The following is a 57,671-nucleotide window of genomic DNA, read 5'->3' on the forward strand; positions in this document are numbered from 1 at the left end:
GGAATTGGATGATTTTACTGCTGATTACGAATCCTAACATAACCCCTAGCCCAATTACAATGATGATTGGAATGTTGAAATCCGATATTGCTGCGATTGCAGTCGAATACATACCAAGCAGTAAAAGTACAAAGGAGCCGCTAATTCCCGGCAATAACATCGCTGTGCTCGCAGCCCACCCAGAAAGGAATAAAATCAATATAGTAGTGGGTGACAAAGTTGTAATGATTGTGGATTCAGACGGTTTTATAAATGCAGTCATCGCCAGCAAAACACCAACAATCAAAAGAACAAGATAATGCCATACCTTAAATGTTGTTTTGATTTTTGCTTGTTTCGCCATAAAAGGAAGGACTCCGATTATTAATCCGATGAAAAAGTATTGTGTAGGTGCAAAGTAATTTGCTAACAAGAATTTGATGACCCGGCTGAATAATACGATCGTCGTTCCCATACCAATCGCAAGCGGCAGTAGAAAGCCGATGTGCTTACGCCACTGTTTACTGAAAACACCATTGATAGAAGTGAGTAAGCGATCGTAAATTCCAAGCAAAAATGCAATGGTTCCTCCGCTGACTCCAGGTATTAAATCACTGATACCCATTAAAAAGCCTCTATAAATATTTCTCCATTCCATTTTGTGTATCCTCCAATTTAGTGCTTGAATCTATGACGTGTGTTAGTTAGAAAATGTTCCAACTAACTTCTAATAATAGGGAGATTCAGGCATAGAAAAACGCATAGTCGGATGGTGCCGTCTATGCGCCATTTTCATTCGTTATGAAACGTGTGTTTCAGCACGGTGAGCCTCAATCGCTGCTAACCGTTCGTTAAATTCTTCTTTTGTTAAGTCATGCTCCACAAAATAGCGGTTACGTGGATGTGTCCGGCATTCGTCTGAACAGCTGCGCATATACATATGCTCGTTTTCTTCAGAACAAAGGATTTTTGCGTTACATTCAGGATTTGCGCAGTTTACATAACGCTCGCATGGTGTTCCATCAAAGTGATCCCGACCAACAATCACGTGTTCAACTTGGTTGACAGGTACTGCGATCCGCTCATCGAATACATAACATTGTCCGTCCCATAGTTGGCCTTTTGCTACTGGATCTTTACCGTAGGTGACGATACCGCCATGTAACTGTCCTACGTCCTCGAAACCTTCGCGCTTCAGCCAGCCTGTGAATTTTTCACATCGGATGCCGCCTGTGCAATAAGCAAGAACTTTCTTACCTTCAAGCTGTTCCTTGTTTTCCCGAACCCAATCAGGTAAATCACGGAAGTTTTCAATATCCGGCCGAATTGCTCCGCGGAAATGACCTATATCATACTCATAGTCATTCCGGGCATCAATGACGACTGTGTTCTCATCTTGCATTTGTTCCAGGAATTCTTCAGGAGCAAGATAGGTTCCTGTTGTTTCTAAAGGATTCACATCCTCTTCCAAACTTAGGTTGACGATTTCTTTACGAGGGCGCACGTGCATTTTTTTAAATGCATGGCCTTCCGATTCATCTATTTTAAACCATAGGTCCTCAAATCGAGGATCATTTTTCATATGGGCCATATAAGCATCCGTCTGTGCGATGGTACCTGAGCATGTTCCGTTAATGCCTTCTTCACCGACTAAGATCCGGCCTTTCAAGCCCGTTTCTTTACAAAATTGCAGATGCTCAGCTGCAAATGTTTCGGGATCTTCAATATGAACGTACTTGTAAAACAACAATACTCGATAATTTTCTTTTTCCATGGTTCTAACCACCTTCTGTTTTTTCACTTTGCAATAGGGTAAAACAGTCGGCCCGGTAATATTACAGTTTTTTACACATAAAAGAAACCCGCATGTGCAAGATCCGGGACAATGACAGTATATCACAAAACATCAATCTAAAAAAGTGAACAAAATTCGACTAGAAACAATTGTATTCTATCAACTTTTGTACTAGAATTTAGAATAGATATAGAAACTAGAATTTACCATGGAAACGAAATACCGTTGAAATTGAGGACTTGAATTACTTGAAAGTATGCGATGAAGGGGTTTTACAGTTATGAAGAAAATGTTCGGAAACAGAAGATTTAAATTAATCGATGTGTTACTGACAACAATTATTGTATTTTTAGCGATGACAGCCATTTTGCTGATTTTTACAAAAGGAAGCTCTGATCATCAATTGAAATCGGCCCAAAGTCCATCATCCGACAAAGATGCTGTAGTTGTGGATAAATCAGACTCCAAATATGAAGGCATTAAAATCATTACTGAAACCTCAAATGATCCATTAGGAAAATATGCAGTCCAATATCCTCAAAGTAAAAATGAAGATTTCAATAATCATGTCATCACATATATCAAACAAGCAAAGAAAAACTATTTACAAGAAATCAGCAATGTGAAAATTGAAAACAATAAGAGAAAAAGTGAATTGAACATATCTTATGAAACGCACGTCGATAAGAAAGGGAACTATTCCTTCGTGTTGATGAATAATAAGTCTCTGCAAGGCAGTAAACGTCTATCAGAGATTGAGTCTTTCCATTTGAATTCGAAATCGGGCGAGCAGCTTGATATTCAAGCGGTGTTTAAGGAAGATCCAACTACGTTAAAAAAGATAACGGATCGAGTGAGAGAGAAAATACAACAGACAGACAAATTGAATGATGGATTGATAGCTGACAAAATGCAGATCCGTACGGAACCGGAATGGAAGAATTTTGAGAACTTTGCAATCTCTGAGAAATCCATGATATTCTACTTTGAAAGCGGATCTTTGAAAGGTGAGAAGGCAGGTCCGCAAATTGCAACGATTCCAATCGGAGACATGAATGATTTGTTGAAACCGGAATTCCAGGTGGCAGCAGCACCTCCAGCTGGAGGGGATAAAGTCGACAAACCTGATGCTCCGAAGAAAGAGGAGTCGGCAGGTTCAAAGGATACTGAACACGGAGCCGAAAACGAAAGCAGCAAAGAGGAGCCAGAAGCTGGAGGAGAGACTGCTCCACATGAAGCTGAGGAAACTCATGAGAAAAAAATCGCACTTACATTCGACGACGGACCCGACCCTAAATCTACAATTCAAATTCTGGACACGTTGAAAAAGTACGATGCGAAAGCAACATTTTTCATGTTAGGAAGTCGGGTGGAATATTATCCGGATGCGGCTAAAGCTGTGAAAGCAGCAGGGCATGAAATCGGGAATCATTCTTGGAATCACCCCGATTTAAGTAAAATGCCGTTAGCGAAGGCGTTGGAAGAAATTAATCGAACCACTGGAATCATTCAAAAAGTGACTGGCGAAAAGCCGACTGTTTTCCGACCGCCATATGGCGCATATACGGACCAGTTGAGTAAGCAGACGATTCCCCCAATCATTTTATGGAATGTGGATACGTTGGACTGGAAATACCGGGATTCCACTAAACTTCTTGAAGAAGTGAAAAAGTCGACCAAAGAAGGAAGCACCATTTTAATGCACGATATTCATCAGTCGACAGCAGATGGATTGGATAATGTCATGGCTTATTTACAAAGTCAGGGATACAAGTTCGTCACTGTTTCAGAATTACACAGATGAAAAAAGAACGTACAGAGGATTCAAATCCCTGTACGTTCTTTCTGACTGTAGACAAATTCCAGAAGTCATGGGGCTTGCCTACAGTCTTTTTTCAATGGAATTAACAATGAAAAGTTGATTTTCGCTGCGAGCGGACGCTTTCCGAGGGGCTTGCTCTCAGCCGCTTCCCTCGCGTTGCTCAGTCCAGGGTCTTCGAAAACACGTGCTCCTAACGCTTCGCTTTTACTCGCAAAAGCTGTTCTTCGTCACAGCTTTCGCTGATCCCTCCGGAGTCGCCGCTCTTCGCTACAATCAACAGGATCTCCCAACTATCAAATGAGATGATGAAAATGATGACGAAGAATCAAGTTAATGAACGGGAACAGATGGAAATGCTTGCAATCGAAAAGGTAGTTTTGCAAGACCATAAAGTTCGTAAAATAGATGCAGCAATTGGTTTTTACTTCATTTATCCGTTGGTTGAAAGACTATATTCGATATACGGGAAACCTAGCATAGATGCTATTGTACTCAATAAATTCAATACACTAAGTGCATTTGGGGTTGTCCATCGCGTACTATGCTTCTCCTTAGCATCGGCGAAGACGCGTTCAACCGTCTCTTTCCATTTTCATAGACTTCTTTGATTTCATATCGGTTTCTCAAGTCTTCAGTTACATCTAGTTAGTCTTGCTAGATGGGCAAAGAGCCCGACAACTTCATTCTTTGCTTGAGAGATCTGAATGTCACCTGGGAAATTCAGTTGATAGAAGTGCAGGACGGCGACTCCTGGGGATCAGCGAAAGCCGTAACGAAGAACGGCTTTTGCGAGTAAAAGCAAAGCGTTAGGAGCATGTGTTTTCAAAAAAACTGGACTGAGCAAAGCGAGGAGGATTAATGATGCCTTAATTTTAGCGAAGTTCACTAAAATACGGCAAATCGAACTCTTCGTCGTTCGATTGGCTGAGGGCAAGCCCCCGGAAAGCGCCCGTCCAGAACGGAGATCAACGGCCTGTTAGCTTTCGTTTTCAGAGTCAACGATTCAAAAAAGACAAAAGGGAGGAATCAAATTGATTCCCAACCCTTTTGTCTACAATTTGAAAGAACGTACAGAGGATTCAAATCCCTGTACGTTCTTTTTTTGATCAATCGACTTCACGTAATCACTTAGTCGACGAGCACATCGTCCATTAAGATGTCGAGTGCTTTTGCCACACCTTCCCCATAAGCAGGGTCCGCGTAATAACAGTGTTTAATGTGTCTGAGTTTAATTTCTTTCGGGGCATCGCCCATATTATCCGCTGTATTCCGGAATAAGAGTTGTTTCTGTTCATCATCCATAAGATTGAACAGCTTTCCTGGCTGTGTGAAGTAATCATCATCATCTTCGCGGAAGTTCCAGTGATCCGCAGCACCATGCAATTTCAATGGTGGTTCTCTGAAATCAGGTTGTTCTTGCCATTCACCGACACTATTCGGCTCGTATGAAGTTCTGCTGCCATGATTGCCGTCTACACGCATTTGTCCGTCACGATGGAAACTGTGGAACGGGCATTTTGGTGCATTGACTGGGATCTGGTGGTGATTGACACCTAAACGATACCGTTGTGCATCTCCGTAAGAGAATAGACGTGCTTGCAGCATCTTGTCTGGCGAAAAACTGATTCCGGGAACAACCGCTGCAGGAGTGAAAGCCGCTTGTTCTACTTCTGCAAAGTAGTTTTCTGGATTTCGATTCAGTTCGAATTCACCGACTTCAATAAGAGGGAAGTCGCCTTTATACCAAACTTTTGTTAAGTCAAATGGGTTGTAAGGCATATTTGCTGCTTCTTCTTCCGTCATCACTTGAACGTACATTTTCCATTTCGGGAAATCTCCATTGTCGATGCTGAGTAGCAAATCGCGCTGATGGCTTTCGCGATCTGTAGCGATTGTTTTGCTTGCCTCTTCATCGGTAAGGTTTTCAATACCTTGCTGTGAACGGAAATGGAACTTCACATAATAACGCTCGTTGTCAGGGCTGATGAAGCTATACGTATGACTACCGAAGCCGTGCATATGACGATAAGTACGTGGGATGCCACGTTCACTCATCAAAATCGTGATTTGGTGAAGTGCTTCCGGAAGCGAAGTCCAGAAATCCCAGTTGTTTGTTGCACTTCTTAAGTTCGTGCGCGGATCACGCTTGACCGCATGATTCAAATCCGGAAATTGTAGTGGATCTCTGAAGAAGAAGACCGGTGTGTTATTACCGACCATATCCCAGTTCCCTTCTTCAGTATAGAATTTCAACGAGAATCCTCGGATGTCACGTTCCGCATCAGCTGCGCCACGTTCACCAGCAACCGTTGAAAATCTAGCAAACATCTCAGTCTTCTTCCCGACTTCCGAGAAAATTTTCGCTTTCGTATACTTCGTGATGTCATTTGTCACAGTGAACGTACCATATGCACCTGATCCTTTTGCGTGCATGCGCCGTTCAGGAATAACTTCCCGGTCAAAATGAGCAAGCTTTTCAATGAGCCAGACGTCTTGAAGAAGTAATGGACCTCTTGGACCTGCTGACATTGAATTTTGATTATCAACTACAGGGGCACCGGCAGCTGTGGTTAACTTTTTACGGGATTCATTCTCATTGTTATTCATGTGTATTCCTCCTATGTAAGGGTTTGTGAAGCTGTCAATTAACTATAGCAGAGGGATTATTAGATAGCTAGCATTTTGTTTAGAATCATTATTGTTAAGGATAAGTTATTATTAACAGATAGTAGTAGTTACAACAATTCTATTTCCGAGAGACAAAATCTATGAAAAGCGGACCTTGTGACAACATTTCAACATTAGACCCCGAAAACCCCCTGAAGTTTTGAGGTTTGTAACAGATCATACGCTAATTGCTCACAAAGTATTTTAGTGTTTAATTTATAATGGAGACAGATTGAGATTGAGGGGAGAGGTAGAGATGGAAGAGGTTTTACTTTCACGAATCCAGTTCGCATCGACAACATTGTTTCACTTTATATTTGTCCCGTTGTCTATCGGATTGGCGTTGATCATAGCAATCATGCAAACGCTCTACGTTGTGAAAAAACAAGAGATATATATGAAAATGACAAAGTTTTGGAGTGTGTTCTTCCTTATTAACTTCGCAATTGGAGTCGTAACAGGGATTTTCCAAGAGTTCCAATTCGGGATGAACTGGTCAACCTATTCCAGATTCGTTGGGGACATCTTTGGTGCTCCATTAGCTGTAGAAGCATTGCTCGCATTTTTCCTGGAGTCTACGTTTATCGGAATCTGGATTTTCGGCGCGCAAAAACTATCTAAAAAAATGCACTTAGCTTCCATATGGCTCGTTTCTATTGGAACAATCCTATCAGCTTTTTGGATTTTGGCAGCGAACTCGTTCATGCAAAATCCTGTTGGATATGTTCTTCAAAATGGCCGCGCAGAGATGAACGACATTGTTGCACTTTTAACAAACGAAAAATTGTGGGTAGCATTCCCGCATACCATTTTCGGCAGTATTGCCACAGGAGCATTTTTCGTTGTTGGAGTAAGTGCATTCTATCTTATTAAGAAGCGTCAAGTTGATTTCTTTAAGAAGTCAATCGGAATCGGTTTACTCGTTGGACTTGTTGGCGGGTTAGGTCTTGCGTTCACGGGTCACTCCCAAGCCCAGTATCTGATGCATGCTCAACCAATGAAAATGGCCGCTGCAGAAGGACTTTGGGAAGATAGTGGAGATCCGGCAGCTTGGACACTTATCGGGAATATCGATACAGAAAACCGCATTACAACGGGGCGTATCGAAATTCCTTACTTACTAAGCTATCTCACATATAATGAGTTTTCAGGTAAAGTATTAGGGATGGAAAGTCTAGAAAAGCAAATGATTGAGAAGTATGGAGAGGGAGATTACATTCCTCCAGTGAAAACAACTTTCTGGAGTTTCCGGATCATGGCAGGAACAGGCGGAGCGCTCGTAGTGGCGAGTATGCTGGGGTTGTTGCTATTGTTCCGCAAAAAGATCGCGGCGACTACTTGGTATTTAAAAGTGATGATTCCGGTCATATTCCTACCGTTCATCGGGAACTCATTCGGTTGGATCATGTCCGAAATCGGTCGTCAACCATGGGTCGTTAACGGTCTCATGAAAACTGCGGATGGAGTTTCGCCTAACGTTTCAGCAGGTCAGATTCTGTTCTCGCTGATTTCGTTCTCGACTATTTACGCAATCCTTGGAATTATCATGGTGGTATTATTTGTGAAGGTCATTCAACGCGGACCTGAAGAGCGTAAGCAAAAAGACGTATCCGTTACAGATCCGTTTAATGTAGGAGGCGTGTCTAATGGCTCTAAGTGAATTATGGTTTGTGCTGATCGCTGTTTTGTTCATAGGGTTTATATTTCTTGAAGGATTTGACTTCGGCGTCGGAATGAGTTTGAAATTCCTAGCCAAAAATGAAACGGATAAGAAAATGCTTATCCATACGATCGGACCTGTTTGGGATGCGAACGAAGTATGGCTGATCACTGCAGGTGGAGCCATGTTTGCAGCATTTCCTCATTGGTATGCCACAGTATTCAGTGGATATTACTTGCCGTTTGTCGTATTGCTGATGGCGCTAATAGCCCGCGGAGTAGCGTTCGAATTCAGAGAGAAAATCGAATCGGACAAATGGGTGAAAACTTGGGATTGGGCAATTTTTGCGGGAAGTATTCTGCCGCCTTTCCTATTAGGTGTCCTATTCTCCAGTATGCTGAAAGGTATGCCGGTGGATGCGGATATGAACATCTACGCAGGATTCACTGATTTCGTTAATGTGTACACAGTTGTAGGTGGAGTTGCATTTGTGCTTCTCTCTTATTTACACGGATTACTATTCGTTACATTGAAAACAGAAGGTTCCCTTCGTACACGTGCAAAAGAAGCTGCACTTACGATCTATTGGGCAACTGGAGTCGTGATGATTGCGTTTGTGGCGTTAACAGCTGTATACACAGCAGCGTTTGAGGACAGAGGGCCAATCCTGATTCCACTGTTCGCAGTCGTCTTCGTATTATATGCGTTCCTTCATCGTTTAATTGCGAAAGGACGCGAGGCATTCAGTTTCACAATTACAGGGATTACTCTCATTGCGGTGATGGCTTCTTTCTTCATCGGACTGTTCCCGAACGTAATGATCAGCTCATTGGATTCTGCATACAACATGACCATCCGGGCAGCAGCATCTGGTGATTATTCGTTGAAACTAATGACATTCGTTGCGCTAACAATGGTGCCCATTGTGATTGCGTATACAATTTGGAGTTACTATGTGTTCCGTAAACGGATTACGGAAGATGTGGAGCATCTGGAACATTGATGGACCGACATCTTCTTCGGTATAACGGCAGCAGGAAAACCTTTGCGCTTGTAGGGATTTTGACAGTCGTTCAATCGGCTTTCATCATCCTGCAAGCCCTCTCCTTGTCTTCAGCCATTACCCGGATGTTTCACGGGCTAGAATGGAAGGGAACCGTTATATCGCTTGTTGTGTTTTTTGTTGCTCATGCGATCCGTCATTCCCTCCAATGGGGGAAAGAACGGATTGCGCTCAAGTTTGCAGATGAAATTGCGCGTTCTTACCAAGACCGATTGGCTGCGGCACTCCTAAGAGATGGGACTGGAATGATTGCAATACAAGGCTCTGGTTCGCTGTTGACCCTTACCTTGGAAGGTGTTCCCAAATTCCGTAAATACGTGGAACTGTTCATCCCTAGATCGTTGTCGATGGGAATTATCCCAGTCGTTATTCTTCTTTATATTGTCACGTCCGATTTAATGTCTGGCGTGACTCTTTTCCTTGTCATGCCGATTTTGATTGTATTCCTTATATTAATCGGAATTGTATCGAAGAAAAAGATCGACGACCAAATGGGGACATACCGCCAGCTTTCCAGACATTTTGCGGACTCCATTCAAGGGATTGAAACACTGAAGTTTTTAGGGCGGAGTAAATCTCATGAAAAGGCAATTGAAGAAGTGAGTGACAAATATCGGATAGCGACGAATCGCTCGTTAAGTTATGCCTTTTTGTCATCGTTCTCGCTGGATTTCTTTTCAAGCCTTTCTGTGGCGTTAGTTGCCGTTGAACTTGGTTTACGGTTAATCAATGGAGGGATTGGACTTGAAGCAGCTCTAGTCATCCTCATATTAGCTCCGGAATACTTTTTACCAGTCCGTGATTTAGGTGCTGATTTCCATGCGACGATGGATGGAAAAGACGCTGCGGATGAAATCCGTTCATTACTTGCTGAATTTGAAGCATCCAATCAACAAGATGCTGTCATCGTTCCAACTGTTACAAAAGCAAGCAACTTTTCAGCAATCGCCATTGGAAAACTTGGAGATCATGATATCGAGATTATAAAAGATGTACAATTTTCCGTAACTGGTGCACAAAAAATCGGGATTATCGGTGCTTCAGGATCTGGTAAGTCTACTCTCATTGACCTGTTGGCAGGATTCACTTCCCCGACAAGTGGTGAATTTAAGATTGAAGAACAGTCTGTAGAATCGCTTGCGACGGATTCTTGGCGCAAGCAAGTGACGTACATTCCACAGCATCCAACGATTTTCTCTGACACACTCGCAAACAACATTCGTTTTTATCATCCGGAAGCGAGCGACGACACGGTTTTGAAAGCTGCACAAGCTGCGGGACTCGAGCAACTGGTCAGTGAACTGGCGAATGGCTATGATGAGATGATCGGCCAAGGCGGTCGACCACTTTCCGGCGGGGAAGAACAACGTGTTGCGATTGCCCGTGCGTTGCTGGAAGATACGTCAGTCTTGTTGTTGGATGAACCGACAGCCCATTTGGATATCGAGACCGAACATGAAATCAAACAATTGCTTCTGCCGATTTTGGAAGACCGTCTCGTATTCTTTGCGACACATCGACTGCATTGGATGAAAGAAATGGATTGGATTCTAGTCATGGAAGATGGCCAAATCGTTGAACAAGGAACTCACAAAGAATTATCTGAACGAGACGGTGTCTACAGCAAATTAGCTCGTGCACAGCGGGAAGGGATGGTGCTATGAACTACGTCAAAAGCTTCGTTACTCCATATATGAGTAAATATTGGAAGTTAATGTCGGTTACGGTTCTATTAGGCGTGTGTGCTTCCTTGTCTGCTGCACTTCTGATTTTTGCATCGGGGTACCTGATCTCCGCTGCTTCTGAACGTCCTGAAACGATTTTGCTTGTCTACGTTCCGATTGTATTGGTACGTGCATTTGGCCTGTCACGTGCAGCTTTCAGTTATGCAGAAAGGATGACAGGTCACAATGCCGTGTTGAAAGTGTTGTCTGAAATGCGTGTGCGCTTATACCGAGCGTTGGAGCCGCAAGCGTTGTTCATCCGTTCACGATTTAAACGGGGAGACTTGCTTGGGACATTGGCTGATGATATTGAGCATTTACAGGATGTGTACATTCGTACGCTATTCCCTACGATAAGTGGATTGTTCATATTTGTATTTGCCACCGTATCCGTCTCAGTGTTCGATTGGAAGTTCGGTCTGTTCATAGGACTCTGTTTGAGTGTGATCGCTTTCGCCTATCCGATGTTGTCATTAGTGATGATGAAAAAACATCAGCAGAGATCGAAACAGCAACATACGAAGCTGTATCATACACTTGGTGACGCCGTCTATGGAATTCGAGATTGGCTCATTAGCAGCAGGACTTTGGATTTCCTTAGTAAATTCAGGGAAGAGCGCAATGCTAGTTATGAAACAGACAAAGAGCTTGCAAAACGGGACCAGAATAGGACATTCCAACTGCATTTGATTTCAGGGGTCATTACCGTCATTGTAGGAGTTTGGGCGGGAATGCAAGCGATTGATGGCACTATATTGCCAACCTATATTGCCGCTTTTACGCTCGTGACGCTTCCAATCATTGAGTCTCTGATTCCCATTTCACATGCTGTAGAACGTATTCCTGCATATCAAGAAGCGTTTACGCGTATTCAACACACGGAAGATACAGCCCGGTCGGTTTTCAAATCATCTGAAACAGTGGACGATGTGCCGGCTGCTGCAGATATCCAAGTACAGGGTGTGTCTTATGGATATGAGTCAGAAAAAAGGCAAGCCCTGAAACAAGCGACCCTTGAGATTAGACAAGGGGAAAAGGTGGCGATTCTCGGTAAAAGCGGTGCAGGCAAATCGACGTTTGTTCAGCTTTTATTAGGTGCCTTGCAACCTGACGAAGGGACGATCCGGATTGCAGGTAGATCCCCTGAGCAATACGGCGAAAATATTCATCAAATCGTTAGTGTATTAAACCAAAAACCTTATTTATTTGGTACAACAATTGAAAACAATATCCGTCTTGGGAATCCTTCTGCAACAATGGAGGAAGTTGAGCAAGCAATCCGTCAGGTCGGACTAGAAGACTATCTCGGTAAACTTCCTGATGGTCTTCAAACCCAAACGGAGGAAGCCGGTCGCCGATTCTCGGGAGGCGAGCGTCAACGTATTGCGTTAGCTCGTATTTTGTTGAATCATACGCCTATTGTCATCGTCGATGAACCTGCAGTCGGACTGGATCCTGAAACAGAGCGCGATCTCATTCAGACGATGATGGAGAGTCTGGAAGGGAAAACAGTCATTTGGATCACGCATCACTTAATGGGGATGGAACTGATGGATCATATCGTGTTTTTGGAAGCTGGAGAAATATCGGATGCGGGAACGCACGAAGAACTTCTTGAAAATTCCACACGCTACCGGCGTCTCGTGGAATTGGACCGCGGGATCTGAATAGGGTTCCTATATACCAGCAGGAATTAATAGAAAAGACTACGGCAAATGTCTGATGTAACTACATTTGCCGTAGTCTTTTTCTCGTTTCTTATAAATTACTTAGTTTTACTTGAATAATGACGATATAAAGAGGAGGTTAAAAACGGCCATAATGGATATGGGTAATTTCCACAATGGCAGGAAGGAGACCATGATGTCGACATCAAAAAAACCGCTAGCGCTGTTCATATTATCAATGGTATTTGTTGTGACTGTGCTTTTTCTTGCAACTGAATATAAGAGTGGGAGAAGTGAAACCGCTCAATTCGTATACAAAGAGACAGGTGAATTGTTGGAGAGTGTTGCTGACGAAGCGAATCGATTCGGGAACGAACGGGTAGGGGAACTTGAGCTCATTGCGAAATACATAGCTGTCATTGCGGATGATAAAGAGGAACTGCAATCATTTTTAAAGGAACAGAATAGGAAAATGCCATTTTTAGCAGGTCTGGGGTTCATCTCTCCGGATGGAGTAGTCATGGCTGCAGATGGATCGCGATTTTCCGTGAAGGAGCGTGAATCATTTGAACGGGCAATGACTGGACACATTACGACGAGCGAATTATTTAATTTTGAACAGGATCCGGATCTTCAAGTAACCGCTATTTCAGTCCCGGTAAGTAAAAACGGGAAAGTTATCGGCGTGCTTTCGGGTGTTACGAGTTTGTCGGACATTATCCATCGTCTCGTAAGCGAGACCTCCTTACTAGGAACGGTTTACCTGATCAAAAACGACCAAGTTATCTATACATCTGGTGAGATGATTTCTGGTATTGACACGATTCATGAGAGTGAGCGAATTTTGAAAGGGATTGCAGATTCGCCATCGGGTGTGATTTTGGAAGATGAGAAAACAGCACATTACCTATTTTACAAGACAGCTTGGAATGATTGGGTAACCGCGGTCGATTCTGCGGGACATCCCGATATGGAAAAGATGTTAGCGAAGCGATGGCATTATACATTTGTAGCGAGTTCGGTTTTACTGATGGTAATCGTGGGTTATCTGTATATTTTAAAATTGGAAAGAAAACAACATCATGCGTCACGTCAAGATGACCTCACCCAACTGGGCAACTTGGTGGGATTGGAAGAAGACATCGATAACTTATATCAGACAAAACAGAAACCATGCACCATCATTCTTATGAATCTGCGGGGATTCAAAACTATTAACAATTGGGCAGGGTATGAGAGTGGAGACCACATCTTAGTCGAGGTGGGGAAAAGGCTTTCAAGCAAACTTCCTGAAAGGTATCCGCCTTACCGAATCGGAGGTGGAGAGTTTGCTGTTTTGCTCCCTGGCGACAGAACGAGGAAACAAGCCGAAGAAATAACGGCTGAATTGTGTGATCTTATTCAAAGACCATTTGAAAGTGTGAACCATGAGACCGTCCGTATGAAAGTTTACGCAGGTATTCGACAAGTAGATGCCAACTCGATAGAAAACGCTTCACAAATCATTCATGATGTAGTATTCGCTTGTCAAGAAGCACGTCGGTTAACCGAAGCGCCCTATGCTTTTTTTACGGAAGAGTTGAAACGCCTTGATAGTGAGAGGAAATTATTCGTAAAAGAACTTTCTGCCGCATTGGATCGACAAGAATTCAAACTCGTCTATCAGCCGATTTATAGTTTCCGCGAAGATAGAATCGTATGTTTTGAGTCGCTGCTTCGCTGGGATTCGTCTGAATTCGGAATGGTGAGTCCATTAGAGTTCATTTCCCTGCTGGAAGAGTCGGGGATGATTTTAGAAGTAGGGGATTGGATCATCCAGGAGGCGGCAATGCAGATTAGCAAATGGCGCCGTGAAGGGTATCCTGAACTTTATATTACTGTGAATGTTTCCGTAAAGCAGCTTCTGGATGAAACCTTCATTTCCCGGGTGCAACATATAGTATCAGAAACGAATGCTTCACCGGATAGTCTAGTATTTGAAATCACCGAATCGGTAGTTGTGGAAGACCGCGAGACAGCACTTCTAACCGTTACAAAACTGAACGATCTTGGCATCAGTACCGCCCTGGACGATTTCGGCACAGGCTATTCCTCATTAGCTATATTAAGCCTGCTTCCGTTTCAGTACTTAAAAGTGGATCGATCGTTTCTGGATGACTTGTACAGTCGGGAGTCACAAGCAGCATCAGTCTTGAAAGGAATCGTTTCAATCGCTTCGGGGCTTGGCCAAGTAACGATCATGGAAGGTGTGGAAACTAAAGCGCAGATGGAATTGTTAAAAGAACTTGGAGCTGATCGCATCCAAGGCTACTATATCAGCAAACCAGTTCCGCCGAACCAAGCATTCGAACTTCTCTGACCAAATTAAAAAAACACTCCACCATCAACGGAGTGTTTAAAATGGCCATCCGAACAAATAGCCGAGTGTAATGCATATAATACCTGAAATGGTTGTTCCGAGTGAAGAAAACAGCATATAGCGCTTTACGGCCATGCCGCTCATGCCAGAGAAGCAGCAGACGAAATGCCGCATTCCAGGAACGAAAAAGCCTAATGTCACAGTCCAGGAACCGTAGCGGCCAAACCAGCGTTCCACTTTCAATACCCGTTTTTCGGACAGCCCGACCCATTTACCAAAACGCTCAACGATAGGACGTCCGACTTTTTTTCCGATAGTATACGTTACCAGCGTACCGATGAACACACCCAGAATAGCAATGCTCATAGCTCCAACAAAGTTGAGAAGCCCCGCAGAAGACAAGTACCCGATAAAGACAATGACGAATTCATCAGGCATGGGCAGACCGAATATCCCGAGAGCCAGAAATAGAAACACAGCTAAATAGCCATAATGGGTAACGAAGTCTTGAAAAATGCTCACTTACATCCCTCTTTTGTCAATTCTTTGATGAACAATTTTGAGGCACCCATTTACCGATAGGTTCTCCGACTTGTACTGCACCTTTTTCTTGGATCGTAGGTGAGAATGGGGAATTGCCTGCGACGAACAATAGAATCGTTGAACCGAATGAGAAATACCCAAAGTCTTCTCCTTTTTTTGCTTTTTTGGAAGAAGAGTATAACTGTACGGAGTTTACATTGAGCGCGCCCACTTTGACAAGTGCTAATTTGTCATACGCTGTTGACAGTTCCGTAATGAGTCGATAATTCGTTTCAAATGGTCTGTCTCCATATGTTAGTCCCATATTATTAACAGGATATGATTTTTTTCCGAGAGCGTACCGGTTGATGACTGTGCCATCTGCCGGGTAGTGGAAGTGATGATAATCTGCGGGAGATAAATAGAATACAAAGTACCAGCCGTTTTTATAAGCAGATGCCCTCTTTTCATCCATGAATATTTCATTTATACTGTATGTATGACCTTTAATTGTAAATTGGTGCCCATCTTTCATCCGTCCATAGGAACTTAGGTGCCCGTCAGAAGGAGAGATGAGAACTTCTGGTGAATCATCAAAAGGTCGCACTCCAGGTTTTAGTTTGCGTGTGAAAAACGATTGCAGGCTGTCATAGTGTGTTCTTGGGTATTCCATGCTGGATTCGTCTATTTTATAAGCCGAAGAGTACATGTTGATGAGCGGTTTACTTAATCGTGAAGCGGACACATACCGGAGTATACTGGAAGCAACCGGATTTCCTGTCAATTCTACAAATGACTTTAAAAATTTCTTTTTCAATACAATCACCATCTTTAGCTAGTATATATTATTGGGAGGTTTGTTATGTTTTCGTTTCGATACATTGATTATACTAAAGTGAAGGCCCAGTTGGCGAATGCAATTACTTTAGTGAACTTAAGTTTTGGGGTTATCGCCGTTATACTGATTTCCAAAGATTTGGCTCACATGAGTTTGGTATTCATTTTCCTGGCAGCATTATTCGATCGTTTTGACGGCATGACGGCTCGTCATTTTCATACGGAATCCGCTTTCGGTAAAGAATTGGATTCGTTAAGTGATATTATTTCGTTTGGGATCGCACCTGCAGTTCTCATCTACCATTCTGCCCTATCTGACATGCTTTGGGTAGGAATTGCTGCTACAATCATTTATATTGCTTGTGGGGCAGTTCGCTTGGCACGGTATAATGTGGAAGAGTTCGACGGTGTTTTCCGCGGTGTTCCGATTACTGCAGCTGGTGTCGTTTTAACAGCGTTGTATTTCGCCGTTCCATATGTCGCTGCACCGTATCTTGTCATCGCCATGCTCGTCCTGTCTTGGGCGATGGTCAGCAACTTTAAGATTTCTAAAGTATAACAGTCAACCCCTTTACTTAGTTACTGTCTTATAGTTGAGTAAAGGGGTTTCCAGATTGATGAATGACAGTGTACGTGTTATAATTTTACTCGTTAAAAATGGAGGCGTACCCAAGAGGCTGAAGGGGGCTGACTCGAAATCAGCTAGGGCGTGCAAGCGCCGCGGGAGTTCAAATCTTCTCGCCTCCGCCATACATACAACAAACCGTCTTTGCGAATTTGCAAGACGGTTTGTTTTTGTTTTCGATTCCCGTGTTGTATCGTCGCCATGTTCGTTCCATTCTCCTTACCAATCTGCTATTCTTAGAGTAGATAATTTACCAAAAGGAGTGATTGAGATGGCAGGACCTGCATTAAAGCAATTACAATCTCACCGAGCTATTCATGAAGGCGGATTATCCGGTGCAATCGGAAAAACGGAGATGCTGATTGACTTCCTTCAAGAAGGAGATCAAGAAAATGCTGAACGCGCTGCGAATGACTTAGTCGATTATTGGAAGACTCGTGTGATCAGTCATGCGGATGCGGAAGAAGATGGGTTTTACCAAGAAATCCTCAATGAAAATCCTTCCATGGAAAAGTCAGTGGTCCAGCTGACACGGGATCATGATCTGATACGGATCATCGTCTCTGATATTGAATCGCTTAGAGAAACGGACGGGCTCAGTCCAAGTGTCCTTCAAAAGTTTTATGCGTTACTCGTTGTGAACGAAATCCATAGTCGTGAAGAAGAACGTCTATTATTTACAGAACCGTCTTCGGAAAACGCTTGAATCGGTTGGAATTATATGGCTCGCCATTTCGAGTGATGAGACGGATTTCCAAAGAAAGGAGGACACTCAATGATGCAACAAGCACTTGCCGTACTCGCTGAAAAATTCGGATATACTTCATTCCGTACAGGCCAAGAACAAGTTATCCAGCATGTGATGGATGGACAGGACGCGCTCTGTGTCATGCCGACAGGTGGAGGGAAATCTCTGTGCTATCAAGTCCCAGCAATGTTATTGGAAGGAACGGTCCTCGTCATATCCCCACTCATTTCCCTTATGAAAGATCAGGTAGATGCACTTTGGCAGCTCGGGATTCCTGCTGCCTACATAAACAGCACGTTATCGTCCGAAGAGTATTTCGGAATACTTGAGAATGCGATTGCTGGGCACTATCGTTTGCTTTACATTGCCCCGGAACGATTGGAGTCGGAATCCTTTTTAAGAGAATTGAGCCGCATGAGCGTACCGATGATCGCCATCGATGAAGCGCACTGTATTTCCCAGTGGGGGCATGATTTCAGGCCAAGCTATCGTAATATTAGCCGCGTCTTGAATTGCTTTCACGAAAAACCGGTGCTGCTTGCCTTGACGGCAACGGCAACGCCTCATGTCCGGGAAGACATCCGCCTGCAGCTCGGTATACCGCAAGAGCAAACTGTGATGACAGGTTTTGAGCGATCGAATTTGGTGTTTACAGTAGTGAAAGGGCAAAACCGTGAAAAGTTCATCAAAGATTATGCGAGTAAAAACAAGGGTGAGGCAGGGATCATTTACGCTGCAACCCGTAAAGCGGTGGAAAGTATTTATGAATTACTGAATCGTGCTGGATTTGAAGCAGCAAAGTATCACGGCGGAATGTCGGATTCGGAACGTCATCAAGAGCAGGAACGCTTTTTGAACGATGAAGCGACAGTTATGGTGGCGACAAATGCATTTGGCATGGGAATTGATAAATCGAATATTCGTTATGTCATCCATTATCAAATGCCGAAAAATATGGAGAGTTACTATCAGGAAGCAGGACGGGCGGGGCGTGATGGACTTGATAGTGAATGTGTACTTCTGTTCGCCTCGCAAGATATTCAGACACAACGATTTCTGATTGACCAGTCTCCTGATTCTTCTAGAGTTCCGGCAGAACTCGAAAAGTTACAAGGAATGATCGATTATTGCCATACAGAAAAATGTTTGCAGCAATACATCGTGACGTATTTCGGTGAAGAAGACGCTCCGGTATGCGGTAGATGCGCGAATTGCACGGATACGCGTGAACAAATGGACGTTACACTCGAAGCTCAAAAGGTATTGTCATGCGTCATTCGGATGGGTCAGCGTTTCGGTAAGACGATGATTGCACAAGTACTTACCGGTTCGAGGAACAAAAAATTGCTGGACTTCAAATTCGATCAGTTGACGACGTATGGGCTGCTGAAAGAAAAAAATGCGAAAGACGTCTCCGATTTTATCGAGTTTCTGATTTCAGCCAACTGTTTACAAGTGGAGAATGGCCAGTTTCCAACGATTCGTGTGGCAGAACGCGGAAAAGAAGTCTTACTTGGCAATGATAAAATCATGCGAAAAGGTTCATTTGTCTCGAAAACACTAACAGAGAACGATCCGTTGTTCGAACAACTGCGTCAACTGAGACGTCAACTTGCCCAGGAAGCAGGAGTTCCGCCATTCGTCATTTTCTCGGACAAGACCTTGAAAGATATGGCCATGAAAAAACCAGCAACGTCTGCTGAGTTTTTAGACGTTGTAGGTGTGGGGCAAACAAAGCTCGAAATTTATGGAGAAGCGTTCATCGAGGAGATAAAATCTTTTCAACTCCAGGAGATATGATAGTTATATCTATTTATACATTTGAAAAGGGCTATCCCAAGATCGTGAAGATGATCTTCGGGAGTGCCCTTTTTAAATATGTGTTAAAGGTGAACAGCAGAACGTTTCATGAACAAACCGTAGACTGTGTAGGCTGCTACTACGAGCAGAAGCACACCTGTAAAGGTGAATGCACCTCGGAAATTCAAATTTAATGCTCCGATCGTATATGAACCCGCCACAACGCCCATGGAGAAAAATGCATAGAAATAACCGTAGGCTTTTCCGCGGTAGGAGGCTTTCGAAGAATCGATGAGCAATGAGTTGATGGATGGGAATAGAAATGCGAATCCGACCCCATATAACGCCATTGTTCCATATAGACGAATCAGTTCGTCTGCCTGGCTTAGCAGCAACATGCTAACGCCCATTAAGGAAATTCCGAAAGCGAGTGTAATCATGGGCCTCACCCGATCGAAAATCCGGTTGATCGGCAGTAAAAACACCAGGATCGCCACGATGCCGAATGTACTAAGCAGCGCGCCCGTCGTTTTTGTATCAAATCCAAGTGCTTCGACCTTTAACGGAAGAATAAGTGCCAGGACACCTTGTGAGAACATGAGGAAGAAAGCGCCGGCAAAGGCACGTTGTATTCCAGGATGGCGGAACATAGCTCCCACATGCTTTTCTGTAGACTTTACTTGGTTTTTTTTGACCCGTTTCACGGAACGCAATAGCAGAAATGCTAAAACTGCCAGGATTGCCATGATAACGCCGTTTACGAGCATGATGAGAGGAGTTCCTTTTGCCGGATTCCCGATGTTCGAAGCGACGATACCGCTATATGCTGGACCTGCAATCGCAGCCATACCGACAAAAGCCCCGGAAATAGCGACACTTTTCCCGCGCTTTTCAGGTTGAGCACGGTTGGCTAGGAAAGTAAACGCAGCAGGAATTATCAAACCATTCGTAAACCCGTGAATGAAACGGACTCCCACGAGTAGCCAAGCCGCGTGGACTGTGGAATAGAGCGTCAACGCCAGCGCGTTCGTTAAAAGTCCGATAAGTAAAATAATGAAAGGACCTCTTTTATCCGTCACAAATCCCGAAATGACATTTCCAAAAACGTTTGCAAGGGAGTAGGTTCCGACAACTAATCCAGCTACAAAAGTGGATGCGCCAAGAGAAAGCGCGAATGGGCTCATAATAGGTAACTGGGAAAACAAATCAAAAAATGAAAAGAAAACGATTAAATAGACAAAAAATCGCATACATACGCCTCGTTTCAGGAATTCAATAACCATTTATATTTTATCACGACAAGGTTTTAAATCAACGAACAAGAATAGTTGTTGTCCAAAATGGAGGAATCGTGTGACGAAATTGTAGACTAATAGAAATCAGAAGAAAAAATAGCAATCTGATTAGAAAAACTGTAAAATAACGAATAGTCAAACGTTATGGGGGAATGAGACATGGAACCGAAGATCAAAATTGGAATAGCAGGATATGGAAACCTTGGGAAAGGCGTTGAATATGCGATATCCCAGCAACCTGACATGGAGCTGGTTGGCATTTTTTCGAGAAGAGATCCAAGCAGCGTCCACCCAGTCGGTGACAGTGTAGCTGTCTATCCGTTGGCAGACGTTGAAAAGTATGTGGAGGACGTGGATGTCATGATCCTATGCGGAGGGTCTCGATCAGATTTGCCTGAACAAGGTCCTGCACTTGCAAAGTTGTTTACGACTGTCGATAGTTTCGATACACACGCTAAAATCCCTGAATACTTCGATGCGCTTGATGAAGCGGCGAAACCAGCGGGCACCACAGCGGTTTTGTCTGTAGGGTGGGACCCTGGCCTATTTTCGCTGAACCGTTTATACGGGGAGTCTGTACTTGCTGAAGGGGCTACGTACACATTCTGGGGCAAAGGGCTAAGCCAAGGTCATTCCGATGCAGTGCGACGCATTGACGGAGTCAAAAATGCGGTCCAATATACCATTCCCTCTGAAGAAGCGGTTGAAAAAGTTCGAGCCGGGGAACAGCCTGAATTATCCACACGCGAGAAGCATGTTCGTGAATGCTACGTCGTGTTAGAAGAAGGCGCGGATGCAGCAACCGTCGAAGAGACCATTGTCACTATGCCGGATTACTTCTCCGACTACGATACGACTGTTTCGTTCATCAATGAAGAAGAAATGCAAAAGAACCACAGCGCGATGCCTCACGGCGGATTTGTTATCCGCAGCGGCAAAACAGGCAATGGTACTAAGCAGGTGATGGAGTATTCACTGACGCTTGACAGCAATCCTGAGTTTACTTCAAGTGTCCTTACTGCATATGCAAGAGCTGCATTCAGATTGAACAAATCCGGTCAGCACGGAGCGAAAACTGTGTTCGACATTCCGACAGGTCTCTTATCACCTAAAAGTGCTGCACAACTTCGAAAAGAATTGTTATAAGAATGTACAGGTAACTTTGAAAACACGCCAACTTGTACTATACTAGGAACATATTTACTTAGGGGGTCGAAGGATTTGGTTAAAATGGATGATACGCTGCACATGCTGAAAGAGTTAACGGATGCAAAAGGTACAGGTGGAAACGAGCGGGAACCGCGTGATGTCATGAAGCGTTACCTTGAACCATTTGCAGACGAAATTGACCAGGACGGACTCGGTTCACTCATTGCAAAACATACAGGCGATGAAGCAGGACCGAAAGTAATGGTCGCGGGTCACCTCGACGAAGTCGGATTCATGATTACACGAATTGACGATAAAGGGTTCCTGAGCTTCCAAACTATCGGCGGCTGGTGGTCACAAGTCATGCTTGCTCAACGCGTGACGATTGTAACTCGCAAAGGGGAATCCATCACAGGAATCATTGGCTCTAAACCGCCGCACATCCTTCCTGCTGAAGTACGCAAAAAGCCAGTAGACATAAAAGATATGTTCATCGATATCGGTGCTTCTTCTCGTGAAGAGGCAATGGAGTGGGGCGTATCACCTGGAGACATGGTCGTTCCTTACTTCGAATTCACGGTCATGAACAATGAGAAATATTTGCTTGCAAAAGCATGGGATAACCGAATTGGCTGTGCCATTGCAATCGATGTCATGAAAGAATTGAACAAACAGGGTCACCCGAACACGCTCTATAGTGTTGGAGCTGTGCAAGAAGAAGTCGGTCTTCGCGGCGCTGGAACTGCAGCCAACAAAATCAAGCCGGATATCGGTATTGCAGTTGACGTCGGAATCGCTGGCGATACACCAGGAGTAAGCGCTAAAGAAGCGGCAGCAAAAATGGGGGATGGTCCCCAAATCATTCTCTATGACGCATCAATGATCGCGCATAAAGGCTTACGTGACTTTGTTGTCGACACTGCGGAAGAAAACGGCATACCCTACCAATTCGATTCCATGTCAGGTGGCGGAACGGATGCCGGTTCGATCCACTTGAGCGGCAACGGCGTACCTTCTATCGCAATCACTGTTGCGACTCGCTACATCCATAGTCACGCCGCAATGCTGCACCGCGATGACTATGAAAATGCTGTTAAACTAATCGTGGAAGTCATTAAAAAGCTGGACCAAGAAACAGTCGATAAGATTATTTCTGAATAAATGAGGGAAGAGGCAGATCAGAACCTGGTCTGTCTCTTTTAATTTTCAATAAAGTATAAAAATACAATTGACTTTATAATTATTCATATTTATACTGTGAATAACCAATTTTATTCATGGAGGATGATAGTATGACAAGCGCATTCGAATTGAAATACATGGAGAAGCAATTGAAAGGGAAAGACTTTTTGGCAATCGAGGATTTTTCATCTGAAGAAATCGACTATCTGCTCGATCAGGCAGCGAAAATGAAAAAGGATTTTTTAGCAGGAGGAGCGAGTAAACCACTTGAAGGAAAAACTCTTGGAATGGTATTTGAAAAGAATTCCACACGTACCCGTATTTCGTTCGATGTGGGCATGTTCCAGCTAGGCGGGCATGCATTGATGATGAACCCGACAGAACTGCAAATCGGACGCGGTGAGTCGATAGCGGATACTGCAAAAGTGTTTTCTGAATACCTGGATGGGGTCATGATTCGCGCGAACTCACATGAAATGGTGAAAGAGTTCGCAGACAATGCCTCCATCCCTGTCATTAACGGTCTCACGGATAAAGTACACCCGTGTCAGGCACTGGCGGACCTTCTGACCATCCAGGAAGTGAAAGGGAAGCTGGCAGGCTTGAAACTGGTCTACATCGGAGACGGCAACAATGTTGCGCATTCTCTTCTGATGGCTGCTGCTAAAATGGGCATCCACACAGCAATCGCTACACCGATCGGATACGAAATGGATGCGGACATCGCAAAATCTATCGAGAAAGCAGCGGAACAATCAGGTGTTACGATGACACAATTGACAGACCCGATCTTGGCTGCAAAAGAAGCAGACATTTTATATACAGACGTGTGGGTCAGTATGGGGGACGATGAACAAACAGAGCAGCGACTCTCCGACTTCGAAGGATTTGAAATCAACGACGAACTCACGAGCTACGCAAAATCAGATTATACGTTCATGCACTGTCTACCCGCTCATCGCGGTCAAGAAGTTTCAGCATCAGTCATCGACGGAGACCAATCCGTCGTCTTCCAGCAAGCAGGAAACCGTATGCATGCTCAGAAAGCCTTGCTAGCTGCTTTGTTATAACCGCAAAAAAAGACTGGGAAGCGATTCAATTCGCGTATCCCGGTCTTTTTTTGTGGAATTCACTGTGCAGCAAATGCGTGCTCGAGCTCTCCTGTGATTTTCATCTTTTCCTGATCATCGGCGCGCTGCCATAGCTTCTCGAAGAACACGCCTAAGCCAGGAAGCAGATGCTCTTCTCCACGCGCGATTGCGTCGTCGACAACTCCGCGTATGTCTTGCGCTTTGTTATCGGTCATATTTGCCGTAATGGCATCTCTGATTTGAAAATTCATTCATCTGACCTCCTTTCAACGTACTTAAGTTAAGTATCGCCAAGAGAGCTTGTCTTTGATACACTGAAAAGAAAAAAAGGAAGTTATCCTACACTATGAAACGTATTGAATCCACACAGAATGGACTTGTGAAACATTGGAAAAAACTTGTGACAACAAAGAAAGAGCGCGAACGGTCCGAAGAATTCATCATCGAAGGGCATCATTTAGTCGAAGAAGCGTTGAAGGTTGAAGGTTCGGTGCTTCACATTATGTTCCGGGAAGACGTTGAAATTCCGTTTGAATTGGAAGAGTCTTCAATCCAAATCATTGAAATGACAAAAGCGGTAGCTGCTGAAATCTCAGAAACAGAGCATCCACAAGGGATTTTTGCTCATTGCAAACAGCCGATACCTTCAGAGGATGCATATCCGGGTTGGAAACGCCTTCTGTTCATCGACGCTGTCCAAGACCCAGGCAACATTGGTACGATGATCCGTACTGCTGATGCGGCTGGAATGGACGCGGTGATTCTCGGGAAAGGGTGTGCTGACCCGTTCAGTCCGAAAACAGTCCGTTCCGGGCAAGGTTCCCATTTCCATATTCCTATCGTCAAAGGCGACTTGAGTGAATGGATCGAACGCGCGAAACAAGGCGGCTTACAAGTGATCGGTACCGGTTTGCAACAAGCGAAAGATCATTTCACTGTAGACCCGATGCCTTTGTTCGCACTTATAGTAGGGAATGAAGGAGCAGGAGTTTCGGATGAATATTTGGAGCAAGCGGATACGATCGTGAAGATTCCATTATACGGCGATGCGGAATCATTGAACGTGGCAGTAGCGGCTGGTGTCCTGTTATACACATACGCACGCCGATAATTCAGTCAAGTATTGAAGTATGGAGCGGATTCCGCTATACTGATGAGGTATACAGGAGCACCAAAAAACAAAAGTGTTGACCGGGAAGAGGAAACAGAACATTTGACGCTAGGGAGTCCATACCTTGACTGGAAGTATGGATCGTCGGAACTGTTGACGTTCACCCCGCGAGCTGCCTTCAGGACCAGCATAGTGCTGTAAAGATGAGCCGGCTACGGACCGTTATTCCGAAGTTGAGAGATCGTGTGCACGACTGGCATGATAATCAGGGTGGTACCGCGAATTCGTCCTCGTCCCTTTTTTAGGGGACGAGTTTTTTATTTTGTTGAGCTTTTGTTTAGCAATGGGCTTGACTGACATTCATCAGCGAAAACAAAGCTATTTTGAAAGGAGAATGACAATGGAGCAGCAGTTGGAACAGTTGAAACAAGAAGCACTGCAGAAAATTGAAGCCGCAACGTCAGTGAAAGAGCTGAATGACGTGCGTGTAGCTTATCTAGGGAAGAAGGGGCCGATCACGGACCTTCTGAAAGGGATGGGGAAACTTCCGGCAGAGGAACGTCCTAAAATGGGGGCACTCGTCAACGTCGTTCGTGAAACCGTTACAACTTCACTAGAAGAGAAAATGGAATTATTGGAACAACAAGCGGTTAATGAAAAACTTGAACAAGAAACAATTGATATTTCGCTACCAGGAAGACCTGTCAAACTCGGCAACCATCATCCATTGACTCGCGTTGTTGAAGAAATCGAAGACTTCTTCATCAGTATGGGATATGAAGTCGCGGAAGGTCCCGAAGTGGAACAGGATTACTACAACTTTGAAGCATTGAACCTGCCAAAAGGTCACCCTGCACGCGATATGCAAGACTCGTTTTACATTACGGAAGATGTATTGCTTCGTACGCACACGTCTCCAGTACAAGCACGCACGATGGCTGCTAAAAAGGGCGAGCCGATTAAAATCATCTGTCCGGGCAAAGTGTATCGCCGCGATAGTGATGACGCAACACACTCCCACCAATTCACTCAAATCGAGGGTCTCGTAGTCGGAGAAGACATCCGGATGAGCGACTTGAAAGGGACTCTCGCATTATTTGCGAAAAAGATGTTCGGTGAAGAACGGGAAATCCGGCTTCGCCCAAGTTTCTTCCCATTCACAGAGCCTTCTGTAGAAATGGATATTTCATGTTTCAAATGTGGCGGATCAGGCTGTAACGTATGTAAGAAAACTGGCTGGATTGAAATTCTAGGTGCTGGCATGGTACATCCGAATGTCCTCGAAATGGCTGGATATGATCCTGCTGTTTTCACTGGATTCGCGTTCGGTATGGGACCGGAACGAATTGCCATGTTGAAGTATGGCGTAGAAGACATCCGCCATTTCTTTACGAACGATATGCGTTTCATTTCACAATTTAACCGCACAGAAGTGTAAGGAGGAGACCCCATGTACGTATCAACGAAATGGCTAGAAAACTATGTAGATACAAAAGGCATCGCACCTGCGGATCTTGCTGAAAAGATTACACGTGCGGGAATTGAAGTCGATACGATTATCGACCGTTCTGAAGGACTGACAAACATCGTTGTCGGACATGTTGAATCATGTGAAAAACATCCGGAAGCAGACAAATTGAATATTTGCCAAGTGAACATCGGCGAAGAAACCGTTCAAATCATTTGTGGTGCTCCGAACGTAGCGGCTGGTCAAAATATCATTGCTGCTCTCCCTGGCGCGAAATTGCCAGGAGGCATAAAGATAAAAAAAGCGAAACTCCGTGGCGAAGTATCTAACGGCATGATCTGTTCTCTTCAAGAACTCGGGATTGAAGGGAAAACTGTCGCTAAAGCTTATGCGGAAGGTATATATGTACTTCCAGCTGACGCTATACCAGGTACAGATGCACGTTCATTAGTCGGTTTGGATGATATCATTTTAGAACTCGATTTGACGCCAAATCGCGCGGACGCACTCAGTATGCTAGGAGTTGCATATGAAGTCGGTGCGATTTTATCAGAAGATGTCAAGCTTCCAAAGATCGAATACACAGCTTCGAACGAAAAAGCAGAAGATGTATTGTCATTGAAAGTCGAAGCTAAGGAAGACAACCCGATGTACATTGCTAAAGTTGTGAAGAACGTCAAAGTTGCAGAGTCTCCTCTCTGGCTTCAAAACTATTTGATGGCTGCTGGCGTTCGTCCTCATAACAACGTCGTCGACATTACAAATTTCGTATTGCTTGAGTATGGCCAGCCGTTGCACGCTTTCGATTATGATCGACTTGCAACGAAAGAAATCGTCGTTCGTCACGCTGTTGAAGGGGAAAAGATGACAACATTGGATGACGTCGAACGTACATTGCATGCAGATCAGCTTGTGATTACGAATGGTAAAGAACCAGTAGCACTTGCAGGTGTCATGGGTGGAGCGAATTCAGAAGTTCACGATGGCACAACGACTGTAGTCATTGAGTCGGCTTATTTTGCCCCTGCTTCCGTGCGTAAAACTTCAAAAGACGTCGGTTTGCGCAGCGACGCAAGTACTCGTTTTGAAAAAGGAGTAGACCCGAATCGCGTAGCTGAAGCTGCAGAACGTGCTGCTCAGCTGATGGCAGATTTGGCTGGCGGTGAAGTCTTGGCCGGCTCTGTTCAATTCGATGAGTTGAACAAAGAATCCGTCCGAATTTTGTTATCACCGGATTATGTGAACAAGCGTCTAGGAATGAAGATTCCGATGGACGAAATGGTTTCGATATTAGGTCGTCTTCAAATACCTGTAGAAGCGGCGAATGGTCAATTGATCGTTGACGCTCCTACACGCAGACAGGATTTGCGCATTAAAGAGGATTTGATCGAAGAAATAGCACGTCTTCATGGGTACGATGAAATCCCGATGACGTTGCCGATTGGCGAGAGTGTTCCAGGCGGGCTGAATAGCTTCCAGGAAAAACGTCGTCTCGTACGCCGCTATCTCGAGAGTGCTGGTCTTTATCAGGCAATCACATATTCACTAACTTCACGTGCGGAATCCCAAAGCTTTGCACTTGAGACAGCGCCGGTTACAGAACTGCTCATGCCAATGAGTGAAGATCGAAGCGTATTGCGCCAGAGCTTGCTTCCTCATTTGCTGGATGCAACGACGTATAACGTAGCGCGTCGCATAGACACGGTTGCGTTGTATGAGACGGGTTCGGTATTCCTTGGAACGCAAGAAGATGGGCTTCCAAAAGAAGTCGGTCACGTTGCAGCAGTGATCACCGGCAAATGGGTGGACCACGCATGGCAGCAGGAAACAAAGAAAGTCGACTTCTTTGTGATGAAAGGAATCGTTGAAGGGCTTATGGATACACTCGGCCTTACCGAGAAAGTGACCTATGCGAAAGCGGCACATGACGGCTTGCATCCTGGCAGAACGGCAGATGTTTTGTTGGATGGTAAGGTAGTCGGTATGCTCGGTCAATTGCATCCGACTGAACAGAAAAAACGTGATTTGAAAGAGACATATGTGATGGAGATGAACTTAGCGCGATTGCTGACGGAATCTGCTGAAGCACTTGTGTATGAGCAAGTACCGCGCTATCCATCAATGTCCCGTGATATCGCGCTCGTCGTATCGAGAGATGTGGCAGCTGGAAGTTTGGTGGGAATCATTGAAGAAGCAGGCGGCAAGTTGCTGAAAGATGTGTCGGTATTCGACTTGTACGAAGGTGACAAAGTCGAAGAAGGCACCAAGTCTCTTGCATTCTCATTAACGTATTTCGATGCGGAACGAACGTTGACGGATGAGGAAGTGGTCACGCGTCACGACAAAGTACTTTCAGCATTAAAAGAGAAATCAGGCGCTGTATTACGCGGGTGATTGAAGATGAAAACCAGAGGGAGAACCGGCAGATGCCAGTTCTCCCTCTGGTTTTTCGTGCGTGGAGAAGTGAGTTGCGCGATGGAAGTGGAACCCGCTCGTTTCGAGTGTGAACCCGCCCGTTTCGTAAGGGAACCCGCTCGTTTAGCGAGGAAACCCGCCCGTTTCGTAAGGGAACCCGCTCGTTTAGCGAGGAAACCCGCTCGTTTCGTAAGGGAACCCGCTCGTTTAGCGAGGAAACCCGCTCGTTTCGTAAGGGAACCCGCTCGTTTAGCCGCGGCACGCGTCCGTTTCGCGAGAGAACCCACTCGATTAGCTGAGGAACCCGCCCGTTCCCGCGGCAGGCGAACATTATCAACGAGTATCCATGATCGCGACCAATCCATCTTTCCTGAATCCCAACAGCAAAACTAGTCTGGGTGCTTAACTAACCCGAAGGATATTGAGGTATATCACATGCATCCACCGCTCACTAAAAATCAAAAGTGAATTGTATCAAAAACGTGATAATGCTATTTTCGACCAAAGTCTTCCTTTGCAATGGAAGAAAGGCTAGACTAAAGAAAAAAGGGGTGCCGCCATTGATCTATAAACATCGAACCAAGCCACGACTATTAAGAGGGCTGATAGCTTTAGAGAAACGTCTTTCGCCAACGCATGAAAAATACGATTACATCCAAAATGAAGTCTATAAGACACGTGCCGGGTACGGAGGCGAGCAAGAGTACGATCGCTACATGAAAGAAGTCCGCACTGACTATCCACACGCCATACTCCACGATCTTTCCCTACAACACGAAGGCGTCCATTTTCAAATCGATTCACTTTTCATCACACCAGACTCTATCATCATATCGGAAATAAAAAATATTGCTGACAAAATTCATATCAAAGCCAACCCCACGCAATTTATGAAACAGCTATCTGACGGAACGAGGTTGTTGTTTCGAAGTCCCATTGCAGAAGTGGAACGCAAAATCCAGTTTCTTGAAAAATGGCTAGCTAGCCGCAATGTGGATGTAAAAGTGAAAGGGCTAATTGTATTTGCATATAATAATGAAATATTTATCGAAGAAAAGCCTTCGATGGAAGTGATTACAGCCTATGAGTCACCTACTTATTTCCGTTCTTTGGTCCCTCAGAAAGAGGTTTTAAAGGGTCTGGACATCGAAAGAATTGCGAAGGCGCTAGCACGCGGGCATAAGGAGTACAACCCATTTCCCATAACTGCCCGATATAAGATAGCCGAACGGGATGTACGGGCGGGAGTCTTTTGTACAGCATGTGAAATTCCCGTAATTATGAGATGGTCGGAGTTAAGATGGCATTGCCCAGCATGTGGTGTACGAGAAATCGGAAGTCACCAAAATGCGGTAATAGATTGGTTCATGCTGATGCCCGGGCCGCTGACCAATCGAAAGTTTTGTGAGTTCACAGGGATCACCAATCGACACACTGCAAAAAGGATGCTGGCTCGATCAGAAATTCAAAAGCTAGGGAAAGGCCGAGGAAGTCGTTACACATTATTAATATAGATTATTTATGTAGGATAAAAAACAAGTGATGATTTGTGCGCTTCGCCGTGCGAAGCGTTTTTGTCTTTCTGCTGAATCACTTTGATTGATAAAAGCCTTCATATTTTCTGCACCAAAACCTCAATAATTACTTCCATCAATTCTTCTCTATGTTCGAGAACTATTCCTTTTCCTAATTCAAAACCAAGACCAAGACTAATTGGTGTGCTCCGCTCCGCTTCGCATTTAGGGAGGAAAAGGGGGGAGTGAGGATGCTCCCAAGCAACCCGCCCGTTCTGCACCAAAACCCGCTCGTTTCCGCGAGCAACCCGCTCGTTCCGCACCAGAACCCGCTCATTTCCGTGAGCAACCCGCCCGTTTCCGTGAGCAACCCGCTCGTTTCCGCGAGCAACCCGCCCGTTCCGCGCCAGAACCCGCTCGTTTCCACGAGCAACCCGCCCGTTCTGCACCAGAACCCGCTCGTTTCCACGAGCAACCCGCCCGTTCCGCGCCAGAACCCGCCCGTTCCGCGCCAGAACCCGCCCGTTCCGCGCCAGAACCCGCTCGTTTCCGCGAGCAACCCGCCCGTTCTGCACCAGAACCCGCTCGTTTTCGCAAGCAACCCAATCCATTCCATTCCATTCCTAAAATCCCTCATCCGCGCGTCTTCGCAGCTAATACCGTAGCCTTCTTGGCATTTGCAAAATGCCACTTCGTCATCGAACGCAAAAACGGTTCGCCTTTTGCGAGTAAAATGGCTGCAGCGGTTTCGTCCACCTTCTTACTAGCACCCTTTGGGAGAGTCCGTCCCGCCAATTCACTCAATCGGTCCATTTCATCCAAAAATGCTACACGCGCGATAATCGATGCTGCTGCAACGGCAACATGTAATCCTTCCGCTTTCGTTGAAAATAACACGTTTTCCCGGACAATCTCTCGTTCATTCTTCAAATGGTTGTAGTACACTCCACGCTCAGCAAATTGGTCTATTAAAATATAATCTGGACGTTCCTCTTCCAATTTACGTAATACATGGCGGATCGCCTGATTGTGAAGCAATGCTTTAATTTTCCCTTGAGACCAGCCTTTTGCTTGCACGGTATTGTACTTCTCATTTTGTAATGTAAGGACACTATACGTCAGCACCGATTTCAAATCAGGGGCAATCGATCTCATATAGGGGTCCGTCAGCAACTTCGAGTCTTTCACACCAAGTTCAGCAACAAGAGGAATCTGATCTGCCCGTACATAACAGGCGCAAACTGTCACGGGGCCAAAGAAATCGCCGGTCCCGGTTTCATCCGATCCAATCACGGAAAGCGTTTCAAGTCGATCGGGCAGAACAGTCCCTTTCGTCAGAGGTTTTTTAATCGAAGCACTCGAACCGGCATCCATTCCTGATTCCCATTTGGCGGCCTCCTGTTCAGCACCGCCACCTTGAAAAAGGACTTTTCCTGAACGATACGCAGTAATTGATGCATTCGCCGTTTTTGCAGCAAACACAACCCCGGGTGCATCCCGCTTCACGACATCACTCGCATAATAGGCTTTTAACGCAGTCAATTTTTCATCCGATAAGATTATTACAGAATTCGCCAATCAAATCATCCTTTCAAACCGTACATTCTAAAACGTTTTGTATAGTATACCGTGTCACAAAGAAAGCACAAAAATAGATAGCTGGCAATGCCTATGTTCACAAATAAACCTTATTCATGGTATGATTAACTTCATAGTTTTCAGCGGGAGGTTATGGCGGTGGAAGAAGAACAAAAAACACGGATCACCATCGATATATACGGTCAGACGTATACCATCATCGGGACCGACTCGTCTGCTCACGTCCGACAAGTGGCCACACTCGTGGACGACCGGATGCGTGAACTCAGTGCGCGTAATCCCTATTTGGATACGACGAAGGTTGCTGTGCTGACAGCTGTCAATAGTGTACACGACTATTTGAAGTTGCAAACTGAAAAAGAATTACTTGAAGAAGAATTGAAAAAGTTGAAGGGCTGACGGCTGATCATGTTAGATATACTTATATTGTTTCTATTGGTTGGGGGACTGATTACAGGCTTTAGAAGAGGACTGCTTGTACAAGTCTTACATATGACAGGCTTTATCGTTTCGTTTATCGTTGCATACGCGTATTACAAACAACTTGCGGATAAATTCGTACTTTGGATCCCATATCCGGGAGTCACCGCAGAGTCTAAGTTGAGCTGGTCATTCGGACAATTGGACTTGGATCAGACGTTTTATCGGTTATTAGCATTTATCCTGATTTTCTTTGTTGTAAAATTCCTACTGCAACTTGTAGTATCGATGTTCGACTTCTTGAAACACTTGCCTGTACTTGGTTTCATCTCGCGTTTCTTTGGTGCGGCACTAGGATTTGTTGAGTTCTACATTATCGTTTTACTACTCATCAGTTTCCTTGCTTTGCTGCCAATCGACTTTGTTCAAAAATTATTAGATTCCTCATTACTGTCAAAAACGATGTTCGAGCATACGCCGGTCATTTCAGACAAAGTGAAGGAATGGTGGTACGTTTACACACAATAAGTCTGAGCAGCTTCCCCCCCGAGCGGCGGGAAGCTTTTGTTCAGTCAGGGAACGAATAGAACGAGGAGGTTTTGTTGATGAACAAAAAAGTGATGATACAAACGTTGGAAAAAATTGCACTCTATATGGAATTACTAGGGGAGAATCATTTCAAAGTTGGCGCTTTCCGTAAAGCAGCGAACGTCCTTGAAGTCGATCCGAGAAGTCTAACTGAAATGGATGATATTTTGACCTTGAAGGGAATCGGGAAGGGAACAGGTGCAGTCATTCAAGATCTAATGGACAAAGGAGAGTCCGACCTGCTGAATGAGCTTCAAGAAACGGTTCCGGCAGGGATGATACCGCTCCTCGAAATTCCTGGTCTTGGAGGCAAGCGAATCGCAAAACTTCATGAAGCGCTCGGCATCGATTCAATCGAAGCGTTAAAAGAAGCGTGTGAAAAAAATGAGGTGAGTGCACTTCCTGGTTTCGGTAAGAAAACGGAAGAGAAGCTGCTTCATGAAATTGGACAACTGGCTGAACGGAAAACATCGTTCCCACTCTGGCAGATGGTGAAATTCGTTGCAGAAGTGGAGCCCATTCTGGATGAAATTGAAGAAATCAGCAAATATTCAGTTGCGGGTAGTTTTCGAAGAACAAAAGAGCAAAGCAGTGACATGGATTTCATCATCGTGACAGATACACCATCGGTTGTCCGTGAGAAAATGTTGAAATTACTTCCGGCTATAGAAACGATCGCAGCCGGGGATGCAAAGCTCTCCGTTACATTGGAGTTGGAAGAGATCATCGACGCCGATTTCCGATTTGTAACGGATGCACAATTTGCGAGTGCACTGCATCATTTTACAGGCTCTAAGGAACACAACGTAAAAATGCGTCAGCTCGCTAAATCACGTGGTGAAAAAATCAGTGAATATGGTGTCGAGCAAGAAGATGGAACGATGTTGACATTCGAATCGGAAGAAGACTTTTTTGCTCACTTCAATCTGCCGTTCATCCAACCGAACTTACGTCAAGATGGCAGGGAGTTGGATCGCATTGACGAATTGGATGGTTTGGTCGCGCTGAGTGACATCAGGGGTGACTTTCATATGCATACAACCGCGTCTGACGGTGGCTATTCGATTCGTGAAATGGCTGATGCATGCAGAACGCGTGGGTATAGCCATATGGTGATTACAGACCACTCTCATTATTTGAAAGTGGCGAACGGTCTTACGCCCGAGCGGCTCCTCGACCAATTGAAAGAAATCCGGGAAATCAACGAAGAATATCCGGACATCGAAATTTTCAGTGGGACAGAGATGGATATCTTACCGGACGGGACACTCGATTTTGATGATGAAGTACTCGATCAGCTCGATTTTGTGATCGCTTCCATCCATTCAAGTTTCAACCAACCTCAAGAACAGATCATGGAACGATTACATTCAGCTATGAAAAATCCCCATGTCGATTTAATTGCTCATCCGACGGGTCGTCTTATTGGAAAGCGGGATGGCTACAACCCGGATGTGCCCCAACTTATCGAGTGGGCAGCGAAATATGGTAAAATTCTTGAATTGAACGCAAGTCCGCATCGCCTCGATCTCGACAAAGAATACTTGGAGATGGCGCAGCAGGCAGGCGTTAAGATTTCGATTAATACAGATGCCCATGCGACGGAGCAATTGGAGCTCATGTCAATCGGCGTGGAATATGCACAAAAAGCATGGTTGAAAAAAGAAAACGTCGTCAATACCTGGTCGCTGGACCGGTTCAAACAGGAAATTGTCGATAAGTGAAAGGAAGAGATCCGCGGTGGATTCACGCGTATTAAGAACGTTAGAGTTTGACAAAGTCCTTACACAAGCAGCACAGCAGTGTACGTTCCCTGCTGGACGCGCTGAAATGGAGAAATTGAGACCGAATACCGACTTCGAAACGGTGAAACGTCTTTTAGAAGAAACAGACGAAGGACTTGCAATTTTACGTGTACGAGGCAATGTTCCAATGGGGGGCATCACAGACATCCGACCTCATGCGAGGCGCGCGCAAATCGGGGGTGTCCTAAGTGCCCAAGAATTGATGGAAACCGCATCGACGATTCGCGCCAGCCGTATTTTCCGTCAATTCATCGAAGCTGTCGTTGCAGACGAGGAAGTGGAGATCCCCAATTTCTTGACCATCAAAGATGCAATGCCGATCGTCACTGGGCTTGAACATGATATCAATAGTGCAGTCGATGAGAATGGACGAGTACTGGATAGTGCCTCCAGCGCATTACGTTCGGTCCGTCAGGGTTTACGCATTCAAGAAAGTCGAGTCCGGGAGAAATTGGAAAGCATCATTCGTGGGAAAAACGCGGCTAAAATGTTGTCCGACAGCATCGTGACGATTCGGAATGACCGATTTGTCATCCCTGTAAAATCCGAGTACCGCAGTCATTATGGCGGTGTTATTCACGATTCGTCTTCGTCAGGACAAACGGTATACATCGAACCTGATGCGGTCGTGCAAGCAAACAACGAAATCCGGACATTGAAATCCCGTGAGAAAGAAGAAATCGAAAAGATTCTTCGCGAGCTTTCAGCAATTGTACAAGAACACGCACATGAATTGTTCATCTTAGTCGACCAACTAGTGAAAGTCGACGTCATCTTAGCAAAAGCGAAATACGGTATGGTAAATAAATGTACTAAACCGACAGTGAACCAAGATGGCTATATGCGGCTGTCAAAAGCGCGTCATCCCCTCTTACCCATCGACGAAGCTGTGGCCAATACGATTGAATTCGGAAAAGAGATTACGACGATTGTCATTACAGGACCGAATACCGGGGGGAAAACCGTAACGTTGAAAACTGTAGGACTGTGCACCCTGATGGCTCAAGCTGGCTTGCCGATTCCAGTGTTGGATGGTTCCGAAATTGCAGTCTTCGGTTCCGTATTCGCTGATATTGGTGATGAGCAATCCATCGAACAGAGTCTCAGTACGTTTTCATCCCACATGGTCAACATCGTGGATATTCTGAAAAACTTCGATCACGACTCACTCATTATTTTCGATGAGCTCGGTTCAGGGACCGATCCGCAAGAAGGGGCAGCGCTTGCCATCTCTATTTTGGATGAAGTTCACGGAACAGGTGCGCGCGTCATGGCGACCACACACTATCCGGAACTGAAAGCTTATAGTTATAACCGAAGCGGGGTCGCAAATGCGAGCGTAGAGTTCAATGTCGACACATTAAGTCCGACGTACCGCTTGTTAATTGGCGTTCCGGGTCGAAGTAATGCATTTGAAATTTCGAAACGTCTTGGTCTTGGAGACCATTTGATCGAGCGTGCCAAAACGTTCACTGGAACCGATCGAGGGGAAGTCGACTCCATGATAGCTTCCTTGGAATCCAGCCGTGTCCAATCTGAAAAAGATGCGGAGCGCACGCATGATTTACTCCTGGAAACGGAAGCTTTGAAAAAAGAGCTTGCTGAAAAACTGGCTGAAAACGAAGAGATGCAAACCCGACTAACTGAAAAAGCGAAAGAAAAAGCTAAGAAGATTGTTGAAGAGGCAAGGCTCGAATCTGAAGCGATCATTTCAGATTTACGTGCGCTTCGCATGACGGCCGGTGCATCCGTGAAAGAACACGAACTTATTGAAGCACGAAAGCGACTTGAAAATGCTTCTCCCAAAGAAGCGAAAAAGAAAGCGCTGAAAGCAAAAGCAGCGCCACGTCCGTTGCAAGTGGGTGATGAAGTCAAAGTGTTGAGCTATGGTCAAAAAGGAACACTCATTGACAAAGTCTCCGATACTGAATGGGTTGTTCAAATCGGTATTTTGAAAATGAAATTGGAAGAATCGGGTCTTGAATTTGTGAAGCCCGAAAAAGAAAAGAAACTCGTTGCCTCAACTGCTATTCGTGGCCGGGATCAGCACGTGAAACTTGAACTGGATCTCCGCGGAGAACGTTACGAGGATGCAATCCGCAGAACGGAGAAGTACTTGGACGATGCTCTCTTGTCAAACTATCATCAAGTTTCCATCATTCACGGAAAAGGGACAGGTGCACTTCGTCAAGGAATCCAGACGTATCTTAAAAAGCATTCCCGTGTAAAAAACTTCCGTTTCGGAGATGCAGGTGAAGGTGGACTTGGCGTCACAGTCGTTGAGTTGAAATAATTTTTTTCGTGAAAAGTGAAACCTATTCGAGGCTCACCCGTACATGTTAGGATATCACCGTAAAGGGGCCTGCGAACTATGTCAAACACTGAATTTTGGAGTCATCCGTTAGTAGAAACAGCCGGTTATTTCAGCACCGTAGTTCTCTGTCTCATCGTTTCAATGGTCGTTTTTGAAATTGTGACAAAATACCGGTGTTGGCATGAAATAAAAAAAGGGAATTTATCTGTCGCTTTTGCAACGGGTGGTAAAATATTCGGTGTAGCGAATATTTTTAGATATTCAATCGAACAGCACAACACGCTTCCACAAATGATCGGTTGGGGATTGTTCGGGTTTACTTTGCTCATTTTTGCTTATGTGCTGTTTGAATTTTTGACGCCGATGTTCAATGTAGACGAAGAAATTGAAAAAGATAATCGTTCTGTAGGATTTATCTCCATGATCATTTCAGTCGGTCTGTCCTTTGTTATTGGTGCAAGCATTTCATAAGAGTACATTCGGTAGGAGACGATTATGCAAATGGAAAAGCTGTCAAAAATACTACTCGCCTTGTGCGTGCTATTTATCGCCATCGGTATTTGGTGGATGGTCAAACAAACCCCGTAACTATTATAGTTATGGGGTTTGTTTCCTTTCTTTACATTGTAAACGCATTCATTATTCGCTATACTTAGTAAAGAATGAATATTCTATGAATATACTAGTGAAAAGGAGGCTGTTCCATGACAAACAAACCATGGCTTTCTCAGTACCCGCCTGAAATTCCTGCGGTTATTGACTATGTTCCCATTCCGCTTCAAGACTTTTTAACACGTTCTGCAGCAAAGTTCCCTAAAAAGAATGCAATCCACTTTTTGGGGAAGGATACGACGTTTGAAGAGTTTTACAAATCAGCACTTAAGTTTGCCAACTACTTGCGGAAACTTGGAATCGAAAAAGGGGACCGAGTAGCGATCATGCTGCCGAATTGTCCACAGAACGCCATTGCCTATTATGGAATTTTATATGCAGGCGGTATAGTGGTTCAAACGAATCCACTTTACAAAGAGCGGGAAATCTCGTATCTCATGTCAGACTCAGGCGCAAAAGCAATTATTACGCTGGATCTACTATTTCCTAGAGTATCCTCGATTTTAAAAGAGACTCAGCTCGAAAATATTATCGTGACGAGCATTAAAGACTACTTACCTTTCCCGAAAAACGTCTTATATCCTTTTGTCCAAAAGAAGGAGAATGGAATTGTAGTGAAAGTAGAACACCGTGGTATCCATCATCTCTATACGGAAATTATGAAGTCTGCCCGGCCGGAACCGATTCCACTTGAATTCGACTTTGAAAAAGATATTGCATTACTCCAATACACAGGCGGAACAACGGGTCCTCCGAAAGGTGTTATGCTCACGCATAAGAATCTGATTGCAAATGCGGAAATGTGTAAAGCATGGTTGTATAAATCCAAAGAGGGCGATGAAGTCGCAATGGGAATCCTGCCGTTCTTCCACGTCTATGGTATGACGACGGTTCTGATCTTCTCGGTCATGTGCGGAAACAAGATGGTCCTGATTCCTAAATTCGATTTTAAAACGGCGTTAAAAGAAATCGATAAACAAAAGCCGACGTTGTTCCCTGGAGCTCCTACAATCTATATCGGATTACTCAACCATCCGGACATTGAGAAGTATGATCTGTCATCCATTAAAGCCTGCTTGAGCGGTTCAGCTGCACTCCCAGTAGATGTTCAAGAGAAATTTGAAAAAGTGACAGGCGGTAAACTTGTCGAAGGGTATGGGTTAACGGAAACGTCTCCAGTCGCGATGGCGAACTTCGTGTGGGAAGGGCAGCGCAAGCGCGGATCGATTGGTGTTCCATGGCCGAACACAGATGCAGCTATTCTTCCACCCGACTCAGCAGAACCTATGAAGCCGGGAGAAATTGGTGAGATTGCGATTAAGGGCCCTCAAGTGATGACGGGGTATTGGAATAGGCCTGAAGAAACACAGGAAACCTTCCGCGAAGGCTGGTTTTTAACAGGCGATCTCGGATATATGGACGAAGAAGGGTTCTTCTATGTCGTCGATCGTAAGAAAGATATGATCATCGCGAGTGGTTTTAATATTTCTCCACGGGAAATCGAAGAGGTGCTGTACGAAAACGAAGCGATCCAAGAATGTGTCGTCGCCGGCGTTCCAGACCAATATCGCGGAGAAACTGTGAAAGCGTATATTGTCTTAAAAGAAGGATATTCATTAACCGAAGAAGAATTAGATACGTATTGCAGAAAGAATATCGCTTCATTCAAAATACCTCGTATTTATGAGTTTAGAGATGAGCTCCCTAAGACGGCTGTCGGAAAGATTTTACGAAGAGCATTAGTGGATGAAGAGAGAAAGAAAGTGGAGCAACAACAACTTACATCCTAACTAAAATGCTTGACTAATAACTGAAAAGATATTAATATGAAAATATGAATGAACCATCATTCATATTTTCTTTTTTATGGTGGTGAGAGAAGCTGAAGCGTGAAAAACCGAAATATAAAAAAATAGTGGACGCTGCTGTGTCAATTATCGCACAGAATGGCTACCACCAAGCACAAGTGTCAAAGATTGCAAAAGAAGCAGGGGTTGCAGATGGTACGATTTACTTGTACTTCAAAAACAAAGAAGATATCCTCATCTCGGTATTCCAAGAGAAGATGGCGGTTTTTGCTGATTACGTAAAAGAAATTCTTGAAATGGATTTACCTGCTTCCGATAAGCTTTTTAAAATGATTGAAAACCATTTTAAAGTGCTGCACGACGATCGCAACCTAGCTATCGTCACACAATTGGAACTGCGGCAATCCAGCAAAGAACTCCGTTTCCGTATCAACGAAGTGTTAAAGGAATACTTGACATTGTTGGATGCTTTGCTGCGCGAAGGAATCGAAAGCGGTGAATTCTCACCTGATCTCGACATCAGGCTTGCCAGACAAATGGTATTCGGTACAATCGACGAAACCACCACATCCTGGGTCATGAACGACCAGAAATACGACCTGCTTGAACTAGCGCCAAGAGTACACAAACTACTACTCTCTGGTATGAAAGGGTAACTTGTTGTCATCTTTTATTCTAAATGTTATCACTATCGAAGAAAAGACTCGTTGATTGAAGCGGAAGGCGTCGACTCCGAACGGATGTAGATGGAAACAACCTAAGTTCGCGGCATCGTGCCGCAACGGTTGCATGACCTACATCCTGCAGGCTCGCGTACGCCTGAAGCGCAAATCAACACTGTGGAGTCCTAATTTTTTAAACCGAATTGTCGCAACAAAGTGGAAAATCTTTATTTTTAAGAAACTAGTATGCTATCATTGAAGGCGCTTCCATTTTACAAATCATCATAGCAAACCGTACTGAAAAAGGATGGGATGACATGGATTTTTTGAAAGTATCTATTGACCAGGGGGTCGCCGTCGCAACAATCAACCGCCCCCCTGCGAACGCGCTCTCAAGAGCGCTCATTCTAGAAGTTGGCGACTTACTGGAAGAACTGAAGGACCTCGATGAAGTACGAGTCATCGTCCTTCACGGAGAAGGGAAGTTCTTCTCGGCTGGAGCTGACATTAAAGAATTCACAACCGTCACTTCAGGAGAGGAGTTCTCGAAACTATCAGCAGACGGTCAACGTATTTTCGAACAGGTGGAAACCTACCACAAACCGGTGATTGCAGCCATCCATGGCGCAGCATTAGGTGGAGGTCTGGAGCTTGCAATGGCTTGTCACATGCGTTTTGTAACGGAAAACGCGAAACTCGGTCTACCAGAGTTACAGCTTGGCCTGATTCCTGGCTTCGCTGGAACGCAAAGACTTCCGGGTTACGTAGGGAAAGCAAAAGCAGCGGAAATGCTGCTAACCAGTGAACCGATAACAGGTCTCGAAGCTGTGAAATGGGGACTCGCGAATCGAATCTTTGCTGAAGATGTGTTGCTCTCGGAAACTCTGGCGATCGCGCACAAAATTGCAAAGAAAAGCCCTGTAGCTATGAAAGCTGCGTTGGCGATGCTTCAATTCACTAAGGACGATTCCTATCATAAGGGCGTCGAGGCAGAAGCAAATTCGTTTGGTGAAGTATTTGTTTCGGACGACGCCAAAGAAGGTATTCAAGCATTTATTGAAAAACGTGAACCTAAATTTAATGGACGATAATACGTCAAGGAGGTCTGCAGTATGAACATTTATGCTTTAGTAAAACGTACATTTGACACAGAGGAAAAGATTGTTGTAAAAAATGGTGCCATTCAAGAAGATGGTGCGGAATTCATCATCAACCCATACGACGAGTATGCTGTTGAAGAAGCGATTCAAGTCCGTGACGAACATGGCGGTGAAGTCACTGTCCTTTCAATCGGAGGAGAAGATGCAGAAAAGCAACTCCGTACAGCACTTGCAATGGGCGCTGACAAAGCGGTATTGATCAACACGGAAGATGATCTGGATGAGATGGACGAATTCTCAGCAGCTAAAATCATCTCTGAATACTTGAAAGATAAAGATGCAGACTTGATCATCGCTGGAAACGTGGCGATAGATGGTGGTTCTGGCCAAGTCGGACCGCGTGTCGCAGAACTTCTCGGCATTAACTACGTTACGACAATTACCGACTTGAAGATTGACGGAACGTCTGCAACACTTGTCCGCGACGTAGAAGGGGATTCCGAAACGATCGAAACGGCATTACCGCTTCTCGTAACAGCTCAACAAGGACTGAACGAGCCACGTTACCCATCACTTCCAGGAATCATGAAGGCAAAAAAGAAGCCTCTTGAAGAATTGGAATTGGATGATCTGGACCTTGAAGAAGACGACGTCGAAGCAAAGACGAAGACAGTCGATATCTTCATGCCGCCTGAAAAGGCAGCGGGACGTATTCTTGAAGGGGATATCTCCGATCAGGTAAGTGAATTGGTGAATCTATTGAACAAAGAAGCGAAAGTCATTTAATAACTGCAATCTAAACCGTTCTAGGAGGGACTCTATATGTCTAAAAATGTATTAGTACTTGGCGAAGCTCGTGAAGGCGAACTGCGTAACGTCTCATTTGAAACGATTGCCGCAGCAAAAACCATTTCTGGAGGCGGAACTGTGACAGCAGTTCTCCTCGGAGACTCTGTTGGAAACCTGGCTCAAGAGATGGTTCAATACGGTGCAGATCGCGTCGTTACCGTGGAACATCCACACTTGAAGCAATACACTTCAGATGGGTACAGCCAAGCATTCATGGCGGTCTATGAGCAAGAGAAGCCGGATGCAATTGTATTAGGTCATACTGCAATGGGGAAAGACCTTTCTCCGAAACTTGCTAGCAAACTGAGCTCAGGGCTTATTTCAGATGTAACCAAGATTGAAGGAGAAGGCGATGTAGCTGAATTCATCCGCCCGATCTATTCAGGGAAGGCATTTGAAAAAGTACAAAGTAAGGGTGGACTTCTATTCATCACCATCCGTCCGAATAACATCGAACCGCTCGCTAAAGAAGAAGGACGTTCAGGCGACGTTACATCGTTGACAGTGGATATTACAAATCTCCGTTCTGTTATCGCAAACGTTGTGCGTAAATCTACTGAAGGCGTAGACTTGTCTGAAGCGAAAGTGATCATCGCAGGCGGTCGCGGTGTGAAGAGTGAAGACGGGTTCAAACCGCTTGAAGAGCTTGCGCAATTACTTGGCGGTGCTGTAGGTGCTTCACGCGGTGCGTGTGATGCAGACTACTGCGATTACTCCTTGCAAATCGGTCAAACAGGTAAAGTTGTAACACCTGATTTGTACATTGCAGTCGGAATCTCGGGTGCCATCCAGCACATGGCTGGAATGTCTAACTCAAAAGTGATCGTTGCCATCAACAAAGATCCTGAAGCGAACATCTTCAAAGTGGCGGACTACGGCATCGTAGGCGATCTATTTGAAGTCGTTCCAATGATGATTGAAGAAGTTAAGAAACTAAAAGGTTCACCTGCTGTTTAATCAGTAGTCGACTATCAGGATGCCTTAAGAGAGCGGAAGTGGTTCCTTCACTTCCGCTCTTTAGTATTTGCAAGTGACGTGTCGTTTGGAAAGCACCAGGCAGATATTTCGCCTGTTCATCAGCTGCATGATATAATGACTTCATAGTTGTTACCTATAAAGGAGGACTTACCCAATGGCTATTTTAAATGCAACAGATGCAGATTTCACAGAGAAAACTAATGATGGTGTAGTACTTGTTGATTTTTGGGCACCATGGTGCGGACCTTGTAAGATGATTGCTCCAGTTCTTGAAGAATTGGATGGCGAAATCGAAGGAAAAGCAAAAATCGTTAAAGTAAACGTGGACGATAACCAAGAGACAGCAAGCAAGTTCGGCATCATGTCAATCCCGACATTGCTCGTTATGAAAAACGGCGAGACAGTTGATAAAGTGGTTGGCTTCCGTCCGAAAGAAGAGCTCGCTAAATTGGTCGAGCAACACGCATAAGTTTACTATTTCAAACCGGGTCCCTTTTCTAGAGGAACCCGGTTTTTTTGGCAGGTGATTCCAGATGAATGAATTGATCCAAAATAAGCTCGCAATCCTACCTGATATGCCAGGATGTTATATGATGAAAGACCGGCAAGGGACCGTAATCTATGTAGGCAAAGCGAAGGTTTTGAAAAATCGTGTCCGCAGTTATTTCACAGGTTCCCATGATGCGAAAACCCAAAGGCTTGTTACTGAAATCGAGGACTTTGAAACGATTATCACGTCTTCGGATATTGAAGCGCTGATCCTTGAATTGAATCTGATCAAACAGTACGATCCGAAGTACAACATCATGCTGAAAGATGACAAAACCTATCCTTATTTGAAGCTTACAGCAGAACGGCATCCGAAACTGATCGTCACGCGCATCGTGAAGAAAGATAAGGGACGGTATTTCGGCCCGTATCCGAACGTCACAGCAGCGACAGAAACAAAAAAGCTGTTGGATCGTTTGTATCCATACCGGAAATGCCATACGCTGCCGGACCGAGTTTGCCTGTATTACCATCTCGGTCAATGTCTGGCGCCATGTGTCCGTGATGTGCCAAAAGAGACATATAAAGAAATGACAGACGATATCGCACGTTTCTTGAATGGCGGATATAAGAACATGAAAAAAGAGCTCACCCAAAAGATGAATGATGCCGCTGAAAACCTCGAGTTTGAGCGAGCAACTGAATATCGGGACCAAATCTCCAGTATTGAAACCGTTATGGAAAAACAGACGATGACGATGCACGATTTCAAGGATCGCGATATTTTTGGCTATGCTGTTGAAAAAGGTTGGATGTGTGTACAGGTGTTCTTCGTGCGCCAAGGTAAACTCATCGAACGTGACGTGTCTCTGTTCCCTGTGTACCGAGACCCGGAAGAGGAACTGTTGACATTCATCGGACAGTTTTATAGTAAGCTCTCGCACATCAAACCAAGTGAAATCTTGCTTCCGCCGGGAATTGATCAGGAACTCGTCAAGCAACTGTTGGAAGTGAATGTCTATATCCCTCAACGCGGGAAGAAAAAAGACTTGGTTCAGCTTGCAAATAAAAATGCGTCCATTTCGTTGAAGCAAAAATTCCAATTGATCGACCGGCAAGAAGAGCGGACAATCGGAGCGTGTGAAGAATTAAGCGATGCTATGAACATCTCAATTCCGTTACGGATTGAAGCGTTCGATAACTCACATACACACGGGGTAGAGCCGGTTTCTGCGATGGTCTCCTTTGTCGATGGAAAACCGAATCGAAAAGACTATCGTAAATATAAGACGAAAACAGCGGCAGCGCATGACGACTATGGCGCAATGCGTGAAGTCATACGCCGACGCTATACGCGAGTCTTGAAAGACAATCTGCCATTACCGGATTTGATTGTGATCGATGGCGGAAAAGGGCAGATGGGGATTGCGCGGGAAGTTGTGGAGGATGAACTTGGGCTATCCATTCCGATTGCGGGACTTGCGAAGGATGACAAACACCAAACTGCTCAATTGCTATATGGATCACCGCCTGAGCTCATCCCATTGAAGCGTTCGAGTGAAGCCTTCTATCTGCTTCAGCGGATCCAAGATGAAGTCCACCGATTCGCAATCACATTCCACAGACAGCGTCGTGACACCGGCTCGCTCGTATCTACGCTCGACGGTCTTCCCGGCGTCGGACCGAAGCGCAAGCAGAAATTGCTGAAGCATTTCGGATCTGTTAAGAAAATTAAAGCGGCGACAGAAGATCAGCTTATCGAAGCAGGACTTCCTAAATCAGTCGCTGAGTCGGTCGTTGAATATTTTGCAGAGAAAAACAAGCCTGAAGAGCAAGCGAAAGAGTAAAGGAACGGGCTTAGCCCGTTCTTTTTCATGAAATGGCCGGGGTTGTTTCTATTATATTGGAGTCGCGTAGGGCAGGTGATCATAAAGCGTGGAAAGTGCTCATAAAAACGTTGAAGTGCTCATAAATCATAAAAAGTGCTCTTAAACTTTGAAAAGTGCTCATAAATCCTGAAATCCGCTCATAAATCATAAAACATGCTCATAAACCGCGAAAAGTGATCATAACGACTTCGATAGTCCTCCCTTTACGCGCGGCATACTCTGTTGGAACTCGGATTCCACGCTCGTGAAAAGTGCACTTGACCAATTAAAACGAAGTACTATAATGTGCGCTTCGCCAGGCGAAGCGATTGTATGAAAAAGAGAAAAATATTCCATCGGTCAGGCGATGACAACTATCTCTACAAAAAACTGGAGTATGAGGAATCACTCATACTCCAGCTTAAAAACTCATTTACCAATCGTATAGGTTTCATCCCAACGGACTTGCAAGACGATCTGACCGGATTTCTCATCCCGCGCGCCATAACATTCCGTCAAGCAGCCGTTAGCGATTTGGTATTGCTCAGCGAGGAATCCGGACTCCAAGTGATACGAATCCTTCGTAGCTGGAGAAGTAATTCGCTCTGACAATTCGTAATCGGCTTCTTCTTTGCCCGAACTCGCTAAACGTAAATCGCCCCAACCAGCTTCTTTGAAAAATTCAGGGATTTCATTGACGGAAAAGACAGGGAACTTACGGGCAATCTCTTTTCCTGCCCAATACAAAATATCATCTTCATGTTTACCGAGAATGCCGGGGATCACATGGTCTCTCAGTAGTTCGTAGCCGAATCGTGTCGGCTCTGCAGTTGATTCGTGTGCCAAAACGCGAGCATCCCTTTCGTGTCTATCAAATTACCTCTCATGGTATGTCAGTAGATTTGCAACTAAAAGGCCAAATGAACAAGCGCGTCACCTTGACCTTCCCAATATGGAGGAGTACAATGTACATGTTATTATATTGTAACATGAAGAGACGGACCGTCAAACATTCGCTTGTCGTTTTATCAGGTAGAAAAAGACATCCGGCTCATAAATAAGGGAGGGTAAATCACTTGGTGAGAGAATCAGAGTTTTACTGGCGCCGCCTACATTCATTGCTTGGAATTATTCCAATTGGGTTGTTCGTGACGCAACACTTGATCATCAACCATTTTGCAACAAGAGGTGCAGAATCATTTAACACAGCGGCGCACTTTATTGAAAATCTGCCGTTCATCTATTTCCTGGAATGGTTCGTCATCTACATACCGCTCATGTTCCACGCGTTTTACGGAGTGTATCTGGCATTTACTTCGAAAAACAATGTGCAACGTTATGGAACATTCCGTAACTGGATGTTCATGTTGCAGCGTGTTACTGGAGTATTCCTTGTCATCTTCATTGCATGGCACATTTACGAAACACGTATCCAGAAGCTATTCGGTGCGGAAGTGAATTTCGACATGATGGCAGAGATTTTCTCTAATCCATTAATGATCGTCTTCTACGCACTCGGTATTCTTGCGGCTACTTTCCACTTGGCGAACGGAGTTTGGTCATTCCTAGTTACTTGGGGATTGGCTCAATCACCACGCTCACAAACAATTGTTACGTATGTAACATTAGCGATTTTCGTTATCCTATCAGTAATCGGAATGCGCGCACTATTTGCATTTGCTTAAGAAACAAACCGTTATTATGTAAACTTTGAGGAGTGAAACAATAATGTCAAAAGGTAGAGTGATTGTCGTCGGTGGCGGTCTTGCCGGCCTAATGGCGACCATCAAGGCATCAGAAGAAGGCGTCGGAGTAGACTTGTTTTCCCTCGTTCCTGTAAAACGCTCTCACTCCGTTTGTGCTCAAGGCGGCATTAATGGCGCCGTGAACACAAAGGGTGAAGGGGATTCCCCTATGATTCACTTTGATGATACGATTTACGGAGGAGACTTCCTTGCGAACCAGCCTCCTGTAAAAGCGATGGCTGAAGCAGCACCAGGGATCATCCACTTGCTTGACCGTATGGGCGTTATGTTCAACCGTACTCCGGAAGGTCTATTGGACTTCCGTCGTTTCGGCGGAACCATGCACCACCGTACTGCGTATGCAGGTGCAACAACTGGTCAGCAGCTCCTTTACGCTTTGGACGAGCAAGTCCGTGCGCAAGAAGTTGCGGGTCTAGTTCAGAAATTTGAGCATTGGGAATTCCTCGGTGTTATCTTGGATGACGAAGGCGTTTGCCGAGGTATCAAAGCTCAAAACCTTAAAACGATGGAAATCAAAGCATTCCCTGGTGACGCTGTCATTATGGCAACGGGCGGTCCTGGAATCATCTTTGGTAAGTCGACGAACTCTGTTATCAATACAGGTTCAGCAGCTTCCATCGTTTATCAACAAGGGGCAAAATATGCAAACGGAGAATTCATCCAAATTCACCCGACTGCAATTCCTGGAGACGACAAACTTCGTCTTATGAGTGAATCTGCACGTGGTGAAGGCGGCCGGATTTGGACTTATAAAGACGGTAAGCCTTGGTACTTCCTAGAAGAAAAATATCCAGCTTACGGTAACCTTGTACCGCGTGACGTTGCAACACGTGAAATCTTTGACGTATGTGTGAACCAGCGCCTAGGGATCAATGGTGAAAACATGGTGTATCTCGATTTGTCTCACAAAGACCCGCATGAGCTTGACATCAAGCTTGGTGGAATCATCGAGATTTACGAGAAGTTCACTGGAGATGACCCACGTAAAGTTCCGATGAAAATCTTCCCTGCAGTTCACTATTCAATGGGCGGACTATGGGTCGATTACAATCAGCATACTTCAATCCCTGGATTGTTTGCTGCAGGTGAATGTGATTACTCACAACACGGCGGTAACCGTCTAGGTGCGAACTCATTACTTTCTGCGATTTATGGCGGAATGCTTGCTGGACCGGAAGCCGTTAAGTACATGAAGGGTCTGGAGCACTCTGCAGACGATATGCCTTCTAAAATCTTTGACGACGCTGTGAAAGAAGAGCAAGTGAAGTGGGAAGCGATCCTCAACATGAAGGGAACTGAGAACGCGTATGTGATTCACCGCGAGCTCGGCGAACTGATGACTGAAAACGTAACGGTTGTTCGTTATAACGATCGTTTGGAAGCTACGGATAAAAAGATCCAAGAATTGCTTGAGCGTTGGGAAAATATCAACATGACGGATACTCAACAGTGGTCGAACCAAGGTGCGACGTTCACTCGTCAGTTGAAGAACATGCTGTACTTGGCTCGTGTCATCACTCTTGGTGCGCTGAACCGTAACGAAAGCCGTGGGGCTCACTACAAGCCGGACTTCCCGGAACGCGATGATGAGAACTTCTTGAAAACGACGATTGCAACGTTTGACGGAGAATCTGCACCAATCTTAACGTATGAAGACGTGGATGTTTCGTTGATTCCACCTCGTAAACGTGATTATTCTTCATCTAAGTAAAATAGAGACTCGATGAGTAGGACGATAATTCCGCATCGAAAGGAGACTGACGGTAATGAGTGAACAACAAACAGCTGTTCAAGAACAAGCAGCTCCAGCTAAAACAGTGATATTCGAAATCCAACGGCAAGACACACCTGAATCTGCGCCGTATATGGAATCGTTCGAAGTTCCTTATAAAGCGAATATGAACGTCATTTCTGCATTGATGGAAATCCGACGTAACCCTGTGAACGCTAAAGGCGAAAAGACAACGCCGGTCAACTGGGACATGAACTGTCTAGAAGAAGTTTGTGGAGCGTGTTCAATGGTGATCAACGGACGCCCGCGCCAGTCTTGTACTGCACTGGTCGATCAGTTGACACAGCCGATTAAATTAGAGCCGATGCGTACGTTCCCGGTTGTTCGTGACTTGGTTGTCGATCGTGAGGGAATGTTTGACTCCCTTAAGAAAATCAAAGCATGGATTCCGATTGACGGTACGTATGATCTCGGAGAAGGTCCGCGTATGCCTGAGCGCAAGCGTCAGTGGGCATATGAGCTTTCCAAGTGCATGACGTGCGGTGTATGTCTTGAAGCATGCCCGAATGTCAATGACCAAACGAATTTCATGGGTCCTTTTGCGATCTCTCAAGTACGTTTGTTCAATACACATCCAACGGGTGCACAAAACAAGGATGAGCGTTTGTCAGCTTTGATGACAGATGGCGGACTTGCGGAGTGCGGTAACTCACAGAACTGTGTAGTGGCTTGTCCGAAAGGGATTCCTTTGACAACTTCTATTGCGGCTATGAACCGTGCTACGACTGTTCAAATGTTCAAGAACTTCTTCGGAAGTGACCATATGGTAGACTGATGTCTACATGAAGACTGTCCGGAAAGTCAGCAAAAGCTGATTTCCCGGGCAGTTTTTTTGTTGGAATGAATTCTGGTAGGGTGTTGATTTTGGTTTCAGACGGACGCGTTCCGAGGGGGCACGGATGATAAGCCGCTTCAGTCGCTGCGCTCCCTCCATGATCTCCCCATCGTGCTGATCCCTACGGAGTCGCTGTCTTCTACTACAATCAACGGCTAGTAGTGGAAGACGATGATTCCATTTCAAAAAAGAGTTCAAAGCAGAATCGCTACTTATTATCTGAGTTGTTTGATATAATGAAAGAATGAATGATCATTCACTTTATGGACTGGGGGAGAATAGAATGAAACAGAGTTATATAAAGGATTTTGAGGAGTGGGAAGCTGGGTTTCGGTATTCTGTGCCGATTAAGGTACGATTTTCGGAAACAGATATGTTTGGTCACTTGAATAATACGGTGACGTTTGCGTATTTCGAGCAGGCGCGGATTGACTATCTGCAGGAGTTAGGGTTGATGAATGATTGGCTGGATCCGTCGGGGGAGCGCATTCCGGTTGTGGCAGATTTGCAGTGTGATTATAGAAAGCAAGTGTTTTTTGACGAAACGGTTAATGTGTATGTTAAGGCGGATTCGATAGGGAAGAGTTCTGTCGAAATTCATTATATGGCGAAGAACGAGAAAGGCGAAGTCGTTTTCACAGGACGTGGTGCTATGGTGCAAATTTCAAAGAAAACAGGTTCGGGTGTTGCGTGGACGGAAGAGGAGAAAGATTTGTTCCGCGCAAAAACTAGGATTTAAGCCGGCACAGCCTTTCTCTATTTGGAATACTGTAAAGGGAAACCGAATAGGAGGGGCGCGTCTTGATGGAGGAGTTAAACAACCGATCTGTTCTCACGGGTAGGGAGCGGGAAATTTTTACTTTGCTCATAGCCGATCATACAACGAAAGAAATTGCGGGAAAGCTCGGCATCAGTGAAAAAACTGTCCGCAATCACATTTCAAATACGATTCAAAAGCTAGGCGTTTCTGGTCGAGCGCAAGCGATGATAGAACTGCTAAGACTCGGCGAACTCAGCTTGAATTAGTGACTGTGTACACTTAGGAAGGTTGCAGACTGTTCTGCAGCCTTTTTTTCGTCTGCAATATGATGTTTGTAGAGAGGTAGGATGACTTCGTATGTGCTAAACTGGAACTGCATAGCATTGCTTTTCGAAATTCGGATTGCCATATGGAATGGAGGAACTTCAATTGAAATCGATTACTATTAAACGGACGAAGGCATATTTCATTGACTTAGCAATATCGACTGCCGTAATTGGTGTAGCTGAATATTTTCTCCGCAAAAAGGTGAAGAATGAAGCGGTCCATGCTCTTGTGACTCCCTCTGTTGTCATGAGTACTCTAGAATGTGCTCAATTGCTGAGAAGTGGACAGACAGTCGGCTATAAGAAGATGGGATTGGTTCTGGAAAGTGAAACTGGAACTGACTTAAGTGCCGGCCAACTTATGAAACGTATATTTTATCGGGATACATTCAATTCGTTCCTATTCATAGGGAATCGCCGAAAGTTTGAAAAGAATGATGGAAAAACATTACCACACGATTTTTATGCAGGAACGATAGTAAAGGAAGTATAATAAGTATGTGCTGTCTGGTTGGATATGAAAGCGATGATTACGAAAAATTCCTATTCATTTGAAGAGGAAGATGGGAACTATGGCCAATGAGATATTAATTGCTTTTTTGTCGATTTAAGAGGAAAATAATAAGTAAACTCATGATTTGGAGCTGGTATCATTGACGAAAAAAGTCACAGCGAATCTTGAAGAAATTCATCACATGGAAAAAGATTTGCGTTACATTGCAGCCATCATAAAGCAACAAGGGCGCCAAATATTAAGTAATTATACGATCACCCCTCCTCAATTCATTGCACTCCAATGGTTATTTGAACATGGGGATATGACGATCGGGGATTTGTCGAACAAAATGTATTTGGCATTTAGCACAACGACAGATTTAGTGGATCGTATGGAAAAAAATGAGTTAGTGAAACGGGTCCGTGACGAGAAAGATCGTCGCGTCGTGAGGATCCATCTATTAGCGGAAGGCGAGCGCGTTATCGAAGAGGTGATTGATAAGCGGCGTGAATACTTGCAAGAAGTCGTCCAAAATTTTAATCCTGAAGAATTGTCAACGTTTACTGAATTACTTTCAAAACTACACGTGGAAATGAGCACAAAATAACATGAACGAATTATCAGATTTACCAATCGGCATCATCGACTCGGGAGTGGGCGGCCTTACAGTGATGGACGAGCTCCTGAGTCGCATGCCGAACGAACACTTTCTATACATAGGAGATGACGCTCGCTGCCCTTACGGCAACCGGTCTCCCGAAGAAGTCGTCAAATTCACACACGAACTAATCAGTGCACTCAATGATTTTGGTGTGAAAATGGTGGTCATTGCTTGTAATACTGCGACCGCGTTTGCCTTGGAACACGTTCGATCACTGTTCGACTTTCCGATTATCGGTGTCATCGAACCAGGAGCTCGGACAGCTGTGGAAAAATCGAAGACAAAACAGATTGTTGTTCTTGGGACAAGCGGGACTGTGAAGAGCCAGGCATATGACCAAGCAATTTTAGCGCTGGCGGCTGATGCGTCGATTCATGGACTCGCATGTCCTGAATTTGTTCCGATTGTGGAACGGGGCGTTTACAAGCTGGAGGAAGCGGATCGCGTTGTCGGAAAAACACTTGCGCCACTGGCTTCTAAGACGTTCGATGCTGTTATTCTAGGCTGTACGCATTTTCCGCTGTTATCACATTTCATCTACAAGCACTTACCTGCGGGAATTGAGCTCATCACATCGGGTTCGGCAACAGCGGATACAGCAATCCGTATTTTGGATGAACTGCAGCTTCAACGTGTAGCTCTTGCCGACCAACAGTCTAAGTTCTATACGACCGGACATCCGGCCCATTTTGAATTGATTGTTAAAGATTGGTTACATATAGAGGAGCCAGTAGTGGAGAAGCTCGTTCTTTAAAGTTCACCTGAATATGTAATTTGGACTTCAAATGGAAGCTTTAAAGAGATTCCAACTAACAAAAACACAAACCCGGCGAGATGGTTGCCGGGTTTTTGCATGCGTTCGAATGGTTATGTTAAAATGGAAGGATGAACAGAAAGAGGGAATATAAATGAGACATGATGGACGAGCGGTTGACGCACTAAGAGATGTGCAGATTGAAAAAGATTATTTACTTCATCCCGAGGGATCAGTTCTGATTACGGTTGGGAATACAAAGGTGATTTGTACGGCTTCAGTGGAGGATCGAGTACCGCCATTTTTACGCGGAAGCGGAAAAGGCTGGGTTACTGCGGAATATTCGATGCTTCCAAGAGCAACGGGCCAACGGACACAGCGTGAAGCAACGAAGGGGAAAATCGGTGGACGTACGATGGAAATCCAGCGTCTGATCGGCAGAGCGCTGCGAGCAGTGATTGACTTGGAAGCACTTGGAGAACGTACCATTTGGATCGACTGCGATGTCATACAAGCAGATGGCGGCACGCGTACGGCGTCGATTACAGGGGCGTTTGTTGCGATGGCACTTGCTACTGCAGGCATCGTTGAGCAGAAGAAATTGCCGAAGTTCCCGATAACTCAATACTTAGCTGCAACAAGTGTTGGTAAATCAGAACAAGACGAACTCATTCTGGATTTGGACTATATCGAAGATTCATCCGCAGCTGTTGACATGAACGTCGTCATGACAAGCTCAGGTGAGTTTGTGGAACTTCAAGGCACGGGAGAAGAGTCGACATTCACACGCAAAGAAATGAACGGTCTATTGGATCTCGCTGAAAATGGAATCCAGCAATTGATCGACCTGCAAAAACAAGCACTCGGACCAATTTGTGAACTGATTGAGTCAAAAGAGGAGGCTGCCCAATGAAACAAATTTTAGTGGCAACGAATAATAAAGGAAAAGTAAGAGATTTTGAAGAGCTGTTCAAGCCACATGGTATCGAAGTAATTTCTCTGAAAGATCTGGTCGAGCCAATTGAAGTCGAGGAAACAGGAACGACTTTCGAAGAGAATGCAATTCTTAAAGCAGAAGAAACTGCGAAGATCCTAGGAAAATGGGTCATCTCAGACGACAGTGGCCTCGAGATAGATGCATTAAACGGAGAACCAGGTGTCTACTCAGCCCGATACGCAGGGGAACCGAAAGACGATGAGGCCAATATCGACAAAGCGTTACACGGCCTTAAAGACGTTCCTGAGGGCTCTAGAGATGCACGCTTCCGTTGCGTATTAGCTATAGCGGGCCCTGGAATCGAAACAAAAACGTTCTCAGGAAGCTGTGACGGATCGATTCTTCTTGAACGTCACGGTGAAAACGGCTTCGGATACGATCCGATTTTCTACGTACCTTCAGAAGGAAAGTCAATGGCTGAATTGACACCAGCTGAAAAAGCTGCGATCTCTCACCGTGGAGTAGCGATGAGGAAATTCGAGAAAGAACTTCCGAATCTGATTGGCGAGGCGGGGATGAACGCATGAAATTGATCGTAATGAGCGATTCCCATGGTGATTTGGAAACAATTGAAGCAATCCGCAGCCGGGAATCCGATGCAGATGCAGTTTTCCACTGTGGGGATAGCGAATTGGCGGTAGATGCGGAGATCCTGCAAGGCATGGAAATCGTCCAGGGCAACTGCGACTGGAACGCAGGGTTTCCTGAGTCAGTCGTTGCTGAAGTGGACGGTCAAAAAGTCTTGATGGTGCACGGTCACCAACATGGTGTGAAAGAATCTCTCATGCAGTTGAAATACGCTGCAGAGCAAGTGGGCGCAAGTATTGCCCTATTCGGTCACTCTCACCTATATGGAGCAGAACTGCAGGATGGCGTGCTCTACGTGAACCCAGGGAGTACATTACTTCCTAGAGGTGAACGAGTGGCAACATATGCAGTCATCGAGCAAGACGATTCCCTGAAGGTGACTTTCCGCAGTCCGGACAGTGGAGAAGCGGTAGAAAAAGTTATTTTCACAACAAGTTAAAAACCTGTTGACTTTAATTCATTCTTTGCCTATAATAAAACCTGTCGTTCAAATCATTTATGAGTTTGACGCAGTTGTCTCAGTAGCTCAGCTGGATAGAGCAATGCCCTTCTAAGGCATCGGTCGGGGGTTCGAATCCCTCCTGGGACGTTAAGAGGTTCAGATACAACAATTTACACTTAACGAGAAAACGTCAATCCCTTTAAAAATTAGGGGTTGACGTTTTTTTGCTTATTGACGATAGGTTGAAAAAAGAGAGAAAATCAAATAGTGCTACACAAATACTACACATGTGCTTTGTCGAATCAGATCTAGATTTCACTACCCCTTTCAAAATTAGCTTTGTTGTTATAATCCTGTCAGAAAGAACAATCAGGATGGTCAATATTAAAAATAGCAAACCAATGACTACGAAACCAGAACATTATTTAGCGGCGCATTTCATTTTTGAAAAGGGCTTTTTGAATATTTCTTGATACTTTTATTGAAATACAAAAAATGTATTGTTCAGCGATTAATAATTATACAGAAAAATTACCAAAAATTACACCTATTTATAAAAAAGATGAAATGCTATATTGAATTACGTGAGCAATGAATACAATGTGTCATACTTATGCACGTGAAATCCTGTTCAAACTTTGCTTTAATTCTTATTTATTCTATGAGTTTTAAATTTTCATGAATGGCAACCCAGTAACACAAGGAAAGGATATGAAAAACATATGTTGAATCTGTACACGGCAAATCTTGCAGAATGTACCGCGGGTAATTTGGAGGGTGAGTGGATTTCGCTTCCAACGGAGATAGAAACCATTGATGCTCATCTGAATGCAGTGTTAGGTGTCAATAAGGGAATAGTCATTCGTGATTATGAAAGTTCCTTACCGATTGAGGTCCGTGAAACCGATGACATCTATGAGTTGAACCGTATCATGCAGTACCTTGCAGCGGTTGCAAAGACGGAAAGAGAAATCATTGCTTTGATAGCCAAAACTAAAGGACTGGAATTGGCACAGGTGATACAGATACATCAGGATGGCGAGTATATGGCTTTCAACTGTCATAATTTGAAAGAACTTGGTCAATATCTCTACGATGAAGGTTTCCTATCCTATAAAATCCCTAAAGAAGTCGTGGATTTCGTTGATATGGAAAAACTCGCATCCGATTGGTTAAGTAAAGGTGAATTTGTAGATTTATCCAATATTGGTTATTACATTACGTATTGAAACTTTCCCATGACACTCATATAAGGCACTTATAATAGAACTATTAAAAATAAAAGTAATGAATACGCCCTGTAATATAAGATGATTTGAAAGGTTATATCTTTCAAATCATCTTTTTTTTCCAAAAGTAGCGTCAAGTTATCCCATTTTAATTAGGATGAAAACTAATTGTTTTAGCTGTAAAAAAGAATACCAGCACGCCAATACACAGGTCTCTTGGTTTTGAGATACGCGAGTCGGACCCTGTATTTGCCGGGTTTTAGGCAGCAGTGATCGTGACCAACCATCAATCGATATGCTCCACGCGCTCTTCACTCATTAACTCACTAACCGTGCCTAGTTTCATGCCTTTCTTTTTGGTTCCTTCAATGATTGTTTCCAGCCCGTCGGAAGTCGGTTGTGTGGGATGCATGAGGATCATCGAACCATTTTCAACTTTCGATAACACTCTAGTGACCATCTCAGTAGTATCCGGTTTTTTCCAATCTACCGTGTCCACCGTCCACAAAATCGTTTTCATCTTCAGATCATGTGCTACATCAATGGTCGTTTGATTGAAACTCCCACTTGGCGGAGCAAACCACTGCGGCTTTACACCGAGGGTCGCTTCAATAACCTCATTTGTTTTGGATAACTCAGTTACGGTCTCCTGACGAGAACGATTGGCGAGATTGGGATGGCTGTATGCGTGGTTCCCGATTTCATGACCTTCCATACTGATCCTAGTGAGAATGTCCGGATTCCGTTTCACCCAACTGCCATCGAAGAAGAAAGTGGCTTTGACCTCCGCCTGCTTCAATGTGTTCAACATACTTGGAATGTACTCTTCACCCCAGGCAACGTTGATCAATAAGGCGGCCATCGGTTTTTCCGGATTGCCTTTATAAATAGGAGAGGGAGGAAGGTCGTCTAAATGTATTTTTGGCGGGACTTCTTTAAATACAAGATGATCCGTATTGAAATCATTTGAATCCAGCATTTTCTGATATGATTTTTCAACATCGACAGTCAACCCGTTGTAACCAGGAATCGCTTTCCAAACCCGGTCAATCTTAGCGTCGATTGGCTTGACTTCATAGTCCTTTGCGTAGGATTCGATTGCTTTGTGAGTAACATCCGATCCAACGTCCGATATTGAATGATTGGATATCGTCATCATTGTTTCTGTTAGTGTTGAGTTTTTTTGATTGCCTAGGATAATGACAGCGAAGCATGCGACTAGCACAAACACCAATAGAAGAAATCGTTTCATAAGATCCCCCTGTTTCGAAGTTGTAGTGACTCCATCATGGTGTGCCCTTAAATTGGTTATTCATGCAGGAAGTGAATGTGGGGGAATACGAAAAACAAAAAAACAGAGAAGCTTAAACTAAGCCGCTCTGCCTTTTTGAATTCGGACTAGTAGTAGGAAGAAAGTTACGTTCACAGTCACTGAAAGCC

The 57,671-nt window shown here is 44.6% G+C and carries 52 protein-coding genes, 2 tRNA genes and 1 pseudogene (1 of these 55 only partly in view); 43 read left to right on the forward strand and 12 right to left on the reverse strand.

Features of this window, described 5'->3' with window-relative positions; genetic code table 11:
* Nucleotides 1-637: the 5' portion of a DUF368 domain-containing protein gene (locus tag H9659_RS06455; protein WP_191689107.1), read on the reverse strand. 188 nt of this gene lie to the left of the window's left edge; only the first 637 of its 825 coding nucleotides appear in the window; the start codon lies at nucleotides 635-637; the stop codon falls past the left edge of the window.
* A 141-nt stretch (nucleotides 638-778) separates the two neighbouring features.
* Nucleotides 779-1,753, reverse strand: coding sequence for an oxygen-dependent tRNA uridine(34) hydroxylase TrhO (gene trhO, locus H9659_RS06460; RefSeq protein ID WP_191689108.1), 975 nt, complete (start codon nucleotides 1,751-1,753; stop codon nucleotides 779-781).
* Between the two features lie 301 nt (nucleotides 1,754-2,054).
* On the opposite strand from trhO, the gene H9659_RS06465 reads away from it, so the two are divergent.
* The gene (locus H9659_RS06465; RefSeq protein WP_191689109.1) at nucleotides 2,055-3,578 is read left to right on the forward strand and encodes a polysaccharide deacetylase family protein; all 1,524 of its coding nucleotides are present in this window, start codon (nucleotides 2,055-2,057) and stop codon (nucleotides 3,576-3,578) included.
* A 329-nt stretch (nucleotides 3,579-3,907) separates the two neighbouring features.
* Nucleotides 3,908-4,123, forward strand: a pseudogene (locus H9659_RS15390) (IS5/IS1182 family transposase); the annotation flags it as partial.
* Between the two features lie 601 nt (nucleotides 4,124-4,724).
* Here the strand turns inward: H9659_RS15390 and H9659_RS06475 are convergent.
* Entirely contained in the window at nucleotides 4,725-6,203 is a 1,479-nt protein-coding gene (locus tag H9659_RS06475) for a catalase (RefSeq protein WP_191689111.1), read from the reverse strand.
* A gap of 316 nt (nucleotides 6,204-6,519) precedes the next feature.
* Here H9659_RS06475 and H9659_RS06480 point away from each other — a divergent pair, with 316 nt between their 5' ends.
* From H9659_RS06480 to H9659_RS06500, 5 genes are all read left to right on the forward strand, one after another.
* A complete protein-coding gene (locus H9659_RS06480) occupies nucleotides 6,520-7,923 on the forward strand; it encodes a cytochrome ubiquinol oxidase subunit I (protein ID WP_191689112.1) in 1,404 nt (467 codons plus the stop codon).
* Nucleotides 7,910-8,926: a cytochrome d ubiquinol oxidase subunit II gene (cydB, locus tag H9659_RS06485; RefSeq protein ID WP_191689113.1), complete on the forward strand. Its 1,017-nt coding sequence runs from the start codon at nucleotides 7,910-7,912 to the stop codon at nucleotides 8,924-8,926. Before H9659_RS06480 ends, cydB begins: the two co-directional genes overlap by 14 nt.
* Entirely contained in the window at nucleotides 8,926-10,650 is a 1,725-nt protein-coding gene (cydD, locus tag H9659_RS06490) for a thiol reductant ABC exporter subunit CydD (RefSeq protein ID WP_191689114.1), read from the forward strand. The genes cydB and cydD overlap by 1 nt, the downstream gene beginning before the upstream one ends.
* Nucleotides 10,647-12,377 carry a thiol reductant ABC exporter subunit CydC gene (gene cydC / locus H9659_RS06495; RefSeq protein ID WP_191689115.1) on the forward strand — a complete coding sequence of 577 codons (1,731 nt, stop codon included), beginning with the start codon at nucleotides 10,647-10,649 and terminating at the stop codon, nucleotides 12,375-12,377. The genes cydD and cydC overlap by 4 nt, the downstream gene beginning before the upstream one ends.
* 193 nt (nucleotides 12,378-12,570) lie before the next feature.
* Complete coding sequence (locus H9659_RS06500; protein WP_191689116.1) at nucleotides 12,571-14,736, forward strand: bifunctional diguanylate cyclase/phosphodiesterase; 2,166 nt, start codon at nucleotides 12,571-12,573, stop codon at nucleotides 14,734-14,736.
* Between the two features lie 36 nt (nucleotides 14,737-14,772).
* Here the strand turns inward: H9659_RS06500 and H9659_RS06505 are convergent, their stop codons facing one another.
* Nucleotides 14,773-15,258: a DedA family protein gene (locus H9659_RS06505; RefSeq protein WP_191689117.1), complete on the reverse strand. Its 486-nt coding sequence runs from the start codon at nucleotides 15,256-15,258 to the stop codon at nucleotides 14,773-14,775.
* 16 nt (nucleotides 15,259-15,274) lie between these two features.
* Nucleotides 15,275-16,075 carry an archaetidylserine decarboxylase gene (gene asd / locus H9659_RS06510; RefSeq protein ID WP_191689118.1) on the reverse strand — a complete coding sequence of 267 codons (801 nt, stop codon included), beginning with the start codon at nucleotides 16,073-16,075 and terminating at the stop codon, nucleotides 15,275-15,277.
* Between the two features lie 45 nt (nucleotides 16,076-16,120).
* Here asd and pssA point away from each other — a divergent pair, with 45 nt between their 5' ends.
* The 4 genes from pssA to recQ all read left to right on the forward strand — a co-directional run bounded on the left by pssA (nucleotide 16,121) and on the right by recQ (nucleotide 19,268).
* On the forward strand, nucleotides 16,121-16,654 hold the full coding sequence (gene pssA, locus H9659_RS06515) for a CDP-diacylglycerol--serine O-phosphatidyltransferase (RefSeq protein ID WP_191689119.1): 534 nt from the start codon (nucleotides 16,121-16,123) through the stop codon (nucleotides 16,652-16,654).
* A 100-nt stretch (nucleotides 16,655-16,754) separates the two neighbouring features.
* Nucleotides 16,755-16,845, forward strand: a tRNA-Ser gene (locus H9659_RS06520).
* Nucleotides 16,846-16,991: 146 nt separating this feature from the next.
* The gene (locus H9659_RS06525) at nucleotides 16,992-17,426 is read left to right on the forward strand and encodes a hemerythrin domain-containing protein (protein WP_191689120.1); all 435 of its coding nucleotides are present in this window, start codon (nucleotides 16,992-16,994) and stop codon (nucleotides 17,424-17,426) included.
* 69 nt (nucleotides 17,427-17,495) lie between these two features.
* Nucleotides 17,496-19,268 carry a DNA helicase RecQ gene (gene recQ / locus H9659_RS06530; RefSeq protein WP_191689121.1) on the forward strand — a complete coding sequence of 591 codons (1,773 nt, stop codon included), beginning with the start codon at nucleotides 17,496-17,498 and terminating at the stop codon, nucleotides 19,266-19,268.
* A gap of 83 nt (nucleotides 19,269-19,351) precedes the next feature.
* Here the strand turns inward: recQ and H9659_RS06535 are convergent, their stop codons facing one another.
* Nucleotides 19,352-20,518 (reverse strand): MFS transporter, encoded by a 1,167-nt coding sequence (locus tag H9659_RS06535; RefSeq protein WP_404828974.1) that lies wholly within the window; start codon nucleotides 20,516-20,518, stop codon nucleotides 19,352-19,354.
* A gap of 204 nt (nucleotides 20,519-20,722) precedes the next feature.
* Here H9659_RS06535 and H9659_RS06540 point away from each other — a divergent pair, with 204 nt between their 5' ends.
* The 3 genes from H9659_RS06540 (at nucleotide 20,723) to argF (ending at nucleotide 23,964) form a co-directional block, all read left to right on the forward strand.
* Complete coding sequence (locus H9659_RS06540) at nucleotides 20,723-21,709, forward strand: diaminopimelate dehydrogenase (RefSeq protein WP_191689123.1); 987 nt, start codon at nucleotides 20,723-20,725, stop codon at nucleotides 21,707-21,709.
* A gap of 75 nt (nucleotides 21,710-21,784) precedes the next feature.
* Entirely contained in the window at nucleotides 21,785-22,873 is a 1,089-nt protein-coding gene (locus H9659_RS06545; protein WP_191689124.1) for a M42 family metallopeptidase, read from the forward strand.
* Nucleotides 22,874-23,004: 131 nt separating this feature from the next.
* Nucleotides 23,005-23,964: an ornithine carbamoyltransferase gene (gene argF / locus H9659_RS06550; RefSeq protein WP_191689125.1), complete on the forward strand. Its 960-nt coding sequence runs from the start codon at nucleotides 23,005-23,007 to the stop codon at nucleotides 23,962-23,964.
* A 59-nt stretch (nucleotides 23,965-24,023) separates the two neighbouring features.
* On the opposite strand, the gene sspI is transcribed toward argF, so the two are convergent.
* Nucleotides 24,024-24,236 carry a small acid-soluble spore protein SspI gene (gene sspI, locus H9659_RS06555; protein ID WP_025783254.1) on the reverse strand — a complete coding sequence of 71 codons (213 nt, stop codon included), beginning with the start codon at nucleotides 24,234-24,236 and terminating at the stop codon, nucleotides 24,024-24,026.
* A gap of 95 nt (nucleotides 24,237-24,331) precedes the next feature.
* On the opposite strand from sspI, the gene H9659_RS06560 reads away from it, so the two are divergent.
* From H9659_RS06560 to pheT, 3 genes are all read left to right on the forward strand, one after another.
* Entirely contained in the window at nucleotides 24,332-25,096 is a 765-nt protein-coding gene (locus tag H9659_RS06560; protein WP_191689126.1) for a TrmH family RNA methyltransferase, read from the forward strand.
* Nucleotides 25,097-25,496: 400 nt separating this feature from the next.
* Entirely contained in the window at nucleotides 25,497-26,534 is a 1,038-nt protein-coding gene (gene pheS / locus H9659_RS06565; RefSeq protein WP_191689127.1) for a phenylalanine--tRNA ligase subunit alpha, read from the forward strand.
* Between the two features lie 12 nt (nucleotides 26,535-26,546).
* A complete protein-coding gene (gene pheT / locus H9659_RS06570) occupies nucleotides 26,547-28,958 on the forward strand; it encodes a phenylalanine--tRNA ligase subunit beta (RefSeq protein ID WP_191689128.1) in 2,412 nt (803 codons plus the stop codon).
* On the opposite strand, the gene H9659_RS06575 is transcribed toward pheT, so the two are convergent.
* The gene (locus H9659_RS06575; RefSeq protein ID WP_191689129.1) at nucleotides 28,901-29,344 is read right to left on the reverse strand and encodes a hypothetical protein; all 444 of its coding nucleotides are present in this window, start codon (nucleotides 29,342-29,344) and stop codon (nucleotides 28,901-28,903) included. The two genes, pheT and H9659_RS06575, sit on opposite strands and share 58 nt — an antisense overlap.
* A 195-nt stretch (nucleotides 29,345-29,539) precedes the next feature.
* Here H9659_RS06575 and H9659_RS06580 point away from each other — a divergent pair, with 195 nt between their 5' ends.
* Nucleotides 29,540-30,493: a nuclease-related domain-containing protein gene (locus tag H9659_RS06580; RefSeq protein ID WP_191689130.1), complete on the forward strand. Its 954-nt coding sequence runs from the start codon at nucleotides 29,540-29,542 to the stop codon at nucleotides 30,491-30,493.
* A gap of 172 nt (nucleotides 30,494-30,665) precedes the next feature.
* On the opposite strand, the gene H9659_RS06585 is transcribed toward H9659_RS06580, so the two are convergent.
* Complete coding sequence (locus tag H9659_RS06585) at nucleotides 30,666-31,109, reverse strand: hypothetical protein (RefSeq protein ID WP_191689131.1); 444 nt, start codon at nucleotides 31,107-31,109, stop codon at nucleotides 30,666-30,668.
* A gap of 17 nt (nucleotides 31,110-31,126) precedes the next feature.
* Nucleotides 31,127-32,071, reverse strand: coding sequence for a ribonuclease HIII (gene rnhC, locus H9659_RS06590; RefSeq protein WP_191689132.1), 945 nt, complete (start codon nucleotides 32,069-32,071; stop codon nucleotides 31,127-31,129).
* Between the two features lie 159 nt (nucleotides 32,072-32,230).
* Here rnhC and zapA point away from each other — a divergent pair, with 159 nt between their 5' ends.
* From zapA to uvrC, 12 genes are all read left to right on the forward strand, one after another.
* Nucleotides 32,231-32,491, forward strand: coding sequence for a cell division protein ZapA (gene zapA, locus H9659_RS06595; protein WP_191689133.1), 261 nt, complete (start codon nucleotides 32,231-32,233; stop codon nucleotides 32,489-32,491).
* Between the two features lie 9 nt (nucleotides 32,492-32,500).
* Nucleotides 32,501-33,040 carry a CvpA family protein gene (locus H9659_RS06600; protein WP_191689134.1) on the forward strand — a complete coding sequence of 180 codons (540 nt, stop codon included), beginning with the start codon at nucleotides 32,501-32,503 and terminating at the stop codon, nucleotides 33,038-33,040.
* A 77-nt stretch (nucleotides 33,041-33,117) separates the two neighbouring features.
* Nucleotides 33,118-34,824 (forward strand): DNA polymerase/3'-5' exonuclease PolX, encoded by a 1,707-nt coding sequence (gene polX, locus H9659_RS06605; protein WP_191689135.1) that lies wholly within the window; start codon nucleotides 33,118-33,120, stop codon nucleotides 34,822-34,824.
* Nucleotides 34,825-34,840: 16 nt separating this feature from the next.
* Nucleotides 34,841-37,198, forward strand: coding sequence for an endonuclease MutS2 (locus H9659_RS06610; protein WP_191689136.1), 2,358 nt, complete (start codon nucleotides 34,841-34,843; stop codon nucleotides 37,196-37,198).
* A 78-nt stretch (nucleotides 37,199-37,276) separates the two neighbouring features.
* Nucleotides 37,277-37,690 (forward strand): DUF350 domain-containing protein, encoded by a 414-nt coding sequence (locus H9659_RS06615; RefSeq protein ID WP_191689137.1) that lies wholly within the window; start codon nucleotides 37,277-37,279, stop codon nucleotides 37,688-37,690.
* A gap of 233 nt (nucleotides 37,691-37,923) precedes the next feature.
* Complete coding sequence (locus H9659_RS06620; protein ID WP_191689138.1) at nucleotides 37,924-39,621, forward strand: long-chain-fatty-acid--CoA ligase; 1,698 nt, start codon at nucleotides 37,924-37,926, stop codon at nucleotides 39,619-39,621.
* A gap of 92 nt (nucleotides 39,622-39,713) precedes the next feature.
* Nucleotides 39,714-40,295: a TetR/AcrR family transcriptional regulator gene (locus H9659_RS06625; protein WP_191689213.1), complete on the forward strand. Its 582-nt coding sequence runs from the start codon at nucleotides 39,714-39,716 to the stop codon at nucleotides 40,293-40,295.
* A 323-nt stretch (nucleotides 40,296-40,618) separates the two neighbouring features.
* Nucleotides 40,619-41,392, forward strand: coding sequence for an enoyl-CoA hydratase (locus tag H9659_RS06630; RefSeq protein WP_191689139.1), 774 nt, complete (start codon nucleotides 40,619-40,621; stop codon nucleotides 41,390-41,392).
* A gap of 21 nt (nucleotides 41,393-41,413) precedes the next feature.
* The gene (locus H9659_RS06635; protein ID WP_191689140.1) at nucleotides 41,414-42,187 is read left to right on the forward strand and encodes an electron transfer flavoprotein subunit beta/FixA family protein; all 774 of its coding nucleotides are present in this window, start codon (nucleotides 41,414-41,416) and stop codon (nucleotides 42,185-42,187) included.
* Between the two features lie 36 nt (nucleotides 42,188-42,223).
* On the forward strand, nucleotides 42,224-43,207 hold the full coding sequence (locus H9659_RS06640) for an electron transfer flavoprotein subunit alpha/FixB family protein (RefSeq protein ID WP_191689141.1): 984 nt from the start codon (nucleotides 42,224-42,226) through the stop codon (nucleotides 43,205-43,207).
* A gap of 175 nt (nucleotides 43,208-43,382) precedes the next feature.
* Complete coding sequence (gene trxA / locus H9659_RS06645) at nucleotides 43,383-43,697, forward strand: thioredoxin (protein ID WP_191689142.1); 315 nt, start codon at nucleotides 43,383-43,385, stop codon at nucleotides 43,695-43,697.
* A 64-nt stretch (nucleotides 43,698-43,761) separates the two neighbouring features.
* Nucleotides 43,762-45,564, forward strand: coding sequence for an excinuclease ABC subunit UvrC (gene uvrC / locus H9659_RS06650; RefSeq protein WP_191689143.1), 1,803 nt, complete (start codon nucleotides 43,762-43,764; stop codon nucleotides 45,562-45,564).
* A 450-nt stretch (nucleotides 45,565-46,014) separates the two neighbouring features.
* Here the strand turns inward: uvrC and H9659_RS06655 are convergent, their stop codons facing one another.
* Nucleotides 46,015-46,431 carry a DUF2507 domain-containing protein gene (locus H9659_RS06655; RefSeq protein WP_191689144.1) on the reverse strand — a complete coding sequence of 139 codons (417 nt, stop codon included), beginning with the start codon at nucleotides 46,429-46,431 and terminating at the stop codon, nucleotides 46,015-46,017.
* Between the two features lie 230 nt (nucleotides 46,432-46,661).
* Here H9659_RS06655 and H9659_RS06660 point away from each other — a divergent pair, with 230 nt between their 5' ends.
* The 13 genes from H9659_RS06660 to H9659_RS06720 all read left to right on the forward strand — a co-directional run bounded on the left by H9659_RS06660 (nucleotide 46,662) and on the right by H9659_RS06720 (nucleotide 56,231).
* Entirely contained in the window at nucleotides 46,662-47,270 is a 609-nt protein-coding gene (locus tag H9659_RS06660) for a succinate dehydrogenase cytochrome b558 subunit (protein ID WP_225217697.1), read from the forward strand.
* A gap of 43 nt (nucleotides 47,271-47,313) precedes the next feature.
* Nucleotides 47,314-49,062, forward strand: a complete 1,749-nt coding sequence (gene sdhA, locus H9659_RS06665) for a succinate dehydrogenase flavoprotein subunit (RefSeq protein ID WP_191689145.1) — start codon at nucleotides 47,314-47,316, stop codon at nucleotides 49,060-49,062.
* 55 nt (nucleotides 49,063-49,117) lie between these two features.
* Complete coding sequence (gene sdhB, locus H9659_RS06670; protein ID WP_191689146.1) at nucleotides 49,118-49,918, forward strand: succinate dehydrogenase iron-sulfur subunit; 801 nt, start codon at nucleotides 49,118-49,120, stop codon at nucleotides 49,916-49,918.
* Between the two features lie 343 nt (nucleotides 49,919-50,261).
* On the forward strand, nucleotides 50,262-50,717 hold the full coding sequence (locus tag H9659_RS06675; RefSeq protein ID WP_191689147.1) for an acyl-CoA thioesterase: 456 nt from the start codon (nucleotides 50,262-50,264) through the stop codon (nucleotides 50,715-50,717).
* Nucleotides 50,718-50,782: 65 nt separating this feature from the next.
* Nucleotides 50,783-51,004 carry a helix-turn-helix domain-containing protein gene (locus H9659_RS06680; RefSeq protein ID WP_025783277.1) on the forward strand — a complete coding sequence of 74 codons (222 nt, stop codon included), beginning with the start codon at nucleotides 50,783-50,785 and terminating at the stop codon, nucleotides 51,002-51,004.
* 163 nt (nucleotides 51,005-51,167) lie between these two features.
* Complete coding sequence (locus tag H9659_RS06685) at nucleotides 51,168-51,557, forward strand: RDD family protein (protein ID WP_191689148.1); 390 nt, start codon at nucleotides 51,168-51,170, stop codon at nucleotides 51,555-51,557.
* A gap of 202 nt (nucleotides 51,558-51,759) precedes the next feature.
* The gene (locus tag H9659_RS06690) at nucleotides 51,760-52,167 is read left to right on the forward strand and encodes a MarR family winged helix-turn-helix transcriptional regulator (RefSeq protein WP_191689215.1); all 408 of its coding nucleotides are present in this window, start codon (nucleotides 51,760-51,762) and stop codon (nucleotides 52,165-52,167) included.
* A 1-nt stretch (nucleotide 52,168) separates the two neighbouring features.
* Nucleotides 52,169-52,975 carry a glutamate racemase gene (gene murI / locus H9659_RS06695; protein ID WP_191689149.1) on the forward strand — a complete coding sequence of 269 codons (807 nt, stop codon included), beginning with the start codon at nucleotides 52,169-52,171 and terminating at the stop codon, nucleotides 52,973-52,975.
* 154 nt (nucleotides 52,976-53,129) lie between these two features.
* Nucleotides 53,130-53,888, forward strand: coding sequence for a ribonuclease PH (gene rph, locus H9659_RS06700; RefSeq protein ID WP_191689150.1), 759 nt, complete (start codon nucleotides 53,130-53,132; stop codon nucleotides 53,886-53,888).
* The gene (locus H9659_RS06705; protein WP_191689151.1) at nucleotides 53,885-54,499 is read left to right on the forward strand and encodes an XTP/dITP diphosphatase; all 615 of its coding nucleotides are present in this window, start codon (nucleotides 53,885-53,887) and stop codon (nucleotides 54,497-54,499) included. The genes rph and H9659_RS06705 overlap by 4 nt, the downstream gene beginning before the upstream one ends.
* Nucleotides 54,496-54,999 (forward strand): metallophosphoesterase, encoded by a 504-nt coding sequence (locus H9659_RS06710; protein WP_191689152.1) that lies wholly within the window; start codon nucleotides 54,496-54,498, stop codon nucleotides 54,997-54,999. The genes H9659_RS06705 and H9659_RS06710 overlap by 4 nt, the downstream gene beginning before the upstream one ends.
* Before the next feature lie 76 nt (nucleotides 55,000-55,075).
* Nucleotides 55,076-55,149: transfer RNA gene (locus tag H9659_RS06715), tRNA-Arg, on the forward strand.
* A gap of 575 nt (nucleotides 55,150-55,724) precedes the next feature.
* Complete coding sequence (locus H9659_RS06720) at nucleotides 55,725-56,231, forward strand: antirestriction protein ArdA (protein WP_191689153.1); 507 nt, start codon at nucleotides 55,725-55,727, stop codon at nucleotides 56,229-56,231.
* Between the two features lie 286 nt (nucleotides 56,232-56,517).
* On the opposite strand, the gene H9659_RS06725 is transcribed toward H9659_RS06720, so the two are convergent.
* The gene (locus tag H9659_RS06725) at nucleotides 56,518-57,483 is read right to left on the reverse strand and encodes a polysaccharide deacetylase family protein (protein ID WP_191689154.1); all 966 of its coding nucleotides are present in this window, start codon (nucleotides 57,481-57,483) and stop codon (nucleotides 56,518-56,520) included.
* Nucleotides 57,484-57,671 lie beyond the last annotated feature (188 nt).

Origin of the sequence: Sporosarcina gallistercoris (assembly GCF_014836415.1) — a bacterium.
Taxonomy (GTDB): Bacteria; Bacillota; Bacilli; order Bacillales_A; family Planococcaceae; genus Sporosarcina; species Sporosarcina gallistercoris.

Coding starts and splice junctions, on each gene's coding strand:
- trhO (WP_191689108.1), bottom strand. CDS start 1,753: ATGGAAAAAGAAAATTATCGAGTATTGTTGTTTTACAAGTACGTTCAT.
- H9659_RS06465 (WP_191689109.1), top strand. CDS start 2,055: ATGAAGAAAATGTTCGGAAACAGAAGATTTAAATTAATCGATGTGTTA.
- H9659_RS06475 (WP_191689111.1), bottom strand. CDS start 6,203: ATGAATAACAATGAGAATGAATCCCGTAAAAAGTTAACCACAGCTGCC.
- H9659_RS06480 (WP_191689112.1), top strand. CDS start 6,520: ATGGAAGAGGTTTTACTTTCACGAATCCAGTTCGCATCGACAACATTG.
- cydB (WP_191689113.1), top strand. CDS start 7,910: ATGGCTCTAAGTGAATTATGGTTTGTGCTGATCGCTGTTTTGTTCATA.
- cydD (WP_191689114.1), top strand. CDS start 8,926: ATGGACCGACATCTTCTTCGGTATAACGGCAGCAGGAAAACCTTTGCG.
- cydC (WP_191689115.1), top strand. CDS start 10,647: ATGAACTACGTCAAAAGCTTCGTTACTCCATATATGAGTAAATATTGG.
- H9659_RS06500 (WP_191689116.1), top strand. CDS start 12,571: ATGATGTCGACATCAAAAAAACCGCTAGCGCTGTTCATATTATCAATG.
- pssA (WP_191689119.1), top strand. CDS start 16,121: ATGTTTTCGTTTCGATACATTGATTATACTAAAGTGAAGGCCCAGTTG.
- H9659_RS06525 (WP_191689120.1), top strand. CDS start 16,992: ATGGCAGGACCTGCATTAAAGCAATTACAATCTCACCGAGCTATTCAT.
- recQ (WP_191689121.1), top strand. CDS start 17,496: ATGATGCAACAAGCACTTGCCGTACTCGCTGAAAAATTCGGATATACT.
- H9659_RS06535 (WP_404828974.1), bottom strand. CDS start 20,518: ATGCGATTTTTTGTCTATTTAATCGTTTTCTTTTCATTTTTTGATTTG.
- H9659_RS06540 (WP_191689123.1), top strand. CDS start 20,723: ATGGAACCGAAGATCAAAATTGGAATAGCAGGATATGGAAACCTTGGG.
- argF (WP_191689125.1), top strand. CDS start 23,005: ATGACAAGCGCATTCGAATTGAAATACATGGAGAAGCAATTGAAAGGG.
- sspI (WP_025783254.1), bottom strand. CDS start 24,236: ATGAATTTTCAAATCAGAGATGCCATTACGGCAAATATGACCGATAAC.
- H9659_RS06560 (WP_191689126.1), top strand. CDS start 24,332: ATGAAACGTATTGAATCCACACAGAATGGACTTGTGAAACATTGGAAA.
- pheS (WP_191689127.1), top strand. CDS start 25,497: ATGGAGCAGCAGTTGGAACAGTTGAAACAAGAAGCACTGCAGAAAATT.
- pheT (WP_191689128.1), top strand. CDS start 26,547: ATGTACGTATCAACGAAATGGCTAGAAAACTATGTAGATACAAAAGGC.
- H9659_RS06575 (WP_191689129.1), bottom strand. CDS start 29,344: ATGGATTGGTCGCGATCATGGATACTCGTTGATAATGTTCGCCTGCCG.
- H9659_RS06585 (WP_191689131.1), bottom strand. CDS start 31,109: ATGGAATGGATTGGGTTGCTTGCGAAAACGAGCGGGTTCTGGTGCAGA.
- H9659_RS06600 (WP_191689134.1), top strand. CDS start 32,501: ATGTTAGATATACTTATATTGTTTCTATTGGTTGGGGGACTGATTACA.
- polX (WP_191689135.1), top strand. CDS start 33,118: ATGAACAAAAAAGTGATGATACAAACGTTGGAAAAAATTGCACTCTAT.
- H9659_RS06615 (WP_191689137.1), top strand. CDS start 37,277: ATGTCAAACACTGAATTTTGGAGTCATCCGTTAGTAGAAACAGCCGGT.
- H9659_RS06620 (WP_191689138.1), top strand. CDS start 37,924: ATGACAAACAAACCATGGCTTTCTCAGTACCCGCCTGAAATTCCTGCG.
- H9659_RS06630 (WP_191689139.1), top strand. CDS start 40,619: ATGGATTTTTTGAAAGTATCTATTGACCAGGGGGTCGCCGTCGCAACA.
- H9659_RS06635 (WP_191689140.1), top strand. CDS start 41,414: ATGAACATTTATGCTTTAGTAAAACGTACATTTGACACAGAGGAAAAG.
- H9659_RS06640 (WP_191689141.1), top strand. CDS start 42,224: ATGTCTAAAAATGTATTAGTACTTGGCGAAGCTCGTGAAGGCGAACTG.
- trxA (WP_191689142.1), top strand. CDS start 43,383: ATGGCTATTTTAAATGCAACAGATGCAGATTTCACAGAGAAAACTAAT.
- uvrC (WP_191689143.1), top strand. CDS start 43,762: ATGAATGAATTGATCCAAAATAAGCTCGCAATCCTACCTGATATGCCA.
- sdhA (WP_191689145.1), top strand. CDS start 47,314: ATGTCAAAAGGTAGAGTGATTGTCGTCGGTGGCGGTCTTGCCGGCCTA.
- sdhB (WP_191689146.1), top strand. CDS start 49,118: ATGAGTGAACAACAAACAGCTGTTCAAGAACAAGCAGCTCCAGCTAAA.
- H9659_RS06675 (WP_191689147.1), top strand. CDS start 50,262: ATGAAACAGAGTTATATAAAGGATTTTGAGGAGTGGGAAGCTGGGTTT.
- H9659_RS06680 (WP_025783277.1), top strand. CDS start 50,783: ATGGAGGAGTTAAACAACCGATCTGTTCTCACGGGTAGGGAGCGGGAA.
- H9659_RS06690 (WP_191689215.1), top strand. CDS start 51,760: ATGGAAAAAGATTTGCGTTACATTGCAGCCATCATAAAGCAACAAGGG.
- murI (WP_191689149.1), top strand. CDS start 52,169: ATGAACGAATTATCAGATTTACCAATCGGCATCATCGACTCGGGAGTG.
- rph (WP_191689150.1), top strand. CDS start 53,130: ATGAGACATGATGGACGAGCGGTTGACGCACTAAGAGATGTGCAGATT.
- H9659_RS06705 (WP_191689151.1), top strand. CDS start 53,885: ATGAAACAAATTTTAGTGGCAACGAATAATAAAGGAAAAGTAAGAGAT.
- H9659_RS06710 (WP_191689152.1), top strand. CDS start 54,496: ATGAAATTGATCGTAATGAGCGATTCCCATGGTGATTTGGAAACAATT.
- H9659_RS06720 (WP_191689153.1), top strand. CDS start 55,725: ATGTTGAATCTGTACACGGCAAATCTTGCAGAATGTACCGCGGGTAAT.
- H9659_RS06725 (WP_191689154.1), bottom strand. CDS start 57,483: ATGAAACGATTTCTTCTATTGGTGTTTGTGCTAGTCGCATGCTTCGCT.